This window comes from Streptomyces yongxingensis, assembly GCF_055597465.1.
The window spans coordinates 5269875-5323363 of record NZ_CM145717.1 but is presented as its reverse complement, the minus strand read 5'-3'; the positions used below and the strand labels follow the sequence as shown (position 1 = coordinate 5323363).

General features: G+C 70.8%; 59 protein-coding genes (1 of these 59 only partly in view). 25 read left to right on the top strand and 34 right to left on the bottom strand.

Annotated features, from left to right (window positions below):
* Window positions 1–398 carry the 5' portion of an O-acetyl-ADP-ribose deacetylase gene (locus ACZ6TD_RS22755; RefSeq protein WP_471356857.1) on the bottom strand. 127 nt of this gene lie to the left of the window's left edge, so 398 of the gene's 525 nt are visible here — the first part of the coding sequence; it begins with the start codon at window positions 396–398; its stop codon lies off the left edge, out of view.
* A gap of 232 nt (window positions 399–630) precedes the next feature.
* On the opposite strand from ACZ6TD_RS22755, the gene ACZ6TD_RS22750 reads away from it, so the two are divergent.
* On the top strand, window positions 631–1857 hold the full coding sequence (locus ACZ6TD_RS22750) for a PP2C family protein-serine/threonine phosphatase (RefSeq protein WP_471356855.1): 1227 nt from the start codon (window positions 631–633) through the stop codon (window positions 1855–1857).
* Window positions 1858–1940: 83 nt separating this feature from the next.
* On the opposite strand, the gene ACZ6TD_RS22745 is transcribed toward ACZ6TD_RS22750, so the two are convergent.
* The 3 genes from ACZ6TD_RS22745 to ACZ6TD_RS22735 all read right to left on the bottom strand — a co-directional run bounded on the left by ACZ6TD_RS22745 (window position 1941) and on the right by ACZ6TD_RS22735 (window position 3518).
* A complete protein-coding gene (locus ACZ6TD_RS22745) occupies window positions 1941–2285 on the bottom strand; it encodes a DUF2516 family protein (RefSeq protein ID WP_037955086.1) in 345 nt (114 codons plus the stop codon).
* A 120-nt stretch (window positions 2286–2405) separates the two neighbouring features.
* Window positions 2406–3086, bottom strand: a complete 681-nt coding sequence (locus tag ACZ6TD_RS22740) for a hypothetical protein (RefSeq protein ID WP_471356853.1) — start codon at window positions 3084–3086, stop codon at window positions 2406–2408.
* Window positions 3087–3104: 18 nt separating this feature from the next.
* A complete protein-coding gene (locus tag ACZ6TD_RS22735) occupies window positions 3105–3518 on the bottom strand; it encodes a helix-turn-helix domain-containing protein (RefSeq protein WP_137978909.1) in 414 nt (137 codons plus the stop codon).
* 239 nt (window positions 3519–3757) lie between these two features.
* Between ACZ6TD_RS22735 and ACZ6TD_RS22730 the strand changes: the two genes are divergently transcribed.
* The 4 genes from ACZ6TD_RS22730 (at window position 3758) to ACZ6TD_RS22715 (ending at window position 7060) form a co-directional block, all read left to right on the top strand.
* Window positions 3758–4114 (top strand): YciI family protein, encoded by a 357-nt coding sequence (locus ACZ6TD_RS22730; RefSeq protein WP_191068298.1) that lies wholly within the window; start codon window positions 3758–3760, stop codon window positions 4112–4114.
* Between the two features lie 47 nt (window positions 4115–4161).
* Window positions 4162–5451: an RNA polymerase sigma factor gene (locus ACZ6TD_RS22725; protein ID WP_471356848.1), complete on the top strand. Its 1290-nt coding sequence runs from the start codon at window positions 4162–4164 to the stop codon at window positions 5449–5451.
* 42 nt (window positions 5452–5493) lie between these two features.
* Window positions 5494–6384 carry an aldo/keto reductase gene (locus ACZ6TD_RS22720; RefSeq protein ID WP_471356845.1) on the top strand — a complete coding sequence of 297 codons (891 nt, stop codon included), beginning with the start codon at window positions 5494–5496 and terminating at the stop codon, window positions 6382–6384.
* A gap of 142 nt (window positions 6385–6526) precedes the next feature.
* Window positions 6527–7060, top strand: coding sequence for a GNAT family N-acetyltransferase (locus ACZ6TD_RS22715; protein ID WP_471356844.1), 534 nt, complete (start codon window positions 6527–6529; stop codon window positions 7058–7060).
* Here ACZ6TD_RS22715 and ACZ6TD_RS22710 read toward each other — a convergent pair.
* Both ACZ6TD_RS22710 and ACZ6TD_RS22705 read right to left on the bottom strand, forming a co-directional pair.
* Entirely contained in the window at window positions 7057–7878 is an 822-nt protein-coding gene (locus tag ACZ6TD_RS22710) for an NAD(P)H-dependent oxidoreductase (RefSeq protein ID WP_471356841.1), read from the bottom strand. The two genes, ACZ6TD_RS22715 and ACZ6TD_RS22710, sit on opposite strands and share 4 nt — an antisense overlap.
* Window positions 7879–8030: 152 nt before the next feature.
* Window positions 8031–8780, bottom strand: a complete 750-nt coding sequence (locus ACZ6TD_RS22705) for a TetR/AcrR family transcriptional regulator (protein ID WP_471356838.1) — start codon at window positions 8778–8780, stop codon at window positions 8031–8033.
* Window positions 8781–8901: 121 nt separating this feature from the next.
* Between ACZ6TD_RS22705 and ACZ6TD_RS22700 the strand changes: the two genes are divergently transcribed.
* Window positions 8902–9942, top strand: a complete 1041-nt coding sequence (locus ACZ6TD_RS22700; protein WP_471356836.1) for an ATP-binding cassette domain-containing protein — start codon at window positions 8902–8904, stop codon at window positions 9940–9942.
* Window positions 9935–10678 carry an ABC transporter permease gene (locus ACZ6TD_RS22695; RefSeq protein WP_471356835.1) on the top strand — a complete coding sequence of 248 codons (744 nt, stop codon included), beginning with the start codon at window positions 9935–9937 and terminating at the stop codon, window positions 10676–10678. The genes ACZ6TD_RS22700 and ACZ6TD_RS22695 overlap by 8 nt, the downstream gene beginning before the upstream one ends.
* A gap of 65 nt (window positions 10679–10743) precedes the next feature.
* On the opposite strand, the gene ACZ6TD_RS22690 is transcribed toward ACZ6TD_RS22695, so the two are convergent.
* Window positions 10744–11382, bottom strand: a complete 639-nt coding sequence (locus tag ACZ6TD_RS22690) for an NADPH-dependent FMN reductase (RefSeq protein ID WP_471356832.1) — start codon at window positions 11380–11382, stop codon at window positions 10744–10746.
* A 52-nt stretch (window positions 11383–11434) separates the two neighbouring features.
* On the opposite strand from ACZ6TD_RS22690, the gene soxR reads away from it, so the two are divergent.
* The gene (gene soxR, locus ACZ6TD_RS22685) at window positions 11435–11896 is read left to right on the top strand and encodes a redox-sensitive transcriptional activator SoxR (protein ID WP_471356830.1); all 462 of its coding nucleotides are present in this window, start codon (window positions 11435–11437) and stop codon (window positions 11894–11896) included.
* Window positions 11897–12053: 157 nt separating this feature from the next.
* On the opposite strand, the gene ACZ6TD_RS22680 is transcribed toward soxR, so the two are convergent.
* Both ACZ6TD_RS22680 and ACZ6TD_RS22675 read right to left on the bottom strand, forming a co-directional pair.
* Window positions 12054–13301, bottom strand: a complete 1248-nt coding sequence (locus tag ACZ6TD_RS22680; RefSeq protein ID WP_471356828.1) for a GNAT family N-acetyltransferase — start codon at window positions 13299–13301, stop codon at window positions 12054–12056.
* A gap of 151 nt (window positions 13302–13452) precedes the next feature.
* A complete protein-coding gene (locus ACZ6TD_RS22675) occupies window positions 13453–14091 on the bottom strand; it encodes an RsiG family protein (RefSeq protein ID WP_471356826.1) in 639 nt (212 codons plus the stop codon).
* Window positions 14092–14237: 146 nt separating this feature from the next.
* Here ACZ6TD_RS22675 and dtd point away from each other — a divergent pair, with 146 nt between their 5' ends.
* Entirely contained in the window at window positions 14238–14663 is a 426-nt protein-coding gene (gene dtd / locus ACZ6TD_RS22670) for a D-aminoacyl-tRNA deacylase (RefSeq protein ID WP_137978918.1), read from the top strand.
* 34 nt (window positions 14664–14697) lie between these two features.
* On the opposite strand, the gene ygfZ is transcribed toward dtd, so the two are convergent.
* From ygfZ to ACZ6TD_RS22655, 3 genes are all read right to left on the bottom strand, one after another.
* Window positions 14698–15663, bottom strand: a complete 966-nt coding sequence (gene ygfZ / locus ACZ6TD_RS22665) for a CAF17-like 4Fe-4S cluster assembly/insertion protein YgfZ (protein ID WP_344596883.1) — start codon at window positions 15661–15663, stop codon at window positions 14698–14700.
* 9 nt (window positions 15664–15672) lie between these two features.
* A complete protein-coding gene (locus ACZ6TD_RS22660) occupies window positions 15673–16212 on the bottom strand; it encodes a Fur family transcriptional regulator (RefSeq protein WP_471356823.1) in 540 nt (179 codons plus the stop codon).
* A gap of 128 nt (window positions 16213–16340) precedes the next feature.
* Window positions 16341–16904: a heme-binding beta-barrel domain-containing protein gene (locus ACZ6TD_RS22655; protein WP_137978920.1), complete on the bottom strand. Its 564-nt coding sequence runs from the start codon at window positions 16902–16904 to the stop codon at window positions 16341–16343.
* 272 nt (window positions 16905–17176) lie between these two features.
* On the opposite strand from ACZ6TD_RS22655, the gene ACZ6TD_RS22650 reads away from it, so the two are divergent.
* Window positions 17177–17542 carry a DsrE family protein gene (locus tag ACZ6TD_RS22650; protein WP_014053928.1) on the top strand — a complete coding sequence of 122 codons (366 nt, stop codon included), beginning with the start codon at window positions 17177–17179 and terminating at the stop codon, window positions 17540–17542.
* A 165-nt stretch (window positions 17543–17707) separates the two neighbouring features.
* Here ACZ6TD_RS22650 and ACZ6TD_RS22645 read toward each other — a convergent pair whose 3' ends face one another.
* The 7 genes from ACZ6TD_RS22645 to ACZ6TD_RS22615 form a co-directional block, all read right to left on the bottom strand.
* Window positions 17708–17965 (bottom strand): DUF3099 domain-containing protein, encoded by a 258-nt coding sequence (locus ACZ6TD_RS22645; RefSeq protein ID WP_014053929.1) that lies wholly within the window; start codon window positions 17963–17965, stop codon window positions 17708–17710.
* Between the two features lie 203 nt (window positions 17966–18168).
* A complete protein-coding gene (locus ACZ6TD_RS22640) occupies window positions 18169–18456 on the bottom strand; it encodes a DUF1416 domain-containing protein (RefSeq protein WP_020869513.1) in 288 nt (95 codons plus the stop codon).
* A gap of 32 nt (window positions 18457–18488) precedes the next feature.
* Window positions 18489–19328, bottom strand: a complete 840-nt coding sequence (locus ACZ6TD_RS22635) for a sulfurtransferase (protein ID WP_471356820.1) — start codon at window positions 19326–19328, stop codon at window positions 18489–18491.
* A 155-nt stretch (window positions 19329–19483) separates the two neighbouring features.
* Window positions 19484–19564, bottom strand: a complete 81-nt coding sequence (locus ACZ6TD_RS22630; RefSeq protein WP_350962106.1) for a putative leader peptide — start codon at window positions 19562–19564, stop codon at window positions 19484–19486.
* A gap of 211 nt (window positions 19565–19775) precedes the next feature.
* Complete coding sequence (locus ACZ6TD_RS22625) at window positions 19776–20462, bottom strand: LmeA family phospholipid-binding protein (protein ID WP_471356818.1); 687 nt, start codon at window positions 20460–20462, stop codon at window positions 19776–19778.
* 85 nt (window positions 20463–20547) lie between these two features.
* Entirely contained in the window at window positions 20548–21933 is a 1386-nt protein-coding gene (locus ACZ6TD_RS22620; RefSeq protein ID WP_471356816.1) for a hypothetical protein, read from the bottom strand.
* An 11-nt stretch (window positions 21934–21944) separates the two neighbouring features.
* On the bottom strand, window positions 21945–22220 hold the full coding sequence (locus ACZ6TD_RS22615) for a MoaD/ThiS family protein (RefSeq protein ID WP_470013365.1): 276 nt from the start codon (window positions 22218–22220) through the stop codon (window positions 21945–21947).
* 121 nt (window positions 22221–22341) lie between these two features.
* Between ACZ6TD_RS22615 and ACZ6TD_RS22610 the strand changes: the two genes are divergently transcribed.
* Both ACZ6TD_RS22610 and ACZ6TD_RS22605 read left to right on the top strand, forming a co-directional pair.
* Entirely contained in the window at window positions 22342–24084 is a 1743-nt protein-coding gene (locus tag ACZ6TD_RS22610; protein ID WP_471356812.1) for an ABC transporter ATP-binding protein, read from the top strand.
* A complete protein-coding gene (locus ACZ6TD_RS22605; protein WP_471356809.1) occupies window positions 24081–26039 on the top strand; it encodes an ABC transporter ATP-binding protein in 1959 nt (652 codons plus the stop codon). The genes ACZ6TD_RS22610 and ACZ6TD_RS22605 overlap by 4 nt, the downstream gene beginning before the upstream one ends.
* A gap of 48 nt (window positions 26040–26087) precedes the next feature.
* On the opposite strand, the gene ACZ6TD_RS22600 is transcribed toward ACZ6TD_RS22605, so the two are convergent.
* A complete protein-coding gene (locus tag ACZ6TD_RS22600) occupies window positions 26088–27029 on the bottom strand; it encodes an alpha/beta hydrolase (RefSeq protein ID WP_471356804.1) in 942 nt (313 codons plus the stop codon).
* A 327-nt stretch (window positions 27030–27356) separates the two neighbouring features.
* Here ACZ6TD_RS22600 and ACZ6TD_RS22595 point away from each other — a divergent pair, with 327 nt between their 5' ends.
* The 5 genes from ACZ6TD_RS22595 to ACZ6TD_RS22575 all read left to right on the top strand — a co-directional run bounded on the left by ACZ6TD_RS22595 (window position 27357) and on the right by ACZ6TD_RS22575 (window position 33146).
* Window positions 27357–28241: a winged helix-turn-helix transcriptional regulator gene (locus ACZ6TD_RS22595; protein WP_471356798.1), complete on the top strand. Its 885-nt coding sequence runs from the start codon at window positions 27357–27359 to the stop codon at window positions 28239–28241.
* Window positions 28242–28264: 23 nt separating this feature from the next.
* The gene (locus ACZ6TD_RS22590; RefSeq protein ID WP_471356795.1) at window positions 28265–29287 is read left to right on the top strand and encodes a LacI family DNA-binding transcriptional regulator; all 1023 of its coding nucleotides are present in this window, start codon (window positions 28265–28267) and stop codon (window positions 29285–29287) included.
* A gap of 508 nt (window positions 29288–29795) precedes the next feature.
* Window positions 29796–30902 (top strand): S1C family serine protease, encoded by a 1107-nt coding sequence (locus ACZ6TD_RS22585; protein WP_471356792.1) that lies wholly within the window; start codon window positions 29796–29798, stop codon window positions 30900–30902.
* Window positions 30903–30987: 85 nt separating this feature from the next.
* Window positions 30988–31728, top strand: coding sequence for a response regulator transcription factor (locus tag ACZ6TD_RS22580; protein WP_256654395.1), 741 nt, complete (start codon window positions 30988–30990; stop codon window positions 31726–31728).
* The gene (locus tag ACZ6TD_RS22575; protein WP_471356787.1) at window positions 31725–33146 is read left to right on the top strand and encodes a HAMP domain-containing sensor histidine kinase; all 1422 of its coding nucleotides are present in this window, start codon (window positions 31725–31727) and stop codon (window positions 33144–33146) included. The genes ACZ6TD_RS22580 and ACZ6TD_RS22575 overlap by 4 nt, the downstream gene beginning before the upstream one ends.
* 48 nt (window positions 33147–33194) lie before the next feature.
* Here ACZ6TD_RS22575 and ACZ6TD_RS22570 read toward each other — a convergent pair whose 3' ends face one another.
* The 4 genes from ACZ6TD_RS22570 to ACZ6TD_RS22555 all read right to left on the bottom strand — a co-directional run bounded on the left by ACZ6TD_RS22570 (window position 33195) and on the right by ACZ6TD_RS22555 (window position 36808).
* Window positions 33195–34493 carry an LmeA family phospholipid-binding protein gene (locus tag ACZ6TD_RS22570; protein WP_471356785.1) on the bottom strand — a complete coding sequence of 433 codons (1299 nt, stop codon included), beginning with the start codon at window positions 34491–34493 and terminating at the stop codon, window positions 33195–33197.
* 161 nt (window positions 34494–34654) lie between these two features.
* Complete coding sequence (locus tag ACZ6TD_RS22565; RefSeq protein ID WP_471356783.1) at window positions 34655–34915, bottom strand: RNA recognition motif domain-containing protein; 261 nt, start codon at window positions 34913–34915, stop codon at window positions 34655–34657.
* Between the two features lie 111 nt (window positions 34916–35026).
* Entirely contained in the window at window positions 35027–36160 is a 1134-nt protein-coding gene (locus ACZ6TD_RS22560; protein ID WP_471356781.1) for an NADH:flavin oxidoreductase, read from the bottom strand.
* A gap of 75 nt (window positions 36161–36235) precedes the next feature.
* Window positions 36236–36808, bottom strand: coding sequence for an NAD(P)H-dependent oxidoreductase (locus ACZ6TD_RS22555; RefSeq protein WP_471356778.1), 573 nt, complete (start codon window positions 36806–36808; stop codon window positions 36236–36238).
* Between the two features lie 112 nt (window positions 36809–36920).
* On the opposite strand from ACZ6TD_RS22555, the gene ACZ6TD_RS22550 reads away from it, so the two are divergent.
* Window positions 36921–37508 (top strand): TetR/AcrR family transcriptional regulator, encoded by a 588-nt coding sequence (locus tag ACZ6TD_RS22550; RefSeq protein ID WP_471356776.1) that lies wholly within the window; start codon window positions 36921–36923, stop codon window positions 37506–37508.
* Between the two features lie 225 nt (window positions 37509–37733).
* A complete protein-coding gene (locus tag ACZ6TD_RS22545) occupies window positions 37734–37898 on the top strand; it encodes a hypothetical protein (protein WP_471356773.1) in 165 nt (54 codons plus the stop codon).
* A gap of 556 nt (window positions 37899–38454) precedes the next feature.
* On the opposite strand, the gene ACZ6TD_RS22540 is transcribed toward ACZ6TD_RS22545, so the two are convergent.
* Window positions 38455–38646, bottom strand: coding sequence for a DUF397 domain-containing protein (locus tag ACZ6TD_RS22540; protein ID WP_471356771.1), 192 nt, complete (start codon window positions 38644–38646; stop codon window positions 38455–38457).
* A gap of 11 nt (window positions 38647–38657) precedes the next feature.
* Entirely contained in the window at window positions 38658–39545 is an 888-nt protein-coding gene (locus ACZ6TD_RS22535) for a helix-turn-helix domain-containing protein (protein WP_471356768.1), read from the bottom strand.
* 159 nt (window positions 39546–39704) lie between these two features.
* On the opposite strand from ACZ6TD_RS22535, the gene ACZ6TD_RS22530 reads away from it, so the two are divergent.
* Both ACZ6TD_RS22530 and ACZ6TD_RS22525 read left to right on the top strand, forming a co-directional pair.
* Complete coding sequence (locus tag ACZ6TD_RS22530; RefSeq protein WP_471356766.1) at window positions 39705–40139, top strand: ATP-binding protein; 435 nt, start codon at window positions 39705–39707, stop codon at window positions 40137–40139.
* A complete protein-coding gene (locus tag ACZ6TD_RS22525) occupies window positions 40136–40360 on the top strand; it encodes a hypothetical protein (RefSeq protein WP_210945876.1) in 225 nt (74 codons plus the stop codon). The genes ACZ6TD_RS22530 and ACZ6TD_RS22525 overlap by 4 nt, the downstream gene beginning before the upstream one ends.
* Here the strand turns inward: ACZ6TD_RS22525 and ACZ6TD_RS22520 are convergent.
* The 3 genes from ACZ6TD_RS22520 to ACZ6TD_RS22510 form a co-directional block, all read right to left on the bottom strand.
* The gene (locus tag ACZ6TD_RS22520) at window positions 40357–41550 is read right to left on the bottom strand and encodes an MFS transporter (protein WP_471356763.1); all 1194 of its coding nucleotides are present in this window, start codon (window positions 41548–41550) and stop codon (window positions 40357–40359) included. The two genes, ACZ6TD_RS22525 and ACZ6TD_RS22520, sit on opposite strands and share 4 nt — an antisense overlap.
* 144 nt (window positions 41551–41694) lie before the next feature.
* On the bottom strand, window positions 41695–42291 hold the full coding sequence (locus tag ACZ6TD_RS22515; protein WP_471356759.1) for a TetR/AcrR family transcriptional regulator: 597 nt from the start codon (window positions 42289–42291) through the stop codon (window positions 41695–41697).
* A gap of 246 nt (window positions 42292–42537) precedes the next feature.
* The gene (locus ACZ6TD_RS22510) at window positions 42538–45543 is read right to left on the bottom strand and encodes an NACHT domain-containing protein (protein ID WP_471356757.1); all 3006 of its coding nucleotides are present in this window, start codon (window positions 45541–45543) and stop codon (window positions 42538–42540) included.
* Between the two features lie 320 nt (window positions 45544–45863).
* Here ACZ6TD_RS22510 and ACZ6TD_RS22505 point away from each other — a divergent pair, with 320 nt between their 5' ends.
* Window positions 45864–46487 (top strand): M23 family metallopeptidase, encoded by a 624-nt coding sequence (locus ACZ6TD_RS22505; protein WP_471356754.1) that lies wholly within the window; start codon window positions 45864–45866, stop codon window positions 46485–46487.
* Between the two features lie 24 nt (window positions 46488–46511).
* On the opposite strand, the gene ACZ6TD_RS22500 is transcribed toward ACZ6TD_RS22505, so the two are convergent.
* Window positions 46512–47090: a TetR/AcrR family transcriptional regulator gene (locus tag ACZ6TD_RS22500; RefSeq protein ID WP_471356752.1), complete on the bottom strand. Its 579-nt coding sequence runs from the start codon at window positions 47088–47090 to the stop codon at window positions 46512–46514.
* Window positions 47091–47249: 159 nt separating this feature from the next.
* Between ACZ6TD_RS22500 and ACZ6TD_RS22495 the strand changes: the two genes are divergently transcribed.
* The 3 genes from ACZ6TD_RS22495 to ACZ6TD_RS22485 all read left to right on the top strand — a co-directional run bounded on the left by ACZ6TD_RS22495 (window position 47250) and on the right by ACZ6TD_RS22485 (window position 49935).
* A complete protein-coding gene (locus tag ACZ6TD_RS22495; protein ID WP_471356750.1) occupies window positions 47250–48884 on the top strand; it encodes an MDR family MFS transporter in 1635 nt (544 codons plus the stop codon).
* Between the two features lie 55 nt (window positions 48885–48939).
* Window positions 48940–49398, top strand: coding sequence for a helix-turn-helix transcriptional regulator (locus ACZ6TD_RS22490; protein ID WP_471356747.1), 459 nt, complete (start codon window positions 48940–48942; stop codon window positions 49396–49398).
* A gap of 69 nt (window positions 49399–49467) precedes the next feature.
* Window positions 49468–49935, top strand: a complete 468-nt coding sequence (locus ACZ6TD_RS22485; protein WP_471356744.1) for a VOC family protein — start codon at window positions 49468–49470, stop codon at window positions 49933–49935.
* Between the two features lie 2 nt (window positions 49936–49937).
* Here ACZ6TD_RS22485 and cseC read toward each other — a convergent pair whose 3' ends face one another.
* The 4 genes from cseC to ACZ6TD_RS22465 are packed head-to-tail and all read right to left on the bottom strand — an operon-like array spanning window position 49938 to window position 53317.
* The gene (cseC, locus tag ACZ6TD_RS22480) at window positions 49938–51257 is read right to left on the bottom strand and encodes a two-component system sensor histidine kinase CseC (RefSeq protein WP_471356742.1); all 1320 of its coding nucleotides are present in this window, start codon (window positions 51255–51257) and stop codon (window positions 49938–49940) included.
* 6 nt (window positions 51258–51263) lie between these two features.
* Window positions 51264–51971 carry a two-component system response regulator CseB gene (cseB, locus tag ACZ6TD_RS22475; RefSeq protein WP_237513874.1) on the bottom strand — a complete coding sequence of 236 codons (708 nt, stop codon included), beginning with the start codon at window positions 51969–51971 and terminating at the stop codon, window positions 51264–51266.
* Window positions 51972–51980: 9 nt separating this feature from the next.
* Window positions 51981–52676 carry a hypothetical protein gene (locus tag ACZ6TD_RS22470; RefSeq protein WP_471356739.1) on the bottom strand — a complete coding sequence of 232 codons (696 nt, stop codon included), beginning with the start codon at window positions 52674–52676 and terminating at the stop codon, window positions 51981–51983.
* A 26-nt stretch (window positions 52677–52702) separates the two neighbouring features.
* Entirely contained in the window at window positions 52703–53317 is a 615-nt protein-coding gene (locus ACZ6TD_RS22465) for a SigE family RNA polymerase sigma factor (RefSeq protein ID WP_471356737.1), read from the bottom strand.
* Between the last annotated feature and the right edge of the window lie 172 nt (window positions 53318–53489).

Here is a 53489-nt window from a genome sequence, read left to right as displayed (position 1 = left end):
GCGTCGTCCAGGGGCCAGCGGTAGACGCCGGTGGAGACGGCCGGGAAGGCCACCGTACGGGCGCCCAGTTCGTCGGCGACCCGCAGCGCCGCGCGGTAGCAGGAGGCGAGGGTGGCCGAGCGGTCCTCGGCCGCGGAGAAGACCGGTCCGACCGTATGGATCACCCAGCGGGCGGGCAGCCGGCCGGCCGTGGTGGCGACCGCTTCACCGGCCGGAAGTCCCTTGCCGTAGCGGGATGCGCGCAGATCGCGGCATTCATCCAGAATGTCGGGTCCGCCCCGCCGGTGGATGGCTCCGTCGACGCCACCCCCTCCCAACAGGGAGGAGTTGGCCGCGTTCACGACCGCGTCGACGCTCTGCTCGGTGATATCGCCCAGCGCCAGCGTGATGTTCGTCATCCCGGGATTGTCTCCCGGGCCGCCAAGTGCCGCATGACGTGCGGCATATGACAAAAGTCGGTGCCTGGAGGTCATTCCGTGAAACGGCCGCCTAGCGCTAAGGTCGCCTGGCAGTATCCGGTACCCGCGCCCTGACGCCGTTGAAACCGACCAGTCGGTGTGCGTACCGGAATCCCACAGTGCTCCACCGGTCGGCGGGGCGCGCCCTCGGGGGGAGGGAAGGAATCGAGCGATGTCCGTACCCGTGCCGAGGCAACGGGAGGCACCGGCCCAGTCAGCCGGTCCCGCCACCCTGCCCGACAACGGGCTCACCCTGCTGGTGATCGAGGACGATCCGTCCGGTGCCTTCAACGTTCCCGAGATGCTGGATACCGAGGGTAACCGGGTCCGCATCCGTTCGGCCCGCAACCTCACCGAGGCCAGCCGGCTGCTCACCGACGGGGTGCAGTGCATCCTCCTGGCCCTGCCGGGCCCGCGCCACGACGGCGCGGACTCGCTGGCCATGCTGCGCGAGGTGCTGAGGCTCGCGCCCTCGCACGCCGTCCTCGTGCTCACCGCGGAGGACGACGCCGAGCGCGCCGCCGAGGCGGTGCGGGTGGGCGCCCAGGACTTCCTCTTCCGCGGCGAGCTGGACGGCCGGATCCTCAGCCGCGCCATCCGCTACGCCGTCGAGCGCAAACGCTCCGACCTCGCCCAGCGCCAGCTCACCGAGTCCCGGCTGCGCGCCCAGGAGAACGCCCGGCTGGAGCGCGGCCTGCTGCCCACCCCGCTGCTGGACGGCTCGGGGCTGCGCTTCACCGCCCGCTACCGGCCCGGCCGCAGCCGGGCGCTGCTCGGCGGCGACTTCTACGACACCGTCCGCACCCCGGACGGCACGGTCCACGCGATGATCGGCGACGTCTGCGGCCACGGCCCGGACGAGGCCGCCCTCGGGGTGGAGCTGCGGATCGCCTGGCGCGCCCTGACCTTCGCCGGGCTCTGCGGCGATCAACTGCTCGGCACCCTTCAGCAGGTGCTGGAGAACGAACGCGCCGACGATGAGATATTCGCCACACTGTGCACGGTCGACATCGCCCCGGACGGCCGCCGGGCCGGGGTCTGCCTGGCCGGGCACCCCTCACCGCTGGCGATCCGCCCGAGCATGGCGCCCCGGCTGCTGCCGACCGACGAGAACGGCCCGGCGCTGGGCCTGCTGCCGAACGCCCGCTGGCCGTGCCGCGAGGTCGAGCTCGGCGGGGCGTGGAGCCTGATGATGTACACCGACGGGCTGATCGAGGGCCGCGTCGGGCAGGGGGTGCAGCGGCTCGGCCAGGAGGGGATGGTCGAGATCGTGGCGCGCCAGGTCGCGGAGGGACGGCGCGGTGAGGAACTGCTGGACGCGACCGTCACCGAGGTGCGGTCGCTGAACGGCGGGGAGCTGACCGACGATCTGGCGGTGCTGCTGCTGGACCGCGGCTGACCGGCCGCGGCCCGTCGTGATGTCGCTCGTGCCCGCTGTCGGCCGCTGACCCGTGCCCGCTTACGGCTGCCGGCTCGTGCCCGCTATCGGCCGTTGAAGGGTCCGTAAGGGCCGTCGGAGCTGGAGCCGCGGCCGCGCGGCCAGCGGCGGCCACCGCCGGATACCTGCCGCAGCGCGGGCCGGACGTCGACGATGTACACGATCGTCGCGATCAGCCCGATGATCGGCAGGAAGTCCAGGATCCCCATGAAGAAGTTCACCGCGGCCGCGAGACCGAGGATGATCAACCAGAACGCCTTGGTCTGCTTGTCCGCCGCTCGATACGCGTCCTCCCGGCGGATCGCCGAGTCGACGAAGGCGAAGAGGCTGAAGAGGAGCAGGGCCCAGGAGACCCAGTACATCAGCTTGCCGAAGCCTTCAACCAGCACGCCGTCCACCGCCTAGAAGATATGTATGGGAAGCGTCTCTGCGGGCCACCGTACCCGCCCACCGGGCCGGGCACGCAGGCTGTGCCCGGCGTACCCGGCCCGGTCGTGGGTGTGCGCGCGTCAGCCGGCCGACTTCGGCTCCGGCTTCTTGGCGGCGGTGGCGGGCTTGTTGCCGCGGGGCGGGGCCTTCTTGGCCTGGGAGGCCGACGAGGCCGCGGACGTCTGCGCGCCCGAGTGGCCGGAATTGCTCGACGCGGCCGGGGTGGCCGGCTTGGCCGGGGACTTCGGGGCCTCCTTGGAGTCCATGGCGACCGACTGCGTCGGCGCCTTGGACCGGGCGGCGTGGCCGTCCCGCTCCTCCTTGGGCTCGATCGCGCCGGCGATGTCGACGACCTCGTCGGCCGCCTCACCGCGCCAGTTCCGCACGACCTCCTGGCCGTGCTCGGCCACCTCGTCGTACCGCTCCCGCGCCTTCACGGCGAGCTCGGCGGCCCGGCCCACACCCTGCAGGGCGAGCTCCTGCGCCGTGTCGCGCAGCCGCTTGATGTCCGTGTCGAGCGTGCCCAGCATCTCGGTGAGCTTGTCCTGGGCGCCCTTGGCCTGCTGGGAGACCCGCTCCTGCACGACCTTGGGGTCGGTGTTGCGCACCGCGTTCAGGCGCTCCGGGGCCTCCGCGACGATCTTCTCGACGAACGACGGCACCTCCTTGAGCTTCTGGGCGGCGATGTCGGCCGTGCCCGCCATGAAGTACAGCGGGGTCGGGTCGGTGAGGGTCTTGCGTACGTCGTCGGTGATGGCCATGGTGATGGTCCTCCCGGATCAGTTCGAGGGTGCGGCGACGTCGGCGCCGGTGTCGGGGGTGTCGGAGGCGTCGTCCGAGGCGGTCTGGAGCCCGTTCTCCTTGCGGAAGGACTCGTAGATCTGCAGCAGGACCTGCTTCTGCCGCTCGTTGATCGAGGGGTCGGCGAGTATCACGCTGCGCACCTCGGTCTCTTCGCGGTCCCGCTCGTCGAGGATCCCCGCCTGTACGTACAGGGTCTCGGCGGATATCCGCAGCGCCTTCGCCAGCTGCTGCAGGATCTCGGCGCTCGGCTTGCGCAGCCCGCGCTCGATCTGGCTGAGGTACGGATTGGACACCCCGGCCGCATCGGCCAGCTGCCGCAGCGACAGCTGCGCACTGCGCCGCTGCTCGCGCAGGAACTCGCCGAGGTTGCCGACGTTGAGTGATGCCATGCCTCGATGCTGCAACAGGTGTGCTAACTATTGCAAGCATTTGCTTGCAATAGTGGCGCGTGTCATGCGGCGCCCGTCGGTGTGAGCCGGTCGGTGCGACCCCGTCGGTGCGACTCCGTCAAAAAATTTCGTGAGGTCTGTCGATCCGGGCGGTGCCCGTTCGACGCAGGGGTGAGAGGCGGGGGAAGCCCCCGGCCTCCGTTCCGGAATCCCGATCTCGTTCCACATGAGGAGTCACCATGCCGCGCTATCTGTCGATGATCCGCGTCGATGAGCAGAACGCCCCCGCCGAGGGCCCCAGCCCCGAGCTCATGGAGCGGATGGGCGAGCTGATCGAGGAGATGACCAAGGCCGGGGTCATGCTGGACACGGCCGGGCTCACCCCGACCTCCGACGGCACCCGGGTCACCTGGTCCGGCGGAAAGATCAGCTGCACCGACGGCCCCTTCACCGAGAGCAAGGAGGTCATCGGCGGCTACGCCCTGCTCCAGGCCAAGGACAAGGCCGAGGCCCTGGAGTGGACCAAGCGGTTCCTGCGGGTCCATGAGGAGTTCTGGACCATCACCGTCGAGGTCCGCGAGGTGGTCGAACCCTGAGCCGGTAACGCTTGCTCCGTCCCCTTACGGCTGCTCTGATAGTGGCCGTGACGGCAGCAAGCCCGGCCGATGCGGCGAAAGCGGCTGAAAACGCCCAGAGCGGCGAAACAGCCGGCATCGCCAGAACGGTCGAAACGGTCTTCAGGATCGAGTCCGCGCGGATCATCGCAGGCGTCGCCCGCATCGTGCGGGACGTCGGGCTGGCCGAGGAACTCGCGCAGGACGCCCTGGTCACCGCGCTGGAGCGGTGGCCGGAGTCGGGCGCGCCGGACAATCCGGGCGCCTGGCTCATGGCCACCGCCAAGCACCGTGCGATCGATCTCGTCCGCCGTAAGGAGACCTACGCGCGCAAGCTGGCGGAGGTCGGGCGGGCCCTGGAGGACGTCTCACCGCCCGACCCGGCGGATCTCGCCGGGACCGCCGAGGACATCGACGACGATCTGCTGCGGCTGATCTTCACCGCGTGCCATCCCGTGCTGTCCACCCAGGCCCGGGTCGCGCTCACCCTGCGGCTGCTGGGCGGGCTGACGACGGAGGAGATCGCCCGCGCGTTCCTGGTCCCGGAGCCCACGGTCGCCCAGCGCATCGTCCGGGCCAAGCGGACGCTCGCCAAGGCCGAGGTCCCCTTCGAGGTGCCGTACGGCGACGACCGGACCGCCCGGCTCTCCTCGGTCCTGGAGGTCGTCTACCTCGTCTTCAACGAGGGCTACTCCGCGACGACGGGCGACGATCTGGTGCGCCCGGCCCTGTGCGAGGACGCGCTGCGCCTGGCGCGGGTGCTGGCGGGGCTGCTGCCCCAGGAGCCCGAAGTGCACGGACTGGTCTCGCTGCTGGAGTTCCAGTCCTCCCGGATCGCGGCCCGCACCGGCCCCGGCGGTGAGCCGGTGCTGCTCGCCGACCAGAACCGCACCAAGTGGAACCGCCTGCTCATCCGCCGGGGCGTCGAGGCCCTCCAGCGGGCAGGCCAGGGTCCGTACTCCCTCCAGGCCGCCATCGCCGCCTGCCACGCACGCGCGATCCGCTACGAGGACACCGACTGGACGGCCATCGCCGCACTCTACGGCCGGCTGATGGCGCTCGCCCCGTCCCCGGTGGTGGAGCTCAACCGGGCGGTCGCCGTCGCGATGGCGGAGGGGCCGGCGGCGGGTCTGAAACTGGTCGAGGCGCTGGCGGAGGAACCGGCCCTCAAGGACTACCACCTGCTGCCGAGCGTCCGCGGGGATCTGCTGGAGCGGCTGGGGCGGCATGAGGAGGCCCGGACGGAGTTCACGCGTGCGGCGGCCCTGACCCGTAACGCCCGTGAGCGGGCGCTGCTGCTGGAGCGGTCGTCGGGCTGAGCTGATCTTGTGGTCGGGGCGAAAAGGTGCGCATGCTGCCCCATGACCTCATCCTCTTCCTCATCCCCGTTTTCCTCGTTTTTGTTTTCCCACCTCTCGTCACCGGCCGATCGGCTGGGCTTCGGGGCCATGCAGCTGCCGGGGCGGTGGGGCGGTCCCGTCGTCGAGCGGGCCACGGCCGTGGCGGTCGCACGGCGCGCCGTCGAGCTGGGCGTCCGTCATATCGACACCGCCGCCTTCTACTTCTCCGCCACCGAGCGGGCCAACGACCTCCTGCGCGCGGCCCTGCACCCGTACCCCGAGCACCTCACCATCGCCACCAAGATCGGGCCGCTGCGCACCGCGACCGGGGAGATGTACGCGGAGGCGCGGCCGGAGCAGCTGCGGGAGCTGGTGGAGGAGAACCTGCGGCAGCTGGGCGTGGACGCGCTCGATCTGGTGTATCTGCGGGTGGGGCGGCTCAAGGCGGTGGGCGGGGTACCGATCGGGGAGCGGTTCGGCGCGCTGGCCGCACTGCGGGACGAGGGGCTGGTGCGGGAGCTCGGGGTGAGCAATGTGAGCGCCGAGCAGCTCGCCGAGGCCCGCGCGATCGCGCCCGTGGCGGCGGTGCAGAACCGGTTCGGGGTGCTCGATCAGGCCGACGGGGCGCTGGTGGACGAGTGCGCCGCGGCCGGGATCGCCTATATGCCGTTCTTCGCGCTGGGCGGCGGCCACACCGCCCTGGAGAACGAGAACCTGCGGACGGTCGCGGAGCGGCGCGGCGCGACCGCGCATCAGATCGCCCTCGCCTGGGGCCTCGCCCGCTCGCCCGCGATCATCCAGATCCCCGGCACCAGCTCACTGGCCCACCTCGAGGAGAACATGGCGGCGGCGCGGATCGCCCTCGACGAGGACGACATGGCGCTGCTGAAGCGGGTGGCGTCGGCGGGCTGACGCCGGGCGGGCCGGGCGGGCCAGGCGGTACGGACCGTACGGGCGGTACGGGCCGTGACCTGGGCGCGAGGCCGTTGTCGTACCCCCGTGGTCGAATGAACGGAAGGCGGGCGCAGGGTGCGCCGACGGCGGGAGGTGGCCGATGTCCGGTGGGGCGAGCGGGGCGTGGGTGCGGCTCGAGCCGTGGGAGGACAGCGCGCTCTGCCTCGAGCTGCTGCGCCGCGTCAACAGCCTGGAGATGACGAGCCACTTGGGCGGACCGGAGAGCGAGGAGCGGATCCTGGTCCGCCACCGGCGGTATGCCGAGCTGACCGGGCCGGGCGCCGGGCGGATGTACCGGATCGTGCTGCCGGAGGGGGACGAGACGGCCGGCAGCATCGGGTACTGGGAGCGGGAGTGGCGGGGTGAGTCGGTGTACGAGACCGGCTGGGCCGTGCTGCCGCCGTTCCAGGGGCGGGGGATCGCGGCCGCGGCCGCGAGGGAGGTGGCCCGGGCGGCTGCGGCGCAGCGGACCCATCGGTATCTGCACGCGTATCCGTCCGTCGGCCACCCCGCGTCGAACGGGGTGTGCCGCAAGGCCGGTTTCACGCTGCTCGGCGAGTGCGAGTTCGAGTATCCGGTGGGGACGATGACGCGGTGCAACGACTGGCGGCTGGAGCTGTGGCCGCCCGCTTAGCCGTTTTCGGCCGTCTGCGCGTCCTGGGCGTCTCCGGCGGCCGGGGTGCGGGGCCGCGCGTAGTGCACGGAGAGGCCGGTGCGGCCCGGCAGGAGGTCGGGGCGCAGCACCAGGCGCTCGTCGTAGTCCCCGCCGTTCTGGCGGCGGAACGGAATCGGCTCCTCGGTCGGCAGTGCGGCCAGCCGCTTCCGCAGCTCGGCGGCATGGGTCTCGTACACCTCGGCCGGGACCCGGTCCGCGCCGTACACCACATACGGCGGCAGCACGGACATCCCGCTGTACCAGAAGGTGCCGTGGTGCAGCGGGAACAGCAGATCGCCGATCTCGCCGTTGACGCCGCGCGGCCCCATGGTGGCCTCGGGCGCCCCGGCGGTCAGCACCACCATGGCGCGCTTACCGGCCAGCTTGCCGTCCCCGTAGCGCAGGGTGCGGCCGTCCGGCCCGGTGATCCCGTACGCGAAGCCCTTGACGAAGACGCGGTCGAACCAGCCCTTGAGGATGGCGGGCATGCCGTACCACCACAGCGGGAACTGCACGACGAGCGCATCGGCCCAGGCGATCTTCTCCTGTTCGGCGCGGATGTCCTCGCTGAGCGTCCCCGCGTCGTAGGCGCGCCGCGAGGCGGCCCCGACGATGAGGCGTTCGTCCGCGTCATGCCGGAAGTCGGCGCCGTCCACCACGGGGTTCCAGCGCATCGCGTAGAGATCGGACAAGCGGTACTCATGGCCCGCCTCGCGCAGGGCGCGCAGCCCCTCGTCGCGCAACGCCCCGCTGAGGGAGCGCTGTTCGGGGTGGGCGAATATCCACAGCACGTTCATGCCCACCATGCTCGGAAACCGGCCCCGGGGCCGACGAGTGGCCGGATGGCCAGGATGTGCAAGAATCTGGCCAGCCCCTGAGGGCGTGGGGACCAGCCCCGTGGGCGTGGGGACCAGCCCCGTGGGTGTGCGGAGCGCGCGGATCCGGGCGGTCAGCCCCGCGCGCTGACCAGCGCCTCCACACCGTCGAGGATCCGCTCCAGGCCGAAGACGAACTCGTCGTCAGGGCCGCCCGGGACGTCGAACTCTCCCGTCCGCAGCGCCGCCGTCACCGCCGGGAAGCGCTCGGCGTCGGTCAGCTTCCCCAGCAGCCTGGCCCAGGACGCCATCGAGGACTCGAGGCTCTGCCCGCTGCGCTGCCGGGCCGCCAGGATGTCGAAGGTCAGCCGAGCCTCGTTGCGGACAAAGCCGCTGACCAGCATCAGTACGGAGATCTTCTCGCCCTCGCTGAGGTTCGTGCCGCGGAGGCAGGCCAGTCCGCGCTCCATCCAGGCCACCGAGTTGGGCGTCGAGGGCGGGGCGCTGGTCGGGACGTTCACCACCCATGGATGGCGGGCGAAGGCGGTGCGCAGCGCCCAGGCCCAGTCGCTGAACCCGGCCCGCCAGCCTTCGGCCGGGGCGCCGGGCGGGGGCGGGCCGTAGGCCGCGTCCTCCATCAGCATCAGCAGTTCGTCCTTGGCCGAGACATAGCGGTACAGGGACATCGTGGAGACGCCCAGTTCGGACGCGACCCGGCTCATGGAGACCGCGCCGAGGCCGTCCGTCGAGGCGATCCCGACGGCGGCGTCGACGATCCGGCCCAGGGTCAGCCCGGGGCGGGGTCCCTTGCCCGGGCGTTCCCGCAGTCCCCAGGCGGCCTCGATGCTCGCCGGCAGGCCGGTGCCGCTCTCCTCGGTGGCCATGGCCTCGGGATCCTCCGTACCTACGTGCGCTGATGGTGGCTCGATTGACCGCCATACTAGAGTTGTGTATACCCTACGCAGTAGCGCGTATGGCATACGCAGAAAGCGGAGCGGGGGAATCATGACCCATCGACCAGCCGTCGAGGCGAGCGGCCTCGAGAAGTCCTACGGGGCGGTGAAGGTGCTCAGGGGCGTCGATCTGTCGGTCGCGCCCGGCAGCGTCTTCGCGCTGCTCGGCCCCAACGGGGCGGGCAAGACCACGACCGTGCGGATCCTGGCCACGCTGACGCCACCGGACGCCGGGCGGGCCCACGTCGCGGGCTTCGACGTGGTCGCCGACCGCTGCCGGGTCCGCCGCGCCATCAGCCTCACCGGGCAGTACGCCGCGGTGGACGAGATGCAGACCGGCGAGGAGAACCTGCGGATGATGGGGCGGCTGACCCGGCTCGGCCGCGCCGAGGCCCGCGGCCGCGCTCGGGAACTGCTCGAGCGCTTCGGCCTCACCGGCGCCGCCCGCCGCACCGTGGGCACCTACTCCGGCGGGATGCGCCGTCGGCTCGACCTCGCCGCGGGCCTGGTCGGCCGCCCCGAGGTGATCTTCCTGGACGAGCCGACCACCGGACTCGACCCACGCAGCCGACAGGCCATGTGGGAGGTGGTCAAGGGGCTGGTGACGGACGGGGTGACGGTCTTCCTCACCACCCAGTACCTGGAGGAGGCCGACCGACTCGCCGATCGCGTCGCCGTGGTGGACGGCGGCCGGGTGGTGGCCGAGGGCACCCCGGCCGAGCTGAAGGAGCGCGTGGCCGGGCAGCGGCTCGACCTCGTGCTCGGTGATGTCACGGCGTACGAGACGGTCGCGCGCCACCTCGGCGTACGGCTCGTCCGGAGCGACGCCGACCGGCTGACGCTGGGCGTCGCGACGGACGGCAGCGCCGCCCAAGTGCGGGCCCTGCTCGACGAGATCGACCCCGGGCGCCGCGCCGTGGACCGCTTCACCGTGCACAGCGCGACGCTCGACGATGTCTTCATGGCCCTGACCGGCCATGGCACCGGGGGCGAGAGCCGTACCGGCGGAGGCGACAGCCGTAACGGCGGGGGCGAAAGCCGCGGTGCCGGGGGAGAGAGCGCCGCGGGGGAGAAGGAGACGGCCGGTGTTTGACGCGATCGTTCTGACCGGCCGCACCATCCGGCTGAGCAGGCGCAATCTCGACGCGGTGCTCACCGCCATGCTGCTGCCGATCATGCTGATGCTGGTCTTTGTCTACTTCTTCGGCGGTGCCATCCACACCGGTACCGAGTACGTCACCTATGTCGTCCCCGGGGTGATGCTGCTGTGCGCGGGCTTCGGCTCGGCCAACACGGCGGTCACCGTCACCAATGACATGGCCGGCGGCATCATCGACCGCTTCCGGTCCCTGGACATCGGCGGCACCCCGATCCTGGCGGGTCATGTGGCCGCGAGCGTGCTGCGCAACACGGTCGCGACCACGATCGTCTTCGGGGTGGCCTTCCTCATCGGCTTCCGGCCGGCCGCCGGTCCGCTCGACTGGCTGGCCGTGGCCGGGATCCTGCTGATGTTCATCCTCGCGATCTCCTGGCTGTCGGCCTGCTTCGGGCTGATCGCCAGGTCGCCGGAGGCGGCGGGCGGGTTCACCTTCCTGATGATGTTCCTGCCGTATCCCAGCAGCGCGTTCGTGCCCATCGACACCATGCCGGGCTGGCTGCACGGGTTCGCGGAGCACCAGCCCGTCACCCCGGTCATCGAGGCCCTGCGGGGGCTGCTGCTGGACCGGCCGGTCGGGGACAGCGCCTGGCAGGCCCTGGTCTGGTGCGGCGGAATCCTGGCGGTGGCGGCCGGGCTGTCGGGCGTGCTCTTCCGCCGCCGCACCGGCTGAGCCGCTGAGCCGCTGAGCCGGGTTCCCGGCGGCGCCGTCAACGGGGGTCGGCGCCGCCGGGCAGCTCAGCTGCCGTACGGGTGGGTGGTGCGGGCCGTGCGCAGGGCCCGCGCCCACCAGGTGAGCTGGTCGAGCATCGCCCCGGCGGCGGTGTCCGGACCCTCGGGGTCCTTCAGCCGGCCGTCCTCTCCGAACAGCCCGCCCGCGTTGTGGAAGCTGACCGTGTCCCGGACGGTCACGGCGTGGACCTCGGCGAAGACCGGCCGCAGATGCTCGACCGCGCGCAGGCCCCCCGAGATGCCGCCGTAGGAGACGAAGCCGACCGGCTTGGCCTGCCACTGGGTGAAGTGCCAGTCGATCGCGTTCTTCAGGGAGGCGGGGTAACTGTGGTTGTACTCGGGTGTGACCACGGCGAACGCGTCGGCCGCGTCCAGCCGTGGCGTCACGGCATCCAGGGCCGCGACGTCCTCGGGGCCGGGACGGTGGGTGAGGGCCGGGGGCAGCGGGGTCTCGGCCAGGTCCACGACGTCGACGGTCATATCGGAGCGGAGCGTCGCATGACCGGCGAACCAGTCCGCGACCTTCGGCCCGAAGCGGCCGTCGCGGGTGCTGCCGATGATGATGGCGAGCCGGATGGGGGAGTCGGTGTCGGTGGCGGATGCGGGCGTGGTGGTTGCCGTCAGGGCGGCGGTGTCTGTCGTCATGGGACGAGCCTCGGACTTAAACAAAGGTTGAAGTCAAGCTACCCTCGGCACTATGACGCAACTGACCTGGAAGACCCATGAGCTCACGGTCGGCGATCTCTCGCAGCGCAGCGGGGTGCCCGCCTCAGCGCTGCGCTTCTATGAGCGCGAGGGGCTGATCCACAGCCGCCGCACCTCCGGCAATCAGCGCCGCTACACCCGCGATACCCTCCGCCGCGTGGCCTTCGTCCGCTCCTCGCAGCGCGTCGGCATCCCGCTGGCGAGGATCCGGGAGGTCCTCGGGCTCTTCCCCGAGGACCACGTCCTCACCAAGGAGGACTGGGCCCGGATCTCGGAGTGCTGGCACGCGGATCTCAACGAGCGCATCGAACAGCTGGAGAACCTCCGCGACCACCTCACCGACTGCATCGGCTGCGGCTGTCTGTCGATCGACAAGTGCGCGCTGGCGAACCCCTACGACCGGCTGGGCGAGCAGGGCGCGGGCGCGCGCCGGCTGCTCAAGTCCAGCTGCTGAGCGCCGACCGCCCAGCACCGACTGCCCAGCGTCGACTGCCCAGCGTCGACCGCACGGCGCCGACCGCCCAGTACCGACTGCCCAGCGCCGACCGCACGGCGCCGACCGAACGGGCGCGGCTGCCGGGCGCGACCGCCGGGCCCGGACACCCGGCGCCTCAGAAGCCATCGGGGCACCAGGGGCGGCGCGGGGTCCGCAGCAGCCGGTCCGCCAGCGCCGCGGCGCCCGGGCGCTCCTCGGCTATCCGGCCCAGCGAGGCGAGCCGGACCGCCGACTCGTCGCCCAGCCACAGGGTGCTCAACTCGCCGATGTCCATGGTCAGGTCGGCCGGGCGGCCCGTGGTCGCACAGGCCGCGCCGTCGGGGCCCGCCTCCAGGAAGTAGCGGCCACCGGCCAGCCCGGCGGCGTCGCGCAGCTCGAGCACCAGCGAGCCCTCGGCCGGGTACGTACGGGTCTCCAGCAGCTGGGGCACATCCAGCGGGCGCAGCCACAGCCAGTCGGCATACGTGGTGACCTGGGCCGCGCGGGGATCCCCGAGCAGCAGCGGAAGCAGATCGTCGGGCGCGCGCCGGCCGGTGTTGACCCGGGTCACCCAGTCGACCGAGAGCAGGAAGTGCCACAGCGCCCGCTCGGCGGCCGGGGAGACCGTGGTCAGCTCGAGCACGGTGGCGGTGTTGTGCGGTCGTTTGTTGCCGTCCCAGCGGTCGTCCGCCGTATAGGCGAGCAACCCGTCCACCGAGCCGTCGGGGGAGCGGTAGAGCACATAGAACGGCTCGGTCCAGGGGCGGTTGGGGAACCGCCGCTGACCGGTGTTGATCCGCCACCAGTGGTCCGGGCGGTCGATGGCGCCGTGCTGTCGGGCGCGCAGCCGCTCATGCAGGGCGGGGCCCAGCTTCCGCACCTCGTCGGCGTCGGCGAAGTCGACCCGGCCGCCGTCCACCGGAGCCGAGTGGCGCGGGTCGAGACCGGCGCGGGGGACGTCCACCTGCCATTCGGTGATCCAGGTGGCCGGGCCGAAGCCGTACCGCCCATAGATGGGGTACTCGGCCGCGATCAGGGTGGCCACCGCCTCGCCCCGCTCCTTGGCGGCGCGCAGATCGTGCTCCATCATCCGGCTGAGCAGCCCCCGGCGGCGGTGGGTGGCCGACACCGCGACATTGCTGATCGCGTCGGCCGGGACATCCGCCCCGCCGACCGCCGTCAGCCGCTGTGCGAAGCTGCGGAAGGTGGCCACGCAGCGGTCCCCGTCGAAGACCCCCTGCGTACGGGACAGATCGATCTGCTCCCGCCGCAGCTCCACCTCCTCCTTCGGCGCCTCCGGCGGACGCAGAAAGCCCGTGTTGAGCGCGACGGTCCAGTTGGGCAGATCGGAATCGGCGAGTGGGGTGCGGAGTTCGAGGGCCATGCGCACACGCTAAGCGTCCGCCGTCACCGGCCGCACGCCGATTTCCACAGCCCTCGGACCAGGTCTTTTCATCACACCGCGCCCTGTGGACAACTCGGTGAGCACCCGGCGCGAACAGCTCCTCGGGCACCCCGCGGGCGCCCGTCGCTGCCTACGCCAGCAGGTCGTCCACCTGCGCCTCTCCCTCGCGGTACCGGCGGGCGATCTCCGCGCTGCAGCCGTCCGCCGTGCGCTGCAGTTCCTGCCGCCGCCGCGACACCTGCTGCTCATGGCCGACGAGGCGGGCCATCGCGCCGTGCAGCTCCTCGTCCGTACGGGCCCGCAGATCGGACAGGCCCACCTCCGCCAGCATCTCCTCGGCCAGCCGCTCGTACTCCGCGCCCTGCGGCGTCCCGAGCGTGACATGGCGGGCCGAGGAGCGGTGCCGTGAGGGGAGATCCGCGAGGATCTCCGGCAGCCGGTCCACCAGCGCGGCGGGCGGCTGGGCCGCGGCCGCCGCGGGCGCCGGGTCACGGCGATGGCCCAGCTCGGCGCGGAGGATGTCGATCCGCCCCTGGAGCAGTCTGCGCAGATAGCTCAGATCCGCCTCCTCGCGCTGCGCCGCGCGGCGCAGTGCCCTCAGCTCCGGCAGCCGCAGAGCGTCAAGACCGCTCGCGGCCGCGGACGTGGATGTCACGGCCGGCGCCGTCACGGCGGCGGAGTCGGCCAGCCGCCCGCCGCGCTGGCTCGGCGGCCGTGGCGGCAGCAGGCCCTCGGTGGCCATGGGCTGGCCGGTGCCCGATGTGGTCATTGGTGTCCGTCCCCTCCAGCGATGCGTCGTTCCCGCAGTTCCTGCCCGCCTGCACCGCCTGCACGCATCGTGCCACCAGTGATGCTCCCTGTGCAGCGGCTCTCCACCCGATCGGCCCCGGATGGACGCACGGCATGATGGTCGCCATGCGTGCTGTGGTACAGAGAGTGGACGGGGCGAGCGTCGTCGTGGACGGCGAGACGGTCGGCGAGATCGTGGGCCAGGGGCTGTGCGTACTGGTCGGGGTGACCCATGACGACACCCCGGAGAAGGCGGCCCAGCTCGCCCGCAAGCTGTGGTCCGTAAGGATGCTCCACGACGAGAAGTCCTGCTCGGACCTGGACGCTCCGCTGCTGGTCATCAGCCAGTTCACGCTCTACGGCGACGCCCGTAAGGGGCGCCGTCCCACCTGGAACGCGGCGGCGCCCGGCGGGGTCGCCGAACCGCTCGTCGACGAGGTGGTGGCCCAGCTGCGGAAGCTGGGCGCGCACGTGGAAACGGGCCGGTTCGGAGCGGCCATGAAGGTCTCGCTCACGAACGACGGCCCGTTCACGGTGCTCGTCGAGGTCTAGCCGAACCGCGGGGTCCGGTGGACCGGCAGCGGGTTCACGGCTCCACGACCGTCTCCTGTGCGGCGGCCGTGGAGTCCGCGATCAGCTCCGCGTCCACCGGCACATTGCGCTTGACCAGCGCCAGTGCGATCGGCCCCAGCTCGTGGTGGCGGGCCGAGGAGGTGATGAACCCCAGCTGGCGGCCCTCCTCGCCCTCCGAGGCCAGCCGTATGGGCGCGCCGTGGGACGGCAGTGCCACCTCGCTCCCGTCGAGGTGGAGGAAGACCAGGCGGCGCGGTGGCTTCCCCAGGTTCTGCACCCGGGCGACGGTCTCCTGGCCTCGGTAGCAGCCCTTCTGGAGATGGACGGCGGAGCCGATCCAGCCCAGCTCGTGCGGGATGGTGCGGTGGTCGGTCTCCAGGCCGACCCGCGGCCGGTGGGCCTCGACCCGCAGCGCCTCGTACGCCAGCACCCCGATCGGCGGGCCGCTCGCCTCGGCGAAGGCGGTAAGGCGCTCACGCGGCAGGAAGAGGTCCCGGCCGTGCGGGGTCTCGCGGACGACGGCGTCCTCGGGGGCCTCGGTGATGCTGCCCGCCGGGAGGTGGACGACCGCGTACTCGTCGGTGCGGTCCGCGATGTCCACCCGGTAGAAGAACTTCATGCTCTCCAGGTAGGCGATCAGATCGCCCTGGCTGTCGGGCTCCACATGGGCCCAGGTGGTTTCGCCGTCGTCGACGAGGTAGAGCGCGTGTTCGATGTGGCCGTGGGCGGAGAGGATCAGGGCTTCGGTCGCCTGGCCCGGCGGGAGCTCGCTGACGTGCTGGGTGAGCAGCAGATGCAGCCAGCTGAGCCGGTCGGCACCGCTGACCGTGACCACTCCGCGGTGCGAGAGGTCCACGAAGCCGGTGCCGTCGGCGAGCGCGCGCTGCTCGCGGAACAGGTCGCCGTAGTGGGCGGCAACGCCTTCGTCGGGGCCCTCGCCGGGGACGGCGCCGGGCAGCGACAGCAAAGGGCTCTTCATGAACTCAGCCTACGACCTGCGGGCTCGGCCCTCACCGGAGCGGTTTTCGGCGTCGTCTCCGCCACGCCGCGCGGCCTCTCCGCCGAGCTGCCCGGCGCCTGCGGCGCGCTCCCCGGCCTCTCCGGCGCGCTGCCGGGCGGAGCAGGAGGCACACCGGCCGAAGATCGCGAAGTGCTTCAGATCGGTGTCGAAGCCGAAATCCGCCCGGAGCTGCCGGGTGAAGGCGTCGGCCACGGAGACATCGGCCTCGATCACATCCGTGCAGTCCCGGCACACCATATGGATGTGATGGTGCCGGTCGGCCAGGTGGTACGTGGGGGCGCCGTGGCCCAGATGGGCGTGGCTGACCAGGCCCAGCTCCTCCAGCAGCTCCAGCGTGCGGTAGACCGTGGAGATGTTGACGCCGCTCGCGGTGCGGCGCACCTCGGTGAGGATCTCGTCCGGAGTGGCGTGCTCCAGATGATCGACGGCTTCGAGCACGAGCTGGCGCTGCGGGGTCAGGCGGTAGCCGCGCTCCCGCAGATCGCTCTTCCAGTCGGTGGTCGCCACGGTGCAAGTGTAGGCGGGCCCGCGACGACCGGCCGGACGCACAGGGGCAGAACCGGACGCGGCACGCGACAGCCTGACCCGGGGGAGAGCGGAGAGCGCGGAGAGCGGAAGGCGGAAGCCGGAGGACCTCAGCGGAAGAAGGCGATCCCGTCGTCCGGCAGGTCCTTGAGGTCCTTGGCCCACTCCCGGGGGTCCACGACCTTCTTCAGATGCGCGGACATGTACGGGCGCAGCTCGACCTCGGGGGTGGCCTTCTCGCCGACCCACATCAGATCGCTGTTGACATAGCCGTACAGCCGCTTGCCGCCCGAGTACGGGGCCGCGTGGGCGGTGCGCGCCACGGCGTCCGTCGCCAGGTCGATCTGCGGCTTGCCCTCCGCGAGCTCGCCGTACCAGACCTCGATGATGCCCTGGTCGCGGCTCATCACGACCTCGACCTTACGGTCCTTGTCGATCCGCCAGTAGCCGGACTCGGTCTCCAGGGGGCGGACCTTCTTGCCCTCGGAGTCCAGCACCCAGGTGTGCGAGACGTACTCGATGAAGTCGCGGCCGTCGTGCGTGAAGGTGGCCTCCTGGCCGAAGTTGCACTTCTCGGCCCCGGGGAAGTCCGAGACGCCGGCCCCTTCCCAGTTGCCCAGGAGGAAGGCGAGCGGCACGAGGTCCGGGTGGAGGTCGGACGGAATCTGGATCATGAATTCAGGCGATCTGTCGAGAGTCGAGCCGTGATGGCGGGGCGGGAGCGGTTCAGCGCTGGCCCTGGTACAGCTTCTTCCAGGTCAGCGCGGCGAAGCCGAGCGTGGCCACGGCGACCAGGATCATCAGGGTGGTGAAGACTGCCTCAAGCACGAGCGCGCTCCTCGGAACAGATGACGGACGGCACCGAGTCTAGTCGGCGCCGGGACGGCCGGTGGAGACAGGTGGCCGTGCGGCGCCGGGCCCCGGGTGCCGAGCCTAAGGTTGACGCATGGCGAAGAAGCTGGTGATCAAGGTGACGGCGGGCGCGGACGCTCCCGAGCGGTGCTCCCAGGCGTTCACGGTGGCGGCGGTGGCCGCGGCGAGCGGGGTCGAGGTCTCGCTCTGGCTGACCGGGGAGTCGACGTGGTTCGCGCTGCCGGGCCGGGCTGCGGAGTTCGAGCTTCCGCATGCCGCGCCGCTTCCGGATCTGATCGACGGCATCCTTACGGGCGGCGGAACGATCACGGTGTGCACACAGTGTGCCGCGCGCCGGGAGATCGAGGAGAAGGATCTGATCGAGGGGGCCCGGATCGCGGGCGCTCAGGTCTTCGTGAGCGAGATCATGCCGGACGGCGTCCAGGCGCTCGTGTACTAGCTCGGGTACGCCCGTGCACTAGGGGTGTCCGGCGGATCGTGGCGCCTGCGGCGGGCTGTTCCCCTATCCGCCCCTTCCCGCACCTGGGGCTCCGCCCCAGACCCCGGGGTCCAGGGGCGGAGAGCCTGCCATGCGGCGGAGCCGCATATCGATGCTGCGGGCAGGTCAATGCCGGTGGTTGTGCTCATCCAGCTCCCGCCACCACCGGTCGGACTCCTCGTCCCCCGATTCGTCCCACCACCGGTCGTCCGGGCCCCGGCGATTGGCGACGATCGCCGCCAGAGGTGGGATCACCATGGCGACGATGCACATCGCGACCGCGGCGGGGACGGACCACAGGCGCACAAAGGCCCAGGCCGAGATGAAGAGCGTCAGACACGCGCCCATCAGGAAGAAGTATGCGTGGCGGCGTCGCGCGTACATACGTCCAGCGTACGTCCGGGACCGCCGCACCGACAGACGAAAGTCCCTGGCGCCGACGGACGAAAGCCCTCCCCGCACCGACAGGCGGAGACGGCCGAAGACCGGCGGAGACAGAAGGAGACGGACGAAGGGCCGCACCCCGCCGAGGCGTCCAACCCCGGGGTGCGGCCCTCCGGCCGTGAGTCACGACGCGTCGTAGCGCGTCAGACGGCGATGGCGACCTCCGCCAGCCCGCCCTTCTGGGCGACGACGGTGCGGTCCGCGGTGCCGCCGGGAACCAGGGCGCGCAGCGTCCACGTGCCCTCCGCGGCGTAGAAGCGGAACTGTCCGGTCGCGGAGGTGGGGACCTCGGCGGTGAACTCGCCGGTGCTGTCCAGCAGCCGGACGTAACCGGCGACGGGCTCGCCGTCGCGGGTCACCGAACCCTGGATCGTGGTCTCACCGGGCTTGATCGTCGAGGCGTCGGGGCCGCCGGCCTTGGCTCCACACATGGATGTCTGTCCTTACGTTCGAGGGAGAGGGGTCAGCTGTCGGAGCCGAGCTCGACCGGCACGCCGACCAGCGAGCCGTACTCGGTCCAGGAGCCGTCGTAGTTCTTGACGTTGGTCTGGCCCAGGAGCTCGTGCAGGACGAACCAGGTGTGAGCGGAGCGCTCACCGATGCGGCAGTAGGCGATGGTGTCCTTCGACAGGTCCACGCCCGCGCCCTCGTAGATCTCCTTGAGCTCGTCGTCGGACTTGAAGGTGCCGTCGTCGTTGGCCGACTTCGACCACGGGATGTTGCGGGCGCTCGGGACGTGGCCCGGACGCTGCGACTGCTCCTGCGGGAGGTGGGCCGGGGCGAGCAGCTTGCCGGAGAACTCGTCGGGGGAGCGCACGTCGACCAGGTTCAGCGAGCCGATGGCGTCCACGACCTCGTCGCGGAAGGCGCGGATGGCGGTGTCCTGCGGCTTGGCCTTGTACTCGGTCCGTGCGCGGGTCGGCACCTCGGCGACCAGGTCGCGGGAGTCGAGCTCCCACTTCTTGCGGCCGCCGTCGAGCAGCTTGACGTCCTGGTGGCCGTAGAGCTTGAAGTACCAGTAGGCGTACGCCGCGAACCAGTTGTTGTTGCCGCCGTAGAGGACGACCGTGTCGTCGTTGCCGATGCCCTTCTCCGACAGGAGCTTCTCGAAGCCGGCCTGGTCGACGAAGTCACGGCGCACCGGGTCCTGGAGGTCCTGCTTCCAGTCGATCCGGATGGCGTTCTTGATGTGGTTCTTGTCGTAGGCCGAGGTGTCCTCGTCCACCTCGACGATGACCGTCTTGGGGTCGTCGATACGGGCCTGGACCCAGTCGGCGTCCACCAGGACGTCACTGCGGCTCATGTTTCTCTCCTCCGGGGCAGTTGCGGCGGTACGGGCACGCTCACGACGCGGCGCCGCGCGGGGCGTGCGGCGAGCGTACGAGCGAAGGTGCGGGAAGGCCCGGCTGACGGGCCGAAGAGGGGGCCGGTCCGCGGCGTGTGCGGACCACGTCCCGTTCAGACGGCGCGACAGAGCATGGCGGCGACGCGGCACAGGTCGACTGCCCGCCGCTTCGTGAGATCCGCCTGTCGCTTCATGGGTCCGATCGTAGGGACGGACAGGCGGGCATGTCACCGGCGTGTCGCATCATGAGACGTTATCGTCCGGAGTGTGAGATGAGAGGTCTGTGAACGGCCGGGAGGCGCGGCCGGAGGGGGCTGCGATGGGCAGAAGCGTCCATATGCGCGGACATGATCGTCTCAGTCAATGGACCAGGGGCGTGATCGGACGCCCCTGGTACTGATCGCGTCAGCCCGTCAGCTGGACGTTATTACCCGCGACCGAGACGTCTATGCCGTCCTTGGAGGTCTCCACCTTGTCCAGCCGCATACCGGTGGGCAGTCCGTCGATCTTCCGCTCCATGTCGGCCTTCTCGCGCACCTTGTCCTCCCACTGGGGGATGCTGCCGCCCGGGATGGACTCGGCGTGCAGCCGGATGGTGTTGCCGTTCACGATGGTGACCTGGGAGTGGGCGGTGAGGCTGAAGCCCAGCAGACTGCCGGTGATCTTGACCTTGTTGGTGCCCGACGGGTCGTAGGCGACCGTGATCCCCGGACCGGCGGCCTGTGACAGGTCCGCGTAGCTGATGTGGGCCGAGCCCGTGGCGCTGTCGGCGCTGGCCGACGAGAAGTTGCCCGAGATGCGGACGTTGTGCAACTGGGCGTCGAGTTCGGTGACCCGGACGCTGCGTCCGTCGCCCGCGTCCGTCGTCAGCCCGTCCACGCCGACGTCGACCTCGTCCAGCTCCTTGCCCACGACCTGGGTGAGGAACGGGAAGCCCTTGATCGAGACATTGGGCGTGGTGGTCAGGCCCTGAGAACTCTTGATCTTGTCGGCCGCCTTGGACTCGGCCATGTACACCGCGATGCGGTCGGCGGCCACGAAGAGGCCGCCGAATATCACGACGACGATCAGTGTGATGCGTAGTGCGCGCATGTGCGTGGGTCCCCCAGGCTCTCGCTCAGGCCCTCGCGCCTGAGGCTGCGAGCCTATCCGGACCGGGTGAGCGGGAGCCGGGGAGTCAGTCCAGAGCGCGGCCGATCACATAGACCACGGGGGCGGCGGCCGCGAGCGGCAGCGCCACGCCGGCGGTCATGTGGACGAAGCGCGAGGGGTAGTCGTAAGCGGCGACCCGGTGGCCGATCAGCGCACACGCCCCGGCCGCGAACCCGAGCAGGGCGGCGGTGGAGGTGCCCGTTCCGGTGAGCTGCCCGGCCCCGACCCCGGCGCCCGTGGCGGCCGCCAGCGCGACCACGACGGCGGCGGCGGTCGGCAGCGGCAGCGCCCGGACGAGCACGGCCACGGCGACGGCGGCCGCCCCCACCACCACGGCGTCCGAGGACTCCGCGACGGCGGCCAGATGGCCGGCCGCGAGCACGGCGAGGGCCGTGGCCGCCACGGCGGCCGTAAGGCCGTACAGCCGCTCGTCCGGGGAGGCGTGGCTGCGCAACTGGAGGATCAGCACCAGCAGCAGCCAGACGCCGATGGTGCCGATGACGACCGTAGGGGCGTGCGCGGGCTCGGTGGCGAGCAGGCCGACGTCGGCGGCCAGACCGCCCGCGAAGGCGAGCGCGATGCCCTGCCGGGCGGGCCACATGCCGTTCAGCCGGAACCAGCCGGCCGCCGTGACCGCCTGGAGCGCCGCCACCGCGACGGCGACCGCCGGGCGGCCCAGCGGCGCGGTGGCCGCGAGCAGCGCGGCGAGCACGGAGGTCAGGGCGGCGGGGACGAACCCCGGGTGGAGGATCTGCGGGCGCCCCTCGGCCTTGGCCTTCTCGGCGGCGGTGAGCGGCCGGTCCGGCTGCGGGGCGGGCGGCTCGGCGGTCGCGGTCGCGGCCTGTGCCTGAGCCTGCCCCGGGGCCTGTGCCTGTGCCGGGGCCTGAGTCTGCCCCGGGGCCCGGGGCGGCGCCTGGGACGGGTCGGCGGGCTGGTGGTACGGGTGCTGCTGCTGATCCCAGCCCTGGGCGTACTGCCCTCGGTGCCCTTGGTGGCCCTGGTGGGGCTGCTGGCCCTGCTGCCCCTGGTGGCCCTGCTGGGCGGCGGCGTAGGGGTCCGCGTACGGCTGCTGCTGGTACGGCTGCTGCGGGTGCTGGTACTGCGGCGGCTGGGCCTGGGCGTACCCCTGCTGCTGCGGATACCCCGCGTACCCCTGCCAGTCGGCCGGCTGCTGGGCACCCTGGCCGTGACCGCCGTGACCGCCGTGACCGCCGTTGCCACCGGGAACGCCGTGGCCGCCATGGCCGCCGTAAGGATGCGCGCTCTCGTCGTACCCCCCGTAAGGAGCCTCGTACGACCCGTACGGGGGATACGGCTGCTGCGGCTGCTGGCCCTGCGGCTGCTGCCCCTGATGCTGATGAGGCTCGTGGGGCTGGTGATGCCCATTGGGCTGGTGCGGCTGGTTGCTCATGAGCTCGGGGTTCACCCTCCTGCGAACGGCGGGAGCACCTCGACCGTGCCGCCCTCGGCGAGTTGGATCGTCTTGTGGTCACGGGTGCCGACCGGGGTTCCGTCGACCAGGAACGAACAGCGCAGCAGGACCCGCGCGAACTCCGGCCGCGCGGTGTGCCGCTGCCGGGCCGCGTCGAGCGCCTCCGCCAGTGTCCACGCGGTGTACGGCTCCTCCGCGGTACCGGCCGCGGCGCGGGCCGCGGCCCAGTACCGGATGGTCCCGGCGGGCGTGCTCATCATCGCCATCGCGATCCCTTTCCCGTCATCTGCCGCCTCCATGATGACGGGTGCGGGGCCGCGCCCGGGACCACACGCGGTTCGTCGAAAATACGGCCGGTTCGGGACGAGCGTCACTTAAGGTTTCCGTGTGCTGGTACGACTGATACGGGCGTATCTGAGGCCCTATACCCGAACGATCACGCTGATCGTCTTATTGCAGCTGGTGCAGACCCTCGCCACCCTCTACCTGCCCGCGCTGAACGCGGACATCATCGACAGCGGAGTGGTGAAGGGCGACACCGGCTACATCCTCCGTGTCGGCGGGCTGATGATCGCCGTCACCCTCGTCCAGATCGTGTGTGCCGCGGGGGCCGTCTACTTCAGCGCCCGCACCTCCATGGCGCTCGGCCGCGATGTGCGCGCCGCCGTCTTCGACCGGGTGCAGTCCTTCTCCGCCCGGGAGATGGGCCACTTCGGGGCGCCGTCCCTGATCACCCGTACCACCAACGACGTCCAGCAGGTGCAGATGCTGTGCCTGATGGCCTTCACGCTGATGGTCTCGGCGCCGATCATGTGCGTCGGCGGTGTCGTCATGGCGCTCAACGAGGACGTGCCGCTGTCCGGGCTGCTCCTCCTCATCGTTCCGGCCCTGGGCCTCCTGGTCACGCTCATCGCCCGCCGGATGCGGCCGCTGTTCCGCGACGTCCAGCAGCGCATCGACACCGTCAACCGGGTGCTGCGCGAGCAGATCACCGGGATCCGGGTCATCCGCGCCTTCGTCCGCGACACCCATGAGCGCGACCGCTTCACCGCCGCCAACACCGGCCTGATGGATGTCTCGCTGCGCGCCGGGCAGCTGATGTCGCTGATGTTCCCGGCCGTGATGCTGGTGGTGAACGTCTCCAGCGTGGCCGTCGTCTGGTTCGGCGGACACCGCATCGACAGCGGCGGGATGCAGGTCGGCGCGCTGACCGCGTTCCTCAGCTATCTGATGCAGATTCTGTCGTCCGTGATGATGGCCACCTTCATGTTCATGATGGTGCCGAGGGCCGAGGTGTGCGCCGAGCGCGTCCAGGAGGTGCTGGACACCGGGACCAGCGTCGTACCGCCGCTGATGCCCGTCGCGCCCGCGCCCGCCGACGCCGGACGGGGGCTGCTGGAGCTGCGGGGCGTGGAGTTCCACTACCCCGGCGCCGACGAGCCCGTGCTGCGCGACATCACGCTGACCGCCCGGCCCGGCCGGACCACCGCCGTCATCGGCTCCACCGGCAGCGGCAAGTCGACCCTGCTCGGGCTGGTGCCGCGGCTGTTCGACGCGACCGACGGCAGCGTTCACCTCGACGGGGTGGACGTGCGCGACCTCGACCCCGAGGTGATGACCCGGACCATCGGGCTGGTCCCGCAGAAGCCGTACCTCTTCGCCGGCACCGTCGCCTCCAACCTGCGGTACGGCGACCCCGACGCCACCGACGAGGAGCTGTGGCGGGCCCTGGAGACCGCCCAGGCACGGGAGTTCGTGGCGGCCATGGAGGGCGGTCTCGACGCCCCGATCGCCCAGGGCGGGACCAATGTGTCCGGCGGGCAGCGGCAGCGGCTGGCGATCGCCCGCGCCCTGGTCCGCAAGCCGTCCGTCTACCTCTTCGACGACTCCTTCTCCGCGCTCGACTACGCCACCGACGCCCGGCTGCGGGCGGCGCTCGCGGACGAGACGGACAACGCGACGGTCGTCATCGTCGCCCAGCGGGTGTCCACCATCCGGGGCGCCGATCTGATCGTGGTCCTCGACGCGGGGCGGATCGTCGGCGCCGGCACCCACGGCGAGCTGATGGCCGGCAACGAGACCTACCGCGAGATCGTGCTCTCCCAGCTCACCGAGGAGGAGGCGGCATGAGCGGCCCCACGGCGCCCCGCAGGGGTCCGGCGCCCGCCGCCGGACCCGCCCGCTTCATGGGCGGGCAGCCCACCGAGCGGTCCATGGACTTCCGCGGCTCCAGCCGCCGGCTGCTGGCCCGGCTCCGCCCCGAGCGCGGGATCGCCCTGCTCGTGCTCGCGCTGTGCACGGTCAGCATCGGTCTTTCGGTCGTGGGTCCGAAGATCCTGGGCGAGGCCACCGACCTGATCTTCGCGGGCATCGTCGGACGGCAGCTGCCCGACGGTGTCAGCAAGGAGCAGGCCGTCCAGTGGCTGCGCGACAAGGACCAGGGCACGGTCGCCGACATGGTCGCCTCCATGGACGTCACCCCGGGCCAGGGCGTCGACTTCCACGCGGTCGGCGTCGTGCTGCTGTGGGTCACGGGGCTGTACGTGGCCGCCTCGCTCCTGGGCCTGTTCCAGGCGCGGGTGGCGACCGTCGTCGTCCAGCGCGCGGTCTTCCGGCTGCGCGAGGACGTCGAGCACAAGCTGGCCCGGCTGCCGCTCTCGTACTTCGACAAGCAGTCGCGCGGCGAGGTGCTCTCCCGTGCCACCAACGACATCGACAACATCCAGCAGACGCTCCAGCAGACCCTCAGCCAGATCATGGCCTCGCTGCTGACGATCGTGGGCGTGCTGTCGATGATGTTCTGGATCTCGCCGCTGCTGGCGCTGGTGGCGCTGATCACCGTCCCGGTCTCGGTGTGGGTGACCACGCGCATCGGAAAGCGCGCCCAGCCGCAGTTCGTCGCCCAGTGGAAGACCACGGGCAAGCTCAACGCCCATATCGAGGAGATGTACACCGGCCACTCGCTGGTGAAGGTCTTCGGGCGGGAGGAGGAGTCCGCGCGAGCGTTCCGGGAGCAGAACGACAAGCTCTACGAGGCGGGGTTCCGGGCCCAGTTCATCTCGGGGCTGATCCAGCCGTCGATGATGTTCATCGGCAACCTCAACTATGTGCTGGTGGCCGTGGTCGGCGGGCTCCGGGTGGCTTCCGGCGCGCTGTCGATCGGCGACGTCCAGGCGTTCGTCCAGTACTCCCGGCAGTTCAGCCAGCCGCTCACCCAGGTGGCCTCCATGGCCAACATGGTGCAGTCGGGCGTGGCCTCCGCCGAGCGGGTCTTCGAGCTGCTGGACGCGCCGGAGCAGAGCGCCGAGCCGGTGGACGCGCGACGTCCGGAGGCGGTGCGGGGGCAGGTCGCGTTCGAGGAGGTCTCCTTCCGCTACCAGCCGGACACGCCGCTCATCGAGGGTCTGTCGCTGTCGGTGCTGCCGGGCCAGACCGTGGCCATCGTCGGGCCGACCGGCGCCGGGAAGACCACGCTGGTCAATCTGCTGATGCGGTTCTACGAGGTCAGCGGAGGGCGGATCACGCTGGACGGGGTGGACATCGCCGCGATGTCACGGGAGGAGCTGCGCTCCCACATCGGGATGGTGCTCCAGGACACCTGGCTGTTCGGCGGCACGATCGCCGAGAACATCGCGTACGGCGCGGAGGGGGCGAGCTTCGAGAGGATCGTGGAGGCGGCGAAGGCCACCTATGTGGACCGCTTCGTACGGATGCTGCCGGACGGCTACGACACGGTGATCGACGAAGAGGGCTCCAATGTCAGCGCCGGTGAGAAGCAGCTGATCACGATCGCCCGGGCGTTCCTCTCCGAGCCGTCGATCCTGGTGCTGGACGAGGCCACCAGCTCGGTCGACACCCGTACCGAGGTCCTCATCCAGCGGGCGATGGCCTCGCTGCGCAGCGGCCGTACGAGCTTCGTGATCGCCCACCGGCTGTCGACCATCCGGGACGCGGACGTGATCCTGGTGATGGAGTCGGGGCGGATCGTCGAGCAGGGCTCGCACGACGCGCTCCTCGCGGCGGGCGGTGCGTACGCGCGGCTCTACGCGTCCCAGTTCGCGGAGCCGGTGACGGAAACCGAATAGGCGACCGCTCGGGGACGGGTCAGGCGTGGGCCGCGGCCCGGGACGGGCTCAGGCGTGGGCCGCGGCCCAGTCGGCGATGCGGGTCAGCAGATCGGGGGAGGCGGCGGTCTCGGCGTGGCCGTAGCCCGGCTCGATCCACAGCTCCGAGGTGGACGGGTCCGCCGCCGACGCCAGCATCCGCGGATGGTCCAGCGGGAAGTACGGATCCCGGTCGCCGTGCACGATCAGCAGCGGCGTCGGCGCGATCAGCGGCGCCGCGGCCACCGGGGACAGCGGATCGACGGCCCAGCCGCGGGGGTCGATCCGGGTGCGCAGCCCGTAGCGGGAGACCAGTCGCCCGGCCGGCCGGGTGACCGCCCAGTGGAGCCGCCGCATGGGCGCGGTGCCGCGGTAGTACCAGCGGGCGGGTGAGCTCACGGCGACGACGGCGTCGGGCGCGGCGCCGTCGGCCGACTCGGCGAGGGCGGCGGTCGGCGCGGTGAGGGGATCGGCCGACGCTGCGAGGGCGTCGGCCGCCTCGGTGAACGCGTCGGCCGCCTCGCAGGGCGCACCGGGCGCGGCGTCCGTGCGCCCCGTTGAGCGCCCTGTGCGCTCCCCCTCGTGTACGTCTTGCAACGGCTGGATTTCACGGCTCTTCCCGTACAACGCCGCCTGCCGGAGCACCACCGAGCCGCCCATCGAGAAGCCGACCGTGGCCACCCGCCGATGTCCGAGCCGGCGCGCCCAGCGCACCGCGGCGGCCAGGTCCAGCACCTCGCGATCGCCGACCGTGGACCGTCCGCCGGACCGCCCATGGCCCCGGAAAGAGAACGTGATCACGGCCGTACGCTGGTGAAACGCCGATGCCACCCGCCGCAGCGCGGGGCGCTCCAGGGCGCCGGAGAAGCCGTGTCCGACCACCAGCGCGAGGGGGCCGGAGGGTTCGGTGCCGACCGCCGGGGAAGGTTCGTAGCGCGCCTCGATCGAGACCCCGTCATCGGTCAGCAGCATGGCCCGTTGCTCCCCCTCGGTGACCGGGGAAGGACAACGGGAAGCAGATCGAGCCTCTCCGGCGCATGTCATGTGGGTTATTCTGTCGTGAAGAGGATCCGGGCAATGTAGCCCCCGGGTCCTTTTGTGCTTTCAGGGCGACGGTGCGCGTTTGAGCGCACCGTCGCTCCAAGGGCGCGGAGCGTGACCGTACGAAGTAGTAGCCGCAGACTCCCCCGGGCACGGCCTGGGAGGTGCCCCTCTCGCAAGGGACCGAGGAGGAACCGACGTAATGGGCGAGCGAAGCGTGCACAACCTCGAGAAGACGGCCGGGGCAGGTGATGGACGATGAGTTCCCTCCTGCTGCTGACCAACGCACTCCAGCCCTCGACGGAGGTGCTCCCCGCCCTCGGCCTGCTGCTGCACAGCGTGCGGGTGGCCCCCGCCGAAGGCCCGGCCCTGGTGGACACACCGGGCGCCGACGTCATCCTGATCGACGGCCGCCGCGATCTGCCGCAGGTGCGCAGCCTGTGCCAGCTCCTGCGGTCCACCGGCCCCGGCTGCCCGCTGATGCTGGTGGTGACCGAGGGCGGGCTCGCCGCCGTCACCGCCGACTGGGGCATCGACGACGTCCTGCTGGACACCGCGGGCCCGGCGGAGGTCGAGGCCCGGCTGCGGCTGGCCATGGGCCGCCAGCAGATCACCACCGACGACAGCCCCATGGAGATCCGCAACGGCGATCTGTCGGTCGACGAGGCCACCTACAGCGCCAAGCTCAAGGGGCGTGTGCTCGATCTCACATTCAAGGAGTTCGAGCTGCTGAAGTACCTCGCCCAGCACCCCGGCCGGGTCTTCACCAGGGCGCAGCTGCTCCAGGAGGTCTGGGGCTACGACTACTTCGGCGGCACTCGCACCGTGGACGTCCACGTCCGGCGGCTGCGCGCCAAGCTGGGCCCGGAGCACGAGTCCCTGATCGGCACGGTGCGGAACGTGGGCTACCGCTTCGTCGCGCCGGAGAAGGTCGAGCGCGCCGCGGAGGAGGCACGGGCCAAGGCGGCGGCGCGGGACACCGGAGCGGGTGGCGCGGTGCGGGGCGAGCACCCCGACGGCGCGGTCGGTTCCGCGGGTTCCGCGGGTTCCGCGGGCTCTGCGGGTTCCGCGGGCTCTGCGGGTTCCGCGGGCGCTGCGGGCTCTGCGGCGAGGGCCGCTGCCGCACGACCGGCCAACAGCTAGCTGGACCCGCGTAGACTTCGCGCGTGGCCAAGGTGACGCGGGATGATGTGGCAAGGCTTGCGGGAACGTCGACCGCGGTCGTCAGTTACGTCATCAATAACGGACCCCGGCCGGTCGCCCCGGCCACGCGCGAGCGGGTGCTCGCTGCGATCAAGGAGCTCGGCTACCGGCCGGACCGGGTCGCGCAGGCGATGGCGAGCCGCCGGACCGATCTCATAGGGCTGATCGTGCCGGACGCCCGGCAGCCGTTCTTCGCGGAGATGGCGCACGCCGTCGAGCAGGCGGCCGCCGAGCGCGGCAAGATGGTGCTGGTCGGCAACTCCGACTACCTCGACGAGCGCGAGGTGCACTATCTGCGCGCCTTCCTGGGGATGCGGGTGTCCGGGCTGATCCTCATCAGCCAGGGCCCGAGCGAGAACGCGGCGGCGGAGATCGAGGCGTGGGACGCCCGGGTGGTGCTGCTGCACGAGCGGCCCGAGGCGATCGACGACGTGGCGGTGGTGCTGGACGACGTCGGAGGCGCGCAGCTCGCGGTGCGGCATCTGCTGGAGCACGGCCATGACTACGTGGCCTGCCTCGGCGGCACCGAGATAACCCCGACCGTCGGCGACCCGGTCACCGACCACGTGGAGGGCTGGCGCCGCGCGATGCACGAGGCCGGGCGGCCGACGGACGGTCGGCTCTTCCAGGCCCCTTACAACCGGTACGACGCCTATAAGGTCGCCCTCGATCTGCTGGCCGGCCCCGACCGGCCCCCGGCGATCTTCTGCGCCACCGACGACCAGGCTTTCGGGGTGCTGCGGGCGGCGCGCGAGCTGCGGATCGATGTCCCCGCGGAGCTGGCGGTGGCCGGCTTCGACGACGTGAAGGAAGCCCACCTCACCGACCCCCCGCTGACCACGGTCGGCTCCGACCGCCCCGCGATGGCACGCGCCGCGGTCGATCTCGTCCTGGACGACGGCATCCGCCTCTCCGGCTCCCGCCGCGAACGCGTCAAGCAATTCCCGTCGGCCCTGGTGGTCCGTCACTCCTGCGGCTGCGCATAGCGCTTCGCGCTTCTGGATCGGGTCGGGGTCCTGGGGGCCCCGACGGCCCCGGTTGTCTGCGGCGCCCGGCGGGTGCGGCCCTGCGGGCGGTGGTGCCCGCAGACGAGCACCCGCGCCCCCAGACGGGGCCGCATGTCGACGCTTTCCCCTCCCCGCCCCTTCCCGTTACCAGGGGCGGAGCCGCGTCATGCGGCGGGGTCGCATGTCGACGCTGCGGGAAGGGGCGGAGCCCCGGGCCGGGGTCTGGGGCGGAGCCCCAGTTGTGGGAAGGGGCGGGGAGGGGAGCAGCTCGCCGCAGGCGTCACGATCCGCCGGAACGCCCGCCTTACGGGGCCCAGCGCCGTGGGCCGTACCCGGTGGTGCTGCGGGGCCGGGGCCGAGCGGCCCGGGGGCGTGCCCTCGTCGCGCAGGCGGCCCCGAGGGGCCTTATGTCGGGCATACCGACTTCTGGTGGGGTTCTCAGCGGGCCCTCAGGGGACTCTCATACTCCGGCCGCACAGTCATAGACATGACGGACAGCACACGCCGCAGCGGCGCAGACGAGCCCTATCCCTACGCGTACGGCGGCGGCGCGGGGTATCCCGATCCGCCCGCGTATCAGCCTCAGCAGCCGGTCACCACGCCGTCCGGGGTCACCGTATGGCCGGGGGACGGCAGTGGTGGCGGTGCGGGGGAGGACGGCGGCGCGTTCGCGAGTGAGGGGGCGCACGGGGGCGGGGGGCGGCGCAGGGCGCGAGCCCCGCGGCCGGTCGCGCTGATCGCGGCCGTGGCGGCGGTCTCCGCGCTCGTGGGCGGCGGGGCGGCCGCGCTGGTCACCCACGCCACCCAGAAGTCCGACACCACGATCTCCACCCCCGTGGTCAACGCCAACTCCACGAGCCACAGCGGGGTTTCGGCCGTCGCGGCGGCCGTCAGTCCCAGCATCGTGGAGGTCAGCGCCAGCGGCACCAGCGGCCAGTCCACGGGCTCCGGCGTGGTCATCACCAGCGGCGGCGAGATCATCACCAACAACCACGTGGTCTCCGGTGCCGACGCGATCAAGGTGACCTTCAGCGACGGCAGTAAGAAGACCGCGACGGTCGTCGGCACCGACAGCAAGAAGGACCTCGCCCTGATCAAGGTGGAGGGCGCGAGCGGGCTGAAGGCCGCGTCCCTCGGCGACTCCAGCAAGGTCACGGTGGGCGATCAGGTCGTGGCCATCGGCTCGCCCGAGGGCCTTACCGGCACCGTCACCAGCGGCATCGTCTCCGCGCTCGACCGTGACGTCACCGTCTCCACGGACCAGGGCCAGGGCCAGGACGGTCAGGGGCCGGGTGGCGGCGGGCAGTGGCCGTTCGAGTTCGGCGGCGGCCGGTACAACGGCGACGTCGGCTCGTCGACCACCACCTACAAGGCCATCCAGACCGACGCCTCGCTCAACCCCGGCAACTCCGGCGGCGCGCTGATCAATATGAGCGGCCAGGTCATCGGCATCAACTCCGCGATGTACCCCGCGGCCTCGGGGCAGAGCTCCAGCAGCGCGGGCAGCGTCGGCCTCGGCTTCTCGATCCCGATCAACACCGTCAAGTCCGATCTGGCCTCCCTCCGCGCGGGCGGAAGCGACAGCAACACCTGATGGACGTGCGAGGCTGGCAGCAGCGCCGCACAGCCCGCCGCGGCCACCTCCCCGCCCCACCGTCACCGCTTAAGGAAACCGCTGCATGAGCCCCGCCGACCACGGCGATCAGCCGGCCCGCATCCTGATCGTCGACGACGAGCCGGCCGTCCGGGAAGCCCTTCAGCGCAGCCTCGTCTTCGAGGGCTACGCGACCGAGACCGCCGTGGACGGACTGGACGCGCTGGACAAGGTCGGCTCCTACGACCCCGAGCTGATCGTGCTCGATGTGCTGATGCCCCGGATGGACGGGCTGACCGCCGCTCGGCGGCTGCGCGCCACCGGGGTGACGCTGCCGATCCTCATGCTCACCGCGCGGGACACGGTCGGCGACCGGGTCACCGGGCTCGACGCGGGCGCCGACGACTACCTCGTCAAACCCTTCGAACTGGACGAACTGCTGGCCCGCATCCGCGCCCTGCTGCGCCGCAGCTCCTATGCCGCCCAGCAGGGCGCGGCGCTGCCCGAGGGGGATGTGCTGGCCTTCGGCGATCTGCGAATGGACCTGACGACCCGCGAGGTCGTCCGGGGCGCGCGCCGCGTCGAGCTGACCCGGACCGAGTTCACCCTGCTGGAGATGTTCCTGGCGCACCCCCGCCAGGTGCTCACCCGTGAGCAGATCCTGAAGGCGGTGTGGGGCTTCGACTTCGAGCCGTCGTCCAACTCGCTGGACGTGTACGTGATGTATCTGCGCCGTAAGACCGAGGCGGGCGGCGAGCCGCGGCTCGTGCACACCGTGCGCGGGGTGGGGTACGTCCTGCGGCCCGCGGAGGGCGAGCCCTCGTGAGGTTCCGCAGACTGCCGCTGCGCTCGCGGCTGGCCCTGCTGACCGCCGTGGCGGTCGCGGTCGCGGTGGCCGTGTCCGCGTTCGCGTGCTGGCTGATCGTCCGGGAGCAGCTCAGCGCCCAACTCGACTCGTCCCTGCGCAACGTCACGGTGGACGAGCGCAATGTGCTGAGCATCCTGGAGGCGTGCCAGAACCCCGCCGGCGCCGACGACCGCACCCCGCACGCCCTCGGCTCGTACTCCGTGCAGATCGTGCTGGCCGACGGCAGCCGCTGCACCCAGCCCGGAGCGACCAAGCTGCCGGTCACCACCGCCGATGTGGCCGTGGCCGTCGGGGAGCGGCCGAGCGCGCTGCATGACGCGACGGGCGAGGGCGGCGAGGGCATGCGGGTGTTCACCTACCGGCCGGCCTCCGGCCCCGGCAGCCCGCTGCCGCGCGGGATCGCCGTCTCCATGGCCCGCCCGCTGAGCGAGGTCGAGCATCCGCTGGGCACGCTCGCGCTGGTGCTCGCCCTCGTCGCCGGGGTCGGCGTCGTGGGCGCGGGAGCGGCGGGCCTGTGGATCGCCAGGACCGGGCTCAAGCCGGTGGACCGGCTGACCGAGGCGGTCGAGCATGTGGCCCGCACCGAGGATCTGGCCGTGCGCATCCCGGCGGAGGGCGATGACGAGATCGCCCGGCTGTCCCGGTCGTTCAACTCCATGACGGCGGCCCTCGCCTCATCCCGCGACCGTCAGCAGCAGCTCATCGCCGACGCCGGACATGAGCTGCGCACCCCGCTCACCTCGCTGCGGACCAATATCGAGTTGCTCGCGCGCAGCGAGGAGACCGGCCGCGCGCTGCCGCCCGCCGACCGTAAGGCGCTCATGGGGAGCGTCAAGGCGCAGATGACCGAGCTGGCGGCGCTGATCGGCGATCTTCAGGAGCTGTCCCGCCCCGACGCCGTGCCCGGCAGCGGGCCCCCACAGGTGGTCGCCCTGCACGAGGTGGCGCGGACGGCCCTGGAGCGGGCCCGGCTGCGCGGTGCGCACATCACGATTAACGCCTCGATCGAGCCCTGGTACGTCCGCGGTGAGGCGACCGCCCTGGAGCGGGCGCTGGTCAATCTGCTCGACAACGCCGTGAAGTTCAGCCCTTCGGGTGGTGTGGTCGACGTCGTTCTCAGAAGTGGAGAGGTACGGGTGCGGGACCATGGCCCCGGCATCCCCGCCGAGGAACTGCCGCATGTCTTCGAGCGCTTCTGGCGCTCCCCGTCCGCCCGCAGCATGCCCGGCTCGGGCCTCGGGCTGTCGATCGTGGCCCGTACGGTCCAGCAGTCGGGCGGCCAGGTGGGGCTGGAACCGGCCCCGGGCGGCGGCACGGTCGCCTGGCTCAGACTCCCGGGCGCGCCCACGGCTCCGCCGGGGATCGACCCCGGCTGAGCCCAGCCCGATCCGGCGCGGGCGAATTCGTCGGCGTGTCCAACGGGCTCAGCGGGTCTTTCCGAAATTCAGCCCCGCACCGGTCAGATCGGCCCTGATCCCCTCCGGGGACACGCCGATGTTCGCCAGCCGGATGCCCTTGGCCTTTTCGGGTAGCTGGAAGGAGAGCTCCAGCTTGTTCGTCAGCTCCGGCACCTTCATCCGCGCCAGCGCCCCCGCCACCATCGGATCGATGCCGAGCTTCCTGGCCAGTTGGGGATGGTCGTTGGCCGCCTGGACGAGGTTGACCGCGAGCAGCGCGGGGACGAACCGCGGCGAGCCCGTGATCTCATCCAGCTTCCGCTCGTCGTTCAGCGCCTGCCCCGCCTCCGCCGGCGACACCCCGAGCTTCTCCGCCACCGACGGGATCGACAGCAGCGCCTGCGCCTTCTCGGAGTCCTCGCTGATCTGCTGGGCCGCCTTCTTGTGCAGATACAGCCCGGCGCGCGGCTCGGGGCCGGGCCGGTAGGTGGCGATCCCGGGGATGTCCAGCCGCATATCGGTGACGCTCGTGGAGATCCCACGGTCTCCCTGGCGCCGGATATGTGCCTGGGCGTGCAGCGACACCTGCTGGCCGGCGACCGGCAGCTTCCCGTCCGCGCGCACCGAGCTGGGCCCCAGCGCCCGGAACCGCACCTGGGAGGCGCCCAGTTCACGGCTGAGGTCCTCGAAGGACAGCAGCACATCGCCCTTCATCCGGCCCACCGTCGCGCCCCTGAAGGAGCTGGGCAGATCCCCCACGATCCGGATGTCCTGGGCCTGGGCGCGCACCTCGGCGAGCGAGACCCGGTCGGCCGCCACGTCCGGCACGGCGATGTCGACCTGCTGGAGGTCCTTGCCCAGCACCTGGGTGAGGAACGGGAAGCCGTGGATGGTCACGTTCGGTGCCGTGGCCAGATTCAGCTTCTTCTGGAGCTCCTGCTCGGCCTTGCGCTCGGCGTACATCACCGCGCAGCGGTCGCCCAGCACCAGCAGCAGGGCCAGCACGACCAGCCCGATCAGGGCCTTCGCGGTGCGCGGCACGGCCCGGAAGCGGCCGCGCCGACGCCGGGACGAGCGGCGGTGGTTGGGCGGTGACCACTGCTCGCCGTCGTCCCCGGAACCCGAGGCGGCCGGCTTGTCTCTGCGTCCGCCGAGGTCGGCGTCGTCGTCATCGTCCGACGTCAGGCCGAGGCCGAGGGGGTCGTCCGGATCGTACGGGTCGGCCAGCTCGGCGAGTTCCTCGTACGGGTTCCGGTAATGAACGGCGGGTGAACCAGCGTGAGGATGCGGGGACTGCGGTGAAGGTATGCGTGTGGGGGATCGCATCAGTCAATACCACCACGGCACACTGCTCCACCCGCAAGTCCTAGCGGCGATACGTGGCGAACGGCACGTTCCGATTTTGCCGTCCGTACACGTGCCGTTTCTCAGCGCGTGCGGTCTCAGCGCGTGCTGCCTCAGCGCGTGCTGCCTCAGCGGGTACCGTCTCAGCGCGTGCCGCGCGAGACCGCCCTCGCCTCGGTGACGGTCACCGCCCTGCCGCCCATCTCACAGCCGTCGAGCTGGGCCATCGCCTTCTCCGCGGCCACCTCGTCCATCTCCACGAACCCGAACCCGCGCGAGCGGCCGCTCTCCCGGTCGGTGATCACGGTGGCGTCCAGCACCTCGCCGAACTGCCCGAACAGGGTCGCCAGGTCCTGTGTCGTCGTCTGATAGCTCAAGTTGCCCACATGCAGTCGTTTGGACATGACCGGCTCTCCTTGTTCTCCGTGGTTCCCAGGGGAGCGAACCGGGTCAATCCTCTCAGCGAGGTATGAAACCGGCCATTCGCATGGGCTGAACCGGTCATCCCATACGGCTCAGTGCAGCGTGCCGAGCTGCTCCTTGGAGTACGGCACAAGCGCGTCCGCGCGTCCGGTCAGCACCTTCTCGGCCCACTCGGGGTCGGCGAGCAGGGCTCGCCCGATGGCCACGAGATCGAACTCGTCCCGCTCCAGCCGGTCCAGCAGATTCTCGATGTCCGCCACCTGGGCCCGCTCGCTGCCGGTTCCCGGCACGAACGTCGGCAGGAAGTCCTGGTTCAGGCCGACCGAGCCGACCGTGATCGTCGCCTTCCCGGTGAGCTTCTTCGTCCAGCCCGCGAGGTTCAGATCCGAGCCCTCGAACTCCGGTGTCCAGTAGCGCCGGGTGGACGAGTGGAAGACATCGACCCCCGCCTCCACGAGCGGGGTCAGCAGCGCCTCCAGCTCCTGCGGGGTCTCGGCCATCCGCACGTCGTAATGGTCCTGCTTCCACTGGGACGTACGGAAGATGATCGGGAACTCGGCGGAGACGGCCTTACGGCAGGCCGCCACCAGCTCGGCCGCGAAGCGGACCCGGGACGCCGGGTCGCCGCCGTACGCGTCGGTGCGTCGGTTGGTGGCGCCCCACAGGAACTGGTCGATCAAGTACCCGTGCGCCCCGTGGAGTTCGACGCCATCGAACCCGATCCGCTCGGCCGCGGCGGCCGCGTCGGCGAAGGCGGTGATCACCGCGTCCACGTCGCCCTGCGTCATCGCCCGCCCGACCGGCCGGCCGTCCAGCCCGACGCCGGACGGGCTCAGCACGGGCGCCTCGGGGTAGGGCGGGGCGCCCTCATCCCGCGAAACCCCCACATGCCAGATCTGCGGCGCGATCCGCCCACCGGCGCTGTGCACCTGCTTCACGACCTCGGCCCACCCGGTCAGGGCGTCCTCCCCGTAGAAGCGCGGCACGCTGTCGCTCAGTCCGGCCGAGGGATGGTCGACGTAGGTCCCCTCGGTAATGATCAGCCCCACCCCGGCTGCGGCCCGGCGCGCGTAGTACGCCACCACATCGGCATTGGGCACCCCGCCCGGCGAGAACGTACGGGTCATCGGCGCCATGGCGATCCGATTGGGCACGGTGAGCCCACCCACGGTGAAGGGGCGGGACAGAACCTGGGCCGCACGCTCGGCACCACTGCTTATGGACACGTGAACACTCCTTGACCGGACGTCATCACCACGCGGAATCGCGCGGCCCGGCCAAGCTAAAACCTGACGTCAACGTCAGAGGCAAGTAGCGGAGGCCACCTCCGCAGAGCCGAGAAGCTCGCGGTAGCGCTTGGCGTGCACGGCGAGGTTCTCGTCGGAGATGGTGCGGGCGCCGTGCAGAACCAGCGGCTCGGCGAGACGCATGCCGATCAGGCGGGCGGTGGCGTCGAGGGGTGCCAGCAGCTGGGTCATCGTGAAACGGGAAGTGGGATCGACGGAAGCGTACGACTCTTCCGGCCCACCCGTGGAGGTGACCAACTGGAGGGTCTTGCCGCGCAGTGCGGAGCCACTGCCGCCGTAGGCGAAGCCGTGGGTGAGGACCTGGTCGATCCATGCCTTGAGCACTGCGGGGACGGAGTACCAGTACCAGGGGAACTGCCACACGATCCGGTCGTGGTCGCGGAGCAGCCGCTGCTCACGGTCGATGTCGAAGTGGCCATCGCGGCAGGCGGTGCCGAGCTCATGGACGGTGACGTGGGCGAGGTCTCTCACGGCCTCGACCAGACGGGCGGTGATGCGGGAGGAGGCCAGGTCGGGGTGGGCAACGACAACCAGGGTGCGCGAGGAGGGCGGGCTGGGACGGTGCATCGCGGTTGATCCTTGACTGTAGAGTTGTGACGGATCGTTCCGTCCCGGAGTTTGTGACGGATCGATCCGTCTGTCAAGCTGAGACCGGGCCCACAGGCAGAAGGAGTGCACCATGGCTCGCAAGACAGCGGAGGAGAACCGGCGCCACGTCCTGGCCGTGGCGAGCCGCCTGTACTACCAGCGCGGCATCCGCGCTGTCGGTATGGACCTGGTGGTCAAGGAGAGCGGTGTCGGCAACGCCACCGTCTATCGGCAGTTCCCCACCAAAGACGCTCTCGCCAGCGCCTACACGCAGGACCGCGCCGACGCCTGGTTCGAACGTATGCGCCAGGTCACCGACCAGGTCGACGACCCGCGCGAGAAGCTCCTCGCGATCTTCACGGCCGTCATCGAGGAGACCAGACTGCCCACCTTCCGGGGCTGCCCCATGCTCAACACCCATACCGAGTTTCCCGACCCGGAACACTCCGCGAACCGTGTGGCGGTCGCCCATGAGCAGCGGGTCCGCGACTGGATGCGTGACTTGGCAGCCGACGCCCGCGCTTCCGACCCCGACCAGCTCGCCGACGATCTAGTCCTCGTCCTCAATGGCGTCTACGTCACCGCCACCGTCCTCGGCCCCCAGGGCCCCGCTCAGCGCACCGGTGAACTCGCCCGCCGCCTCATCTGGACCGCCTGCGACGAACCTCGCCGCGCCTGAACCCGGGCCTGACCGGCCGGTTGGCGCAGACGCGCTCTGCTGCCCCTCGACGGTGGAGAGCCGCGAGAGCAAGGCCGACCTGGACGTCGCGGCGCTCGCCGACCCGCACGCCGAGTTCGCGGTGGGGCTGACGCTTGCGGACGTGGCGCACTGGCCGCAGGACGGCGGGCACTGGTGGTGCAGCCGCGACTCGTGGGCGTACGCGACGGACGGCGCGGTGCACCAGTGGGGCCGCGAGACCTGGCCGACGAGACCGCCGAAGCCCTCGCCTGGTGGGAGGGCGCCGGGCGGCCTGCGCTCTTCGACTTCGGCCTGACGGTCACGGCCGACGGCCACCACCGGGTATGGCTCGGCGATCCCTCGGCGGCCTGGCCCCTGCCCGCCGCGTAGCCGGAGCGCCGTCCCGTCGGCCGGGGCCGTCCCGCTCGCCCGACGGGCCGCCTCCGCCGGGGGTGCCGCATCGGTTGGGTGCGGCGCGTTGGCCGGGTGCGGCGCATGGGTTGGGTGCGGCGCGTTGGCCGGGTGCGGCGCATGGGTTGGGTGCGGCGCGTTGGCCGGGTGCGGCGCCGTTTCGCGCGCTTCGCGCGATTGAGCAGCGGGGCAGGGGACGGGGGCGTCGGGCCGACCGCCGGGCCGGTGGGAGCGACCGCCGGTGGCGGCATCCGTGTGCGGGGGCGAGGCCCGTCGCCGGACCGCCGGACTCCGCATCCACCATCAGCCGCGCCTGGACGGTCCACCGTCGCATTCGACGCCGCAGGGGGTACCTCTCCCGAAAACCCTTGACAAGGTAGTTGCTTCAGATCAAGTGTTTTCGGAAGGGGTACCCGGAGGGGCCGCCCACCGGCCCGGCAGCCGGCAACGCGCCGTGCGCCCCGGCCCCCGCCCGCCGCTGCTCAATCGCGCGAAGCGCGCGAGACGATGCCCGCGCCTGACATCCGGCCTGCGCTCAGAGGGTGCGGTCGAGGCCGCCAGTCTTTACGGCACGTATGAACACGCCGAGCGCGGCGGGCGTCGTACGGATCACCGCGTCCGGCTCGTCGCTCTCGCGTATACGGATGCCATTGCCTGCGGCGGCGAGTTCCACGCAGTTGGCCTGGTTCTCGCTGAACGTGGACTTGCGCCAGTTGAGCTGGGACATGGCCGCCCTTCCTAGAGCGTGTAGAGGAGGTGCTGGATCAGGCCGAGCGAGTCCCGCGAGTCGTGAGCGAACGGAGCGACCGTCACATCGACGGGCGGCAGCGCCGCTGTGCTCAGGCGTTGGAACTGTCGCCGATACTTCGTGATCGAGAGCTCGTCGTGCAGGAACGATGACTGGCCAGGGCTTTCCAGCAGTACCGTCTCAAGCGCTCGGCCGTGCGAAGTGAGCATGAAGAACGGCGTGCTCAGAGTCGAGACCCCCTCAGCGGCGAAGGGCAGGATCTGGATGCTCACATGCGGCAGGCCAGCTAGCTCGATGAGGCGTAGTAGTTGCTTCCGCATCACCTTGGCCCCGCCGAACCGCATGTGCAGCGCTGCCTCATGGATCACCGCATGGATCTCCGGCGGACTCTCCTCGTGGAGGACCGCCTGCCGCCGCATGCGGAAGCCAACCGCCGTGTCGACGTGATCCGGCGTGTTGGCCTCGTCGTCCGCTCGGAAGATCGAGGCCGTGTAGTCCTCGGTCTGGAACAGCCCCGGGATGAACAGCGACTCGTACGAGTGGAGCTCATTGGCGTGCGACTCGAACTCGGCCAGGTCCAGCGCTGAGGGCACGAGACGGCTCTTGTAGTCGCTCCACCAACCTTTGCCGCTGCTGTCGGCCAAACTCACCAGCGCGTCAACGTACGGTTCATTCTTGCACCCATAAGCGTCAACGAGCTCCCGCAGGCGATCCGCTGGGATCGCAGTCCGCCCAGCCTCGATGTGGCTCAGGTGTGGCGCGCCCATGCCGATCCGCTTGCCGCCGTCGGCGATCGACAACCCTGCCTGAAGCCGTAACTTCTTGAGCTCTGCGCCAAGTCGGCGTTGCCGTTCGGTGATGAGCGTTCGCAGCGCCACGGCCGGTCCTCCAGGGGAATCGGTGTCAGTGTGCCCCGCACGGGTGGGGCAGTTCAATCATCTTCCCGTACTGGTTGCAATATTGCTGAGCTCTGCCATACCTTGGGTGTTGCCTTGCTCACACAGGGTATTGAGCTACGAGCGCCACGGAGGCGTCGCATGGGAGCACACGCACACCCGGAACACCCGCACCGCTACACCCTCTCCGCCCCCGCCCTCCCCACCTCGCCCCGCCTGTGCCGCGACTTCGTGCGCGGGATCTTCGCGGCCTCAGGACTGTCCCAACTCGCCGACGCGGCAGCCCTCTGCACATCGGAGTTAGTGACCAACGCCCACCGGCACGGCAAGGGCGACGTACGGATGGCCGCAACCGTTCAGCACGACCGCGTCCGGGTGACCGTCCACGACGACAGCCCCGAACTCCCCTCGCCCCGCCGCGCCGCGAACGATGAGACCAACGGGCGCGGCCTCTTCCTGGTCACGGCCCTCTCCGACGTCTGCGGCATGACCATCGACGAACCGGCCGAAGGCACCGGCAAAGCAGTCTGGTTCGAGTTCAACGTCCCGCCCACGCACACGAAAAGCCCCGCATGAACCCCACCCCCGCCGAGCGGGTCGCCGCGATCCTCCGAGACGAGTTCGCCGCCCACGGCGTACGGCTCCCCGACGTACGGGCCGACCTCAGCGACCCCCGCCAACCCCAACTGGAACTCGGCACCGTCCCCCTCGGCACCGGCTTCGCGCTGCTGCGCGTGCTCACGGACTACCAGCGCCTGCTGAAGGCCGAGCGCGCCCGGTCAGAACGGAGAGGCTAGAGCGTCGCTTCTGTCTGCTCGGCAGGGCAAGGGGAAGCGAGGCCCGTCGTGGGGGTGGAACGGCGGGCGAGGTCGGGCAGGACGGTGGCCAGGCCGGTCAGGGCCGTGATCGCGCCGAGCCAGAGGGGGGCGCGCAGGCCCCAGGTGTCGATCACGACGGCGCCGATGGAGGAGCCGAGGATGATGCCGAGCGTGATGAAGGAGGAGTGGACGGTGTTGACCAGTGGACCGGCGTTGCCGGTGCGCTGGACGCGGGTCGCCATGGCCGGGTTCATGGTGACGCCGACCAGGCCGATGCCCACCATGCAGATGACGGCCGGTGCGGGCAGGTCGGCGAGCAGGGCGAAGCCGGTCAGGAACACGGTGTTGAGGACGAGGCCGACGGCGAGGACCGGGACGGTGTGGCGGTCGGCGAAGCGGCCGACGATGGTGTTGCCGACGACGGTGGCGGCGCCGTAGGCGATCAGCAGGACGGGGACGGTGCCGGTGGAGAAGCCGGTGAGGTCGGTGAGGATGGGGTTGAAGTAGCTGAAGGCGGAGAAGGTGGCGCCGATGATGAGCGTGCTGGTGGACAGCGCCAGCCACAGCTTGGGCTTCTTGAAGACGCCGATCTCCTGCCGGAAGCCGCCGCCGCCCTCGGCGCGCTCGATGCGGGGTACGCCGAACAGGGTCGTCACGGCGGCGATCACGGTGATGGCGGTGATGGTCCAGAACGCCGCGCGCCAGCCGAACCGCTCGCCGACCAGGGTGGAGAGGGGCAGTCCGAGCAGGGTGCCGAGCATGAGGCCGTTCATCGCGACGGCGATCGCGCGGCCGCGGACCTCGGGGCGGGTGATCTGGGCGCACATCGAGATGCCCACGCCGAAGAAGGCTTGGGAGGCGATCCCGGTGATGATCCGCGCCGCCATCATCGTGGAGTAGCCGGTCGCGGTGGCCGCCAGGACGTTGCCCGCCAGGAAGATGACGAACAGCACCATCAGTGCCGTACGCGGCGGGAGTTTCATGAGCGCCACGGTGAGGAACGGTCCGCCTACCGCCATGGCCACCGCGAAGGCGGTGATGAGGTAACCGATCTGCGGGACGGTGGCGTTCAGCCCGTCGGCCATCTGAGGCATCAGTCCGGCGACCACGAACTCGCTGGTCACCATGGCAAAGATGCCGAGTGCCAGGACGTATACGGCACGGGGCACGGTTTGGTCTCCTCAAGAAAGAGTTGACGTCAGAGTTATGTATTGCTTAGTTCAAAACGCGGGTACGGGTCGGCGCCGACCAGGGCGGAGCATGGGCCAGCGGGCCAGCGGGCCGGCGGGCCAGTGCGTCAGGGGGGCAACGGGTCAGTGCGTCAGCGCGTCGAGGCTGACTTCGGCGATCGACTCCAGCGCGGTCCGGTCGGCGCCGCCCTGGCTCGAGATGCGCATGCCGCCGATCGCCGCGTTGATGAAGCGGGCCAGCGCCCCGGCGTCCCGCCGGGAGGTGATGCTGCCGTCCCGGCGGCCCTCCTCGATCACCGCGCGCAACACCGTGAGTCTGCGGGCTGTGTCGCGCTCCAGCATTCCCGCCGCCTGACTGTCGCGTGCGGCCAGTTCCACCGTGGTGTTCACGGTCAGACAGCCAAGGCTGCGGCCGCCGGCCCGGTGCTCGGTCTCGCCGTCGATGACCATGGCGAACAGGGCGCGGATGCGATCGGCGGCGCTGTGCCGCGTGTCCTCCAGAACCGCCAGCTGGGCGGTGGTCATGGTGTCGATGTAGTGGGCCAGCGCACGCTGGAACAGGTCGTGCTTGCTCTTGAACGCGTTGTAGATGCTGCTGCGCCCCAGGCCCGTGGCTTCGCACAGGTCCTGGGTGGAAGTGGCCTCGTAGCCCTTCTCCCAGAACGTGTGCATCGCCGCGTCCAGGGCCCGTTCCTCATCGAACATCCTCGGTCGGGCCATGGCGTCAGACTAGCTGTTTTGGATGGGCCGTTTCAATACATGCGGGCACGTCTCGACGTCTCAGGAGGGATGCGCTACAGTTGATCTTGCCGTAGCCGCCCGAACTCCGGGCAGCCGGTCGCGCGTTGGTGGTCCAAGGAAAGACGCCCCGCTTCCTGCGGGGAGATGCAGGTGCAAGACCTGCCCAGCGCTCAAGGGACGAGCCCACCCCGCACCCGCGGGGTGGGCTCGCAGCGTTTCAGGGCCCTAGATGGGCGCCGTCACCGTGACGCCGGGCAGCGATGCGGCACCGCTGATCTCCGCGTTGATCGTGACCGTCTCCAGGTCGGGGAGTGCGGCGAGCGGGGACAGGTTGATGGGTCGCTCGGCGCCGTGGGGAAACGCGATGTTCAGATGACGAAGCCGGGGGAACGCCGAGGGCATCCAGGCGGTGCCCAGCCCCTCATCCTCGACATGCAGATCCAGCCAGGTGATGCCGGGTGGGAAACTGCGGGGGTGGATACCTGACTTTCCGATCGTGATCTTCAGCCGCTCCAGGGACGTCAGCTCCTCCAGGCCCTTGGGGAGGACAGCCTTGCCCCACCCGCCGGGCGGCTCGAAGACCAGGGTGCGGAGGGAGAGTTCGGACAGGGGGGAGAGGTCGGGGGCCGCGAAGCAGCCGGTCAGATAGAGCGTCTCGAGGTTCACCAGATGGCCGAGCGCGGCGCCGAGGTCGGTGACCATCTCGTTGCCGTTCAGCCGCAGCCGGGTCACCTCCTCGCCCTTGAGGTTGTTCCTGATCTCGTCCTCCGTGAAGTCCCCGCGCAGGATCAGCCACGGACGCGGACCCGTGTCCAGGAGCAGCCGCAGATGCTCCATGGACTCGGCCACGAAATACAGGTCGCCCCGGTCCAGGCGGAGGATCACCTCATGGAAGTACCGCTCGGTGTCGTACCGCCCCCAGCTCGACGCCAGTTGCGCGCGCACCCCGACCGCCGGGTGGTCGGCAAACCTCGCCAGATAGGGGATCGCCGCGTCCACGGGTATGCGTGAGGCCGTCACCACGCAGCACTCCGCCACCTCGTCCGTCAGCCCCTCCGGCCCCGGAAGAAGCTCCAGCACCAGCGGGCCCACCCTGGCCAGCTCCCGCGCCCGCGCGATGTCCAAGGGCGGGACGAACTCCATCGCGTTCCGCGTCACCTCGTCCCGTATCGCCGGGTCCAGATCGGGTGCGTGCTCCAGACAGGCCATGGCCAGCAGGTTCTGGCGGAGCGATGTCTGTGGGTCCCATCGCTCCGACTCCTTCAGCAATGTGCTCAGCAGTTCCGCCCGCTCGCGCGGCCGCCCGTGCGCCACCGCCATGCGGAAGACGTCCTCCCACTGGGCGTCATGCGCATGGCGGACCAGCAGGCCGATGTCCCATGCCTCCACCGCCGCCTTCGCGCCCAGGTAGTCCTGGAAGGTGCGGTGGACGAAGTCCACCGTGTTCATGGACGGCTCGCGCAAGAGGCCGCTGCGCAGCAGCAGATGGCGCAGGATGGCGGGCGCGTCGCCCAGCGCGCGGGCGGCGGGGACGGAGGGAAGGGCCTCCTCGATGAGGTGCTCCGCGCGGTCGCGGTCCAGCTCGGCCTGGCCGTTGCGGATCAGGTAGTAGGCGAGCCGCTGGAGGAGCTGGATCTGCGGCTCCTCGTCCAGCTGGACGTCGCCGGGGGCGTAGACGTGGCGCTCGGTGTCGCGCCGCGTCAGCAGCATCGACAGCGCCGCGTCGTACAGCGCCTTGCGGCCCGGCGGCAGATAGCCGCGGCGGGCGCGGTGCAGGGCGCAGATCAGCCCGCACATCAGGGGGTTGGTGGCGAGCCGGCTCAGGTCCTGCTTGGTGCGGACGGCGACGTGGAGGGCCGACTGGTACGCGTTCAGCGCCGTCCGCTCCTCCTCCGTGACGCAGGTCCGGCGCGCCGCCTCGTGCCAGCGGTCGATGAACGCCGCCATGTCCTCGCGGCTCATCGGGGAGAGCGTGAACTCGGCGAAGTCCTGCGCCCCCAGCCAGTCGTCGGCCACGGCCGAGGGGCGGGAGGTGACCAGCCACAGATTGTCCGGGTAGGCGATGAGGAGGTCGGCGAGCCAGGCGCGGGTGCGCTCGCGGTCGCGCTCGGGGATCTCGTCGATGCCGTCGATCAGCAGCAGCCCGCGGCCGGCCGTCATGACGCGGTCGGCCCAGCCGGGCGGCTGGGCGCCGTCCAGGGGGTTGTGGACCGAGGCCAGGAACGAGGTGGGGGAGGGCAGCGACGCCTGGCGGGCGATCGTGCGCAGGGGGAGGACGAAGGGGACACGGCCGATCAGCTGCTCCAGCCCGGGCGGCGATTCCTGCCGCGCGGTGCAGACGGCGAGCCACTGCACGAGCGTGGTCTTGCCGGAGCCCGCGATTCCGCGCAGCAGCACCCGCCGATGGCCGGAGAGCGCCCGGTCGGCGGGGAGCACGGCGGGGAGTGCGGCGTGCTGCGGGGCGGCGGGTGCCTCGCCGAACGCGTCGCCCAGCGGGCACTCCTCGCCGGAGGAGACCGCCTCCAGGCTGAGATACGCCGCGTCCAGCGGCCACGTGGCCTCCGCGTGGCTGAGGTCGATCCCGACGATCGTCAGCGTGGAGTGCTTGCCGATCATGTACTCCGCGTACCGCCGCTCGAACCCCGCGTCCTGCGCGGATTGCGACGGGATGCGCTCGATCAGGATGTCGATCTTGGTGATGAGATCGCCGAGCTGGCCGCTCTGCTCGACGAGGGAGCGGGCGATGAAGGTCGAGCGCTGGGTGAAGAAGTGCAGGATGTGCAGGCAGGCGGTGTCCAGCAGACGCTGGTAGAGCAGTGTGCCGCCCTGGCTGAGGAACAGCTTGTTGCCCTTGGCGAGGGTGGCGTCGATCAGCGCACGGGCCAGTCCGCGGTGGCCGAGCCGGACCGCCTGGACATCGTCCATGTCGAGGTCGCCGAGCGCGTACAGGGTGGTCGCCAGGTGCAGGGCGACGAGCTCGTCCTCGTCGGCGGGGCAGGGCCGCTCGCCGGGTCCGGCGTGCCGGGTGGCCTGCGCGACCAGTTCGGCGGCGAGCTTGGTGAGGTCCTTCTCGGTCAGGGTGCGCTTCTCGCCCCGGAACGAGATGAGGGAGGAAATACGGACCGGCTGATTCACCAGCCCGGCGCCCGGTCCCTCCTTGACGAAGAGCTTCTTGATGAGCGGTGCGACGACGCTCGACGCCAGGCGAGCGCCAATGGTTGCGGGATCCACGTCCCATTCCCCCCGGTAGTCGTGTGCCCCCGGCCGCAGAGGGCCGCCGACAGCGTACAGCGGGGTCAGGCCCTTGGTCCCGAACCGGACGTCCGAAAGTCCCTGCGAAGGTGACATCCCGCACAGGCCGTCCCGGGTCTACTACGGAAAATAGGGGATCTCGCAGGTCGGAGGTGTGATGGGAGTTTCTGGGAATTCCGCGCGGGATACGGCTCCTATAAGCAATTCGCTACGTACTCACTTAGTAGAAGAACACCTTGGCCTATTAACGAGAACGGGATAACAAGAGGCGTCCGAAGACGCTTCTGGAGGTACTTCCCATGGCCCCGCGCGCCACAAACCGCCGATTCTCGCTTTCGTCCGTTTCCAGGGGGCGCGCCGCCGTGGTCGCCATGGGTCTGGGGGCCTCCCTCGTGCTCGGCGCCGGCACGGCGTTCGCCGTCGGGGCGGGCACGGCCGCCTCTGCCCCGTCCGTCAGCCAGGCCGCCGCGAAGGCGCCCGCTCCGAAGGCCCCCGCGAAGGCGAACGCCTGGGAGACCCCGGTCGACAAGTACGCGATAGGCGCCGCGTTCGGCCTGGCGGGCAACCTCTGGTCGCACAACCACAGCGGTCAGGACTTCGTCGTGCCGACCGGCACCCCGGTGCACGCCGCGCACGGCGGCGTGGTCGTCAAGGCGGGCCCGAACGGCGGCGGTGACGGCCCCGCGTACGGCAACGCGATCGTGATCAAGCACGACAACGCGACGTACTCGCAGTACGCCCACCTCTCCCGGATCGACGTCCGGATCGGGCAGTCCGTGAGCACCGGCCAGCAGATCGGCCTGTCCGGCAGCACCGGCAACTCGACCGGCCCCCACCTGCACTTCGAGATCCGTACGACGCCGAACTACGGCTCCGCCGTCGAGCCGCTCAGGTTCCTCCGCGACCACGGCGTCAAGATCTGACGCTCACACCTGACGCGTCATGCGTCATCCGTGGGTCGATGACGCGTGCGCCTGCTTCAGCAGATCGAGGGCGACCTCCAGGACAGCCTCCCGCTTGTCCTCGGGGTCGCCCTCGACCGTCTGCAGCGCGAACATCCGCGCATGCATGCTGAACAGCGCGGTGACGCTCCGGACCTGGTCGACCAGGGGCGCCTCGGGGTCCCGGATCAGGGCGGACATCGCGAGCATCCGGTTCTTGAAGATCTGGCCGATGCTCAGCTCGCGCACCGTCGCCTGGTTCTCCTGCATGAAGCGCATCAGCGGCTCGCCGATGTCCAGGGCCGCGTTGTAGCGGCGCAGCAGCTCCTGCTTGGTCTCCAGGGTGCGCGGCTGCTGCTCGCCCCAGGCGATCAGCTCGTCCAGCGGCCGGCCCAGGTCCTGGAACAGGCTGAGGACGATGTCCTCCTTGGTCTTGAAGTGGTAGTAGAGGGCCGCCTTGGTGACCTCGAGCTGCTCGGCGATCTCGCGCAGTGAGGTCTTCTCGTAGCCGTGCTCGGCGAAGAGTTCCAGGGCGACGTCCTGGATGCGCTGACGGGTGTCGCCCCGTCGCGGTGTGCTGCCCATGGTGCTCTCCTGTGCTGGTGGTTGGCTGCCTGGCCAGGCCGAACGTAACTTACTTGACGCCCGGCTAGTTGGCGCCTTACCTTCTCTACTGTACTGAACTAGCCGGGCGGCAAGTAAGTGGGCGTCAGGGCTCTCATCATCCAGGGGGAGACGGAGAACATGGTCCGTAAACAATCCGACGACGAAGCGTCATCCGCTTCGGCACCGGCTCAGGCCGCCCGGGAGGCCCAGCAGTCCCCGGCCAAGGCCGAGCCGAAGCAGCGCAGCACCAGTGTGGTGATATTCGCGCTGATGATCGCGATGCTGCTCGCGATGCTCGACAACATGATCGTGGGCACCGCGATGCCGACCATCGTCGGCGAGCTCGGTGGCCTCGACCACCTCTCCTGGGTGGTGACCGCGTACACCCTGGCCACCGCCGCCTCGACCCCCATCTGGGGCAAGCTCGGCGACATGTACGGCCGTAAGGGCATCTTCCTCACCTCCATCGTGGTCTTCCTCGGCGGCTCGGCGCTGTCCGGTATGGCGCAGAGCATGGGTGAGCTGATCGGCTTCCGGGCCATCCAGGGCCTGGGCGCGGGCGGTCTGATGGTCGGCGTGATGGCGATCATCGGTGACCTGGTGCCGCCCCGGGAGCGCGGCCGCTACCAGGGCATCATGGCCGGTGTGATGGCCGTGGCCATGATCGGTGGCCCGCTGGTCGGCGGCACCCTGACCGACCACCTCGGCTGGCGCTGGATCTTCTACATCAACCTCCCGCTCGGTGCCATCGCCCTCGCGGCGATCACCGCGGTGCTCCACCTGCCGAAGAAGCGCTCCGAGGGACGGATCGACTACACCGGCGCGGCCCTGCTGACCGTGGGCATCACCGCGCTCGTGCTGATCACCACCTGGGGCGGCAACGAGTACGCCTGGGGGTCGGGCCAGATCATCGGGCTCGGGGCGGTCGGTGTCCTCTCGCTCGCCGCGTTCCTGTACGTCGAGACGCGGGTCGCCGAGCCCGTGCTGCCGCTGCACATCTTCCGGAACCCCAACTTCTCGCTGGTCACCGCGATCGGCTTCCTCACCGGTTTCGTGATGTTCGGCTCGACCACCTTCCTGCCGCTCTACCAGCAGACCGTCCAGGGCGCCACGGCCACCAACTCCGGGCTGCTGCTGCTTCCGATGCTGCTGGGCATGCTGGTCGTCTCGCTGGTCGCGGGCCGGGTCACCACCGCGACCGGCAAGTACAAGATCTTCCCCGTGGTCGGCGGCCTCCTGATCACCGCCGGGATGTTCCTGCTGTCCACGATGGACACCGAGACCACCCGCTTCACCTCCGGTCTCTACATGGCGGTGCTCGGCATGGGCATGGGCTGCCTGATGCAGACGACCATGCTGGTGGCGCAGAACAGCGTCGAGATGAAGGACATGGGCGTCGGCAGCTCCTCCGCCACCCTCTTCCGCACCCTGGGCGGCTCCTTCGGTGTCGCCATCCTCGGCGCCCTGTTCACCAACCAGGTGCGGGACACCATGACCGAGCGGGGCGGGGGGAAGGCCGCGGCCATCACCTCCGGGAGTGCCCAGCTCGACCCGGCCAGCCTCAAGCTGCTGCCGCCGCCCATCCGCGACGCGTACACCCACGCCGTGGCCAGCGGTGCCCACCAGGTGTTCCTGTGGGGCGCGCTGATCAGCATCGTCGGCGCCGTCGCCGCCTGGTTCGTCAAGGAGGTCCCGCTGCGCGGGGCCGCCGCCAAGTCGGCCGACGGCGACGCGGCCGCGGCCGAGGCGGCGCCGATCGCCGAGACCGTCTGACCGACGGGCCCTCTCGGAAGGGCCGCTGTCAGTGGGGCATGACAGCATCGGCCCCATGGTGACCTCGCCGGACGAGGCGCGGCTGGCGCAACTGCGCCGACTGCGCCTCGCGAAGGACGTGATGGACCGCGACTGGGCCGAGCCGCTCGACCTGGACGCGGTCGCCGGGCACGCCGGCTATTCGCGGTACCACTTCATCCGCGCCTTCAAGGGCGCCTACGGATCCACGCCCGGCCAGTATCTGACCCGGCGCCGCATCGAGCGGGCCGAGGAGCTGCTGCGCTCGGCCAATCTCTCGGTCACCGAGATCTGCTCGCTCGTCGGCTTCAGCAGCCTCGGCACCTTCTCCACGAGCTTCAAGAGGCAGACCGGGCTCACCCCCAGCGCCTATCGGGACCTGCACGTCGACCGGGCCGCGGCGGTCATCCCGGGGTGTTACGCGATGCTGTGGTACGGCGGGCGCGACGCCCGCGCCCCCGGCTCCAAGGACAGCAATTCTGGAGAAGCGGAATGAATCCGCCGCTGCCTAGCGTGGCCTTGTCGCGACGACGCGCGGCCCACCCCGATACCTCCGGAGGCAGCAATGATCAAGGGTATGTCCATCGTCACCATCTGGGTCCTCGACCAGGACCGGGCCAAGGAGTTCTACACCGAGAAGCTGGGCTTCGAGGTCCGCACCGACATGAGCATCGGCGGGGACGGCGAGGGCGGCGGTATGCGCTGGCTGACGGTCGGCGCCAAGGACCAGCCGGATGTCCAGCTGACCCTGATGGTGCCCAGCTCGCCGGGGCTCGACCCGGAGTCCGCCGAGGCCCTCAGGACGCTGGTCGCCAAGGGGGTGCTCGGCCCCGGGGTGATCACCACCGATGACATCCACCGCGACTACGAGGCGCTCAAGGCGAAGGGCGTGGAGTTCGTCCAGGAGCCCCAGGAGCGCCCGTACGGCACCGAGGCGCTCTTCCGCGACGACTCCGGCAACTGGTTCTCGTTCACCCAGCCCCGCGAGGAGATGGACTTCAGCAAGCCCTGGGACGGCTGCGTCTCGGACTGAGCTCAGTCCGGCACCTCGATGATCGGGAAGCTGCCGGTGTTCGTGGGCGCGGACTCCGGCAGCCAGAGCACGGCGACCGCGCCCCGGCACTCCCCGTCCGCCTCGTCCCCGCCGTCCATCAGCGGATCGGCGTTGCGGAACGTCAGCCGGGCGCCCAGCACCCGCGCCTGGCCCGCGGCTATGGTCAGCCCCAGGCCGTGCCCGGTGCCCGCGCGGTCCTTGCTGCCGGTGCGGAACCGGCTCGGCCCGTCCTTCAGCAGCTCCTCCGGGAAGCCGGGGCCGTGGTCGCGGACGCGCAGTATTCGCCCTTCGACGGTGACCTCGAAGGGCGGTTTGCCGTGCCGGGCGGCGTTGGCCAGCAGATTGCCCATGATCCGCTCCAGCCGCCGGGGGTCGGTGGAGACATGGGCGTCGCGCACCACGTTGACCACCGCGTCGGGGGCCACCGCCCGGACCCGGCGGGTGATGAACTCGGCCACGGCTATCTCCTGGAGCTCCGCGCGCTCCGCGAAGCCGTCCAGCCGCGCGACCTCCAGGACGTCCTCGACCAGGGTGCGCATCACCTGCGCCCGGTCCCGCACCAGCTCGGTGGGGCGGCCCGGCGGCAGCAGTTCGGCGGCCGTGAGCAGGCCGGTGACCGGGGTGCGCAGCTCGTGGGCGATATCGGCGGTGACCCGGCGCTCCGCCTCCAGCCGCTGCTGAAGCGCCTCGGCCATGCCGTCCACGGCACGCGCCAGATCGTCGGTCTCGTCGCGCACCCGGCCGCCGATCGCCTCGCGCACCCGGACCTCGGAGTCGCCCTCGGCCAGCTTGCGGGCGGCGGTGGCCGCCTTGCGCAGCCGCCGGGAGAGCTGATCGCCGATGAGCACACCGAGCGCGATACCGCCCAGCACCACCGCCACCGAGCCGATGATCAGCACCCGGTCGAGGTCGTCGAGGACGGCGAACCGGTCCTGGAACTTGGTGTGGACGGACAGCACCTTGCCGTTCCGCAGCGGCACCGAGGCCCACACCTCGGGGGTGCCGGTGCCGGAGTCCTCCAGATAGGTGGCGCGCTGGCCGCGCCACGCCTCCTTCTTCAACTGCTCGGGCAGACGGGGGTCGTCCAGCTTGGCGCCGAACCCCAGCACCCGGGACTGCTCGTACCACCGCTGGGCGACCTTCACCCGCTCGTCCATCACGGTGCGGCTGTTGTCGAGCATCGAGACGCGGGCCGCGTTGTGGACGACGAGGCTCAGCACCACCGCCACCAGCGTGCTCACGGCGGCGATGGCGAGGCTGACCTTCCACCGCAGGCCCGTGCGCAGTGCGAACCGACGCAACGCCGCTCAGCCCTTGAGCTTGTAGCCGAAGCCGCGGACCGTCTCGATGCGGTCCTGGCCTATCTTGCCGCGCAGCCGCTGCACATGGACGTCCACGACCCGGGTGTCCCCGCCCCAGCCGTACTCCCAGACCCGCTCCAGCAGCCGGTCGCGGGAGAGCACGGTGCCGGGCGCGGCCGAGAACTCCAGCAGCAGCCGCATCTCGGTCGGGGTGAGCGCCACCTGCCGGCCGCCCTTGCGGACCTCCATGCCCTCGGGGTCGACCTCCAGATCGCCGAAGCGCAGCACCCCGCCGTCGGGCTCCTCGGGAACGGGCTCCGCGCCCCGCCCGCCGGGGCCGCTGGCATGGCCGAAGCGGCGCAGCACGGCCCGGATGCGGGCCACCAGCACCGCGCCGTCGAAGGGCTTGGTCACATAGTCGTCGGCGCCGGCCTCGAGGCCGAGCACCACATCGATGGAGTCGGCGCGCGCGGAGAGCATGATCACGGGAACGGTGGACTCGTCGCGGATCCGGCGGCACAGGCTGACCCCGTCCAGGCCCGGAACCATCACATCGAGCAGCGCGATATCGGGGCGGTCGGCCCGGAAGCGCTCCAGGCCGGTCAGCCCGTCGGGCGCGGCCGTCACGAGGAAGCCATCGCGCTCCAGGGCGAGCTGCGTGGCTTCACGGATGACATCGTCGTCCTCGACGAAGAGCACATGGGTCTCGGCCACAGCCTCGCTTCAGCCTTCCGTTCCGTCGTCGGCGCGCGCGGTCGGCACCGGGGTCGCCTCTTCCGTGGGCACATTCTTGCTGTAGTCGGTGCGCTCGCGGGACCGCACCGTGAACGACCGGTCCGCCCCGGACCAGCCGTAGGTGATCACGGTCTCGCTCGAAGGGCAACAGACCGAGTCCCCGGAGGTGTAGGAGAGCTTCGTCACCCGCAGCCCGTCCTTGGCGACGTCGGCGTAGACGGGCGGCTGCTCGTCGCTGAAGACGTTCTCGTAACGGTCGCCCACCTTGCGGTACACATACGAGCCGATGCCGAAGCCGTCGGTGCAGCTCATGACGTTGATGACCAGGTCGGAATCGGCGGAGCCGGTCAGCCGTCCGGACGTCACGTCCACCGGATAGCCCTTGATCTGCTGCTTGGCCTCGCGCTCCTTGGCCGTGGGGCAGGGCTTGAGGCTCGTCTTGAGATCGTCGCTGACGCGCGGATCCGCCTTGACCAGCTTGATCACGTCGACCTTCTTCCCGGCAGCCGGTGACGGCCGGCCCGAGGCACGGCCACCCGCGTACGCGCCGGAGTCCGCGGCGGCCGAGGCCCACTCGGTGCTCGCCGGTCCCTCCTTGCGTACCCCCTGGCTCGCGTCACCGCATCCGGCAAGCATCCAGCCGCCGGCGGCCGCGAGGCCCACGACCGCGCCGCCGGTGAGCATGACTGTCCTGCTGGAAGAGGCCCTGGTCAGGCCGCGCACCGTTCCTGCCCCCGCTCCTGGCGGGCGCGCCGGACCCGACCCGTGTGCTGCCGGACGTTGGTGGCCGGCTTGGCGCCCCCGTCCCGACGGCCGAGCTCGCGGGCGTCCAGATCGCGGCTCTCCAGCTCCTGCCGCAGCCGGGCCAGCGCCCGGTGCAGGGTGCTCTTGACCGTTCCGGTCGACATTCCGAGCGCCTCCGCGGTCTCTTCGGTCGTCATCTGCTCCCAGTGTCGCAGCACCACGACACTGCGCTGCTTGGGAGCCAGCACCGAAAGGATGTCCATCAGCAGGGCGCGGTCGGCGTGCTGCTCGGTGCCGTCCTCGACACTCGCCTCCGGGAGCTGCTCGGTGGGCACCTCGTCCAGCTTGCGGGCGCGCCACCACTCGGTACGGGTGTTGATCATCACGCGCCGGAGATAGGCGTCCGCGAGCGATTTGTCGGCTATGCCGTCCCAGCGGCCGTAGGTGCGCACCAAGGCGGTCTGGAGCAGGTCCTGTGCCTCGATCGGGTCGGGGATCAGCCGACGGGCGCTGCGCAGCAGCGCGTCCTGCCGATTCCGCACGTACTCCTCAAAGTCCAGAACATTGCTGCTGCTGCTCATGGTGTGCAGCCTCCATCCCGCTGTCTTCCCCGCCGTTGACGTGTCCGGGCTTCTCGCTCGGCACGGGAAGGACGCTACGGAGGCGCTGTTGCGGCGTCATGCGCAACTGCGCCTCGGCAAACGCACAGCTACCCATAGGTTGTGTAACAACGGAACCCGGTTCGACTGAGTG

Excerpts from the sequence above, each read along its gene's own strand:
- ACZ6TD_RS22700 (WP_471356836.1), top strand. The coding sequence starts at position 8,902 with ATGACCCATCGACCAGCCGTCGAGGCGAGCGGCCTCGAGAAGTCCTAC.
- ACZ6TD_RS22750 (WP_471356855.1), top strand. The coding sequence starts at position 631 with ATGTCCGTACCCGTGCCGAGGCAACGGGAGGCACCGGCCCAGTCAGCC.
- ACZ6TD_RS22735 (WP_137978909.1), bottom strand. The coding sequence starts at position 3,518 with ATGGCATCACTCAACGTCGGCAACCTCGGCGAGTTCCTGCGCGAGCAG.
- soxR (WP_471356830.1), top strand. The coding sequence starts at position 11,435 with ATGACGCAACTGACCTGGAAGACCCATGAGCTCACGGTCGGCGATCTC.
- ACZ6TD_RS22540 (WP_471356771.1), bottom strand. The coding sequence starts at position 38,646 with ATGTCCCAGCTCAACTGGCGCAAGTCCACGTTCAGCGAGAACCAGGCC.
- ACZ6TD_RS22625 (WP_471356818.1), bottom strand. The coding sequence starts at position 20,462 with ATGCGCGCACTACGCATCACACTGATCGTCGTCGTGATATTCGGCGGC.
- ACZ6TD_RS22690 (WP_471356832.1), bottom strand. The coding sequence starts at position 11,382 with ATGACGACAGACACCGCCGCCCTGACGGCAACCACCACGCCCGCATCC.
- ACZ6TD_RS22615 (WP_470013365.1), bottom strand. The coding sequence starts at position 22,220 with ATGGCGATGATGAGCACGCCCGCCGGGACCATCCGGTACTGGGCCGCG.
- ACZ6TD_RS22635 (WP_471356820.1), bottom strand. The coding sequence starts at position 19,328 with ATGAGCCGCAGTGACGTCCTGGTGGACGCCGACTGGGTCCAGGCCCGT.
- ACZ6TD_RS22515 (WP_471356759.1), bottom strand. The coding sequence starts at position 42,291 with ATGGCCCGACCGAGGATGTTCGATGAGGAACGGGCCCTGGACGCGGCG.
- ACZ6TD_RS22680 (WP_471356828.1), bottom strand. The coding sequence starts at position 13,301 with ATGGCCCTCGAACTCCGCACCCCACTCGCCGATTCCGATCTGCCCAAC.
- dtd (WP_137978918.1), top strand. The coding sequence starts at position 14,238 with ATGCGTGCTGTGGTACAGAGAGTGGACGGGGCGAGCGTCGTCGTGGAC.
- ACZ6TD_RS22495 (WP_471356750.1), top strand. The coding sequence starts at position 47,250 with ATGGTCCGTAAACAATCCGACGACGAAGCGTCATCCGCTTCGGCACCG.
- ACZ6TD_RS22490 (WP_471356747.1), top strand. The coding sequence starts at position 48,940 with ATGGTGACCTCGCCGGACGAGGCGCGGCTGGCGCAACTGCGCCGACTG.
- ACZ6TD_RS22485 (WP_471356744.1), top strand. The coding sequence starts at position 49,468 with ATGATCAAGGGTATGTCCATCGTCACCATCTGGGTCCTCGACCAGGAC.
- ACZ6TD_RS22740 (WP_471356853.1), bottom strand. The coding sequence starts at position 3,086 with ATGGCCATCACCGACGACGTACGCAAGACCCTCACCGACCCGACCCCG.
- ACZ6TD_RS22470 (WP_471356739.1), bottom strand. The coding sequence starts at position 52,676 with ATGCTCACCGGCGGCGCGGTCGTGGGCCTCGCGGCCGCCGGCGGCTGG.
- ACZ6TD_RS22645 (WP_014053929.1), bottom strand. The coding sequence starts at position 17,965 with ATGTACGCGCGACGCCGCCACGCATACTTCTTCCTGATGGGCGCGTGT.
- ACZ6TD_RS22605 (WP_471356809.1), top strand. The coding sequence starts at position 24,081 with ATGAGCGGCCCCACGGCGCCCCGCAGGGGTCCGGCGCCCGCCGCCGGA.
- ACZ6TD_RS22580 (WP_256654395.1), top strand. The coding sequence starts at position 30,988 with ATGAGCCCCGCCGACCACGGCGATCAGCCGGCCCGCATCCTGATCGTC.
- ACZ6TD_RS22655 (WP_137978920.1), bottom strand. The coding sequence starts at position 16,904 with ATGATCCAGATTCCGTCCGACCTCCACCCGGACCTCGTGCCGCTCGCC.
- ACZ6TD_RS22555 (WP_471356778.1), bottom strand. The coding sequence starts at position 36,808 with ATGCACCGTCCCAGCCCGCCCTCCTCGCGCACCCTGGTTGTCGTTGCC.
- ACZ6TD_RS22640 (WP_020869513.1), bottom strand. The coding sequence starts at position 18,456 with ATGTGTGGAGCCAAGGCCGGCGGCCCCGACGCCTCGACGATCAAGCCC.
- ACZ6TD_RS22585 (WP_471356792.1), top strand. The coding sequence starts at position 29,796 with ATGACGGACAGCACACGCCGCAGCGGCGCAGACGAGCCCTATCCCTAC.
- ACZ6TD_RS22705 (WP_471356838.1), bottom strand. The coding sequence starts at position 8,780 with ATGGCCACCGAGGAGAGCGGCACCGGCCTGCCGGCGAGCATCGAGGCC.
- ACZ6TD_RS22530 (WP_471356766.1), top strand. The coding sequence starts at position 39,705 with ATGGGAGCACACGCACACCCGGAACACCCGCACCGCTACACCCTCTCC.
- ACZ6TD_RS22650 (WP_014053928.1), top strand. The coding sequence starts at position 17,177 with ATGGCGAAGAAGCTGGTGATCAAGGTGACGGCGGGCGCGGACGCTCCC.
- ACZ6TD_RS22620 (WP_471356816.1), bottom strand. The coding sequence starts at position 21,933 with ATGAGCAACCAGCCGCACCAGCCCAATGGGCATCACCAGCCCCACGAG.
- ACZ6TD_RS22595 (WP_471356798.1), top strand. The coding sequence starts at position 27,357 with ATGAGTTCCCTCCTGCTGCTGACCAACGCACTCCAGCCCTCGACGGAG.
- ACZ6TD_RS22570 (WP_471356785.1), bottom strand. The coding sequence starts at position 34,493 with ATGCGATCCCCCACACGCATACCTTCACCGCAGTCCCCGCATCCTCAC.
- ACZ6TD_RS22675 (WP_471356826.1), bottom strand. The coding sequence starts at position 14,091 with ATGACCACATCGGGCACCGGCCAGCCCATGGCCACCGAGGGCCTGCTG.
- ygfZ (WP_344596883.1), bottom strand. The coding sequence starts at position 15,663 with ATGAAGAGCCCTTTGCTGTCGCTGCCCGGCGCCGTCCCCGGCGAGGGC.
- ACZ6TD_RS22500 (WP_471356752.1), bottom strand. The coding sequence starts at position 47,090 with ATGGGCAGCACACCGCGACGGGGCGACACCCGTCAGCGCATCCAGGAC.
- ACZ6TD_RS22565 (WP_471356783.1), bottom strand. The coding sequence starts at position 34,915 with ATGTCCAAACGACTGCATGTGGGCAACTTGAGCTATCAGACGACGACA.
- ACZ6TD_RS22630 (WP_350962106.1), bottom strand. The coding sequence starts at position 19,564 with ATGAAGCGACAGGCGGATCTCACGAAGCGGCGGGCAGTCGACCTGTGC.
- ACZ6TD_RS22600 (WP_471356804.1), bottom strand. The coding sequence starts at position 27,029 with ATGCTGCTGACCGATGACGGGGTCTCGATCGAGGCGCGCTACGAACCT.
- ACZ6TD_RS22710 (WP_471356841.1), bottom strand. The coding sequence starts at position 7,878 with ATGAACGTGCTGTGGATATTCGCCCACCCCGAACAGCGCTCCCTCAGC.
- ACZ6TD_RS22730 (WP_191068298.1), top strand. The coding sequence starts at position 3,758 with ATGCCGCGCTATCTGTCGATGATCCGCGTCGATGAGCAGAACGCCCCC.
- ACZ6TD_RS22525 (WP_210945876.1), top strand. The coding sequence starts at position 40,136 with ATGAACCCCACCCCCGCCGAGCGGGTCGCCGCGATCCTCCGAGACGAG.
- ACZ6TD_RS22720 (WP_471356845.1), top strand. The coding sequence starts at position 5,494 with ATGACCTCATCCTCTTCCTCATCCCCGTTTTCCTCGTTTTTGTTTTCC.
- ACZ6TD_RS22465 (WP_471356737.1), bottom strand. The coding sequence starts at position 53,317 with ATGAGCAGCAGCAGCAATGTTCTGGACTTTGAGGAGTACGTGCGGAAT.
- ACZ6TD_RS22550 (WP_471356776.1), top strand. The coding sequence starts at position 36,921 with ATGGCTCGCAAGACAGCGGAGGAGAACCGGCGCCACGTCCTGGCCGTG.
- ACZ6TD_RS22715 (WP_471356844.1), top strand. The coding sequence starts at position 6,527 with ATGTCCGGTGGGGCGAGCGGGGCGTGGGTGCGGCTCGAGCCGTGGGAG.
- ACZ6TD_RS22505 (WP_471356754.1), top strand. The coding sequence starts at position 45,864 with ATGGCCCCGCGCGCCACAAACCGCCGATTCTCGCTTTCGTCCGTTTCC.